The 55,778-nt window shown below is 58.4% G+C and carries 56 protein-coding genes (1 of these 56 running past the window's edge); 20 read left to right on the forward strand and 36 right to left on the reverse strand.

The genetic code is table 11. The features are described 5' to 3' along the window. Positions 1-651 carry the end of an anaerobic nitric oxide reductase flavorubredoxin gene (gene norV, locus HV355_RS06195; protein WP_182401293.1) on the forward strand. It extends 798 nt beyond the left edge of the window, so the window shows 651 of its 1,449 coding nt (coding positions 799-1,449); its start codon lies off the left edge, out of view; its stop codon occupies positions 649-651. Continuing rightward, positions 648-1,781 carry an NADH:flavorubredoxin reductase NorW gene (norW, locus tag HV355_RS06200; RefSeq protein ID WP_182401295.1) on the forward strand — a complete coding sequence of 378 codons (1,134 nt, stop codon included), beginning with the start codon at positions 648-650 and terminating at the stop codon, positions 1,779-1,781. Before norV ends, norW begins: the two co-directional genes overlap by 4 nt. Before the next feature lie 375 nt (positions 1,782-2,156). Here norW and HV355_RS06205 read toward each other — a convergent pair whose 3' ends face one another. From HV355_RS06205 to HV355_RS06220, 4 genes are all read right to left on the reverse strand, one after another. After that, positions 2,157-3,179 carry a HoxN/HupN/NixA family nickel/cobalt transporter gene (locus HV355_RS06205; protein ID WP_182401297.1) on the reverse strand — a complete coding sequence of 341 codons (1,023 nt, stop codon included), beginning with the start codon at positions 3,177-3,179 and terminating at the stop codon, positions 2,157-2,159. 1 nt (position 3,180) lies between these two features. Further along, positions 3,181-5,397, reverse strand: coding sequence for a carbamoyltransferase HypF (gene hypF / locus HV355_RS06210; protein WP_182401299.1), 2,217 nt, complete (start codon positions 5,395-5,397; stop codon positions 3,181-3,183). Between the two features lie 6 nt (positions 5,398-5,403). Then, positions 5,404-5,949: an electron transport protein HydN gene (gene hydN, locus HV355_RS06215; protein WP_108416405.1), complete on the reverse strand. Its 546-nt coding sequence runs from the start codon at positions 5,947-5,949 to the stop codon at positions 5,404-5,406. A 134-nt stretch (positions 5,950-6,083) separates the two neighbouring features. Continuing rightward, positions 6,084-7,097 carry a LacI family DNA-binding transcriptional regulator gene (locus HV355_RS06220; protein WP_010434454.1) on the reverse strand — a complete coding sequence of 338 codons (1,014 nt, stop codon included), beginning with the start codon at positions 7,095-7,097 and terminating at the stop codon, positions 6,084-6,086. A gap of 213 nt (positions 7,098-7,310) precedes the next feature. Between HV355_RS06220 and ascF the strand changes: the two genes are divergently transcribed. Together ascF and HV355_RS06230 are read left to right on the forward strand one after the other, a co-directional pair. After that, on the forward strand, positions 7,311-8,762 hold the full coding sequence (gene ascF / locus HV355_RS06225; protein ID WP_182401301.1) for a PTS cellobiose/arbutin/salicin transporter subunit IIBC: 1,452 nt from the start codon (positions 7,311-7,313) through the stop codon (positions 8,760-8,762). A gap of 18 nt (positions 8,763-8,780) precedes the next feature. Next, positions 8,781-10,205: a 6-phospho-beta-glucosidase gene (locus HV355_RS06230; RefSeq protein WP_182401302.1), complete on the forward strand. Its 1,425-nt coding sequence runs from the start codon at positions 8,781-8,783 to the stop codon at positions 10,203-10,205. 81 nt (positions 10,206-10,286) lie between these two features. On the opposite strand, the gene hycI is transcribed toward HV355_RS06230, so the two are convergent. From hycI to hycA, 9 genes are all read right to left on the reverse strand, one after another. Further along, a complete protein-coding gene (hycI, locus tag HV355_RS06235) occupies positions 10,287-10,742 on the reverse strand; it encodes a hydrogenase maturation peptidase HycI (RefSeq protein ID WP_182401304.1) in 456 nt (151 codons plus the stop codon). Continuing rightward, positions 10,735-11,145, reverse strand: a complete 411-nt coding sequence (locus HV355_RS06240) for a formate hydrogenlyase maturation HycH family protein (RefSeq protein WP_108416401.1) — start codon at positions 11,143-11,145, stop codon at positions 10,735-10,737. The genes hycI and HV355_RS06240 overlap by 8 nt, the downstream gene beginning before the upstream one ends. After that, positions 11,142-11,909, reverse strand: coding sequence for an NADH-quinone oxidoreductase subunit B family protein (locus tag HV355_RS06245; RefSeq protein WP_182401306.1), 768 nt, complete (start codon positions 11,907-11,909; stop codon positions 11,142-11,144). Before HV355_RS06245 ends, HV355_RS06240 begins: the two co-directional genes overlap by 4 nt. Next, positions 11,909-12,451: a formate hydrogenlyase complex iron-sulfur subunit gene (locus tag HV355_RS06250; RefSeq protein WP_182401308.1), complete on the reverse strand. Its 543-nt coding sequence runs from the start codon at positions 12,449-12,451 to the stop codon at positions 11,909-11,911. Before HV355_RS06250 ends, HV355_RS06245 begins: the two co-directional genes overlap by 1 nt. A gap of 9 nt (positions 12,452-12,460) precedes the next feature. Next, on the reverse strand, positions 12,461-14,170 hold the full coding sequence (gene hycE / locus HV355_RS06255) for a formate hydrogenlyase subunit HycE (RefSeq protein WP_126816865.1): 1,710 nt from the start codon (positions 14,168-14,170) through the stop codon (positions 12,461-12,463). Between the two features lie 15 nt (positions 14,171-14,185). Next, a complete protein-coding gene (locus tag HV355_RS06260; RefSeq protein ID WP_182401310.1) occupies positions 14,186-15,109 on the reverse strand; it encodes a respiratory chain complex I subunit 1 family protein in 924 nt (307 codons plus the stop codon). 1 nt (position 15,110) lies between these two features. After that, on the reverse strand, positions 15,111-16,925 hold the full coding sequence (gene hycC, locus HV355_RS06265; protein ID WP_182401312.1) for a formate hydrogenlyase subunit 3: 1,815 nt from the start codon (positions 16,923-16,925) through the stop codon (positions 15,111-15,113). Continuing rightward, the gene (locus tag HV355_RS06270) at positions 16,922-17,530 is read right to left on the reverse strand and encodes a 4Fe-4S dicluster domain-containing protein (protein ID WP_089601242.1); all 609 of its coding nucleotides are present in this window, start codon (positions 17,528-17,530) and stop codon (positions 16,922-16,924) included. The genes hycC and HV355_RS06270 overlap by 4 nt, the downstream gene beginning before the upstream one ends. A gap of 72 nt (positions 17,531-17,602) precedes the next feature. Then, positions 17,603-18,067 (reverse strand): formate hydrogenlyase regulator HycA, encoded by a 465-nt coding sequence (gene hycA / locus HV355_RS06275; protein ID WP_108416396.1) that lies wholly within the window; start codon positions 18,065-18,067, stop codon positions 17,603-17,605. Positions 18,068-18,278: 211 nt separating this feature from the next. Here hycA and hypA point away from each other — a divergent pair, with 211 nt between their 5' ends. The 10 genes from hypA to HV355_RS06325 all read left to right on the forward strand — a co-directional run bounded on the left by hypA (position 18,279) and on the right by HV355_RS06325 (position 28,208). Beyond that, positions 18,279-18,629 (forward strand): hydrogenase maturation nickel metallochaperone HypA, encoded by a 351-nt coding sequence (hypA, locus tag HV355_RS06280; protein ID WP_120159347.1) that lies wholly within the window; start codon positions 18,279-18,281, stop codon positions 18,627-18,629. A gap of 3 nt (positions 18,630-18,632) precedes the next feature. Next, positions 18,633-19,496: a hydrogenase nickel incorporation protein HypB gene (hypB, locus tag HV355_RS06285; protein WP_182401314.1), complete on the forward strand. Its 864-nt coding sequence runs from the start codon at positions 18,633-18,635 to the stop codon at positions 19,494-19,496. Further along, positions 19,487-19,759, forward strand: a complete 273-nt coding sequence (locus HV355_RS06290; protein WP_182401776.1) for a HypC/HybG/HupF family hydrogenase formation chaperone — start codon at positions 19,487-19,489, stop codon at positions 19,757-19,759. The genes hypB and HV355_RS06290 overlap by 10 nt, the downstream gene beginning before the upstream one ends. A gap of 3 nt (positions 19,760-19,762) precedes the next feature. Beyond that, on the forward strand, positions 19,763-20,884 hold the full coding sequence (hypD, locus tag HV355_RS06295; RefSeq protein WP_108416392.1) for a hydrogenase formation protein HypD: 1,122 nt from the start codon (positions 19,763-19,765) through the stop codon (positions 20,882-20,884). Continuing rightward, a complete protein-coding gene (gene hypE / locus HV355_RS06300; RefSeq protein WP_182401316.1) occupies positions 20,881-21,891 on the forward strand; it encodes a hydrogenase expression/formation protein HypE in 1,011 nt (336 codons plus the stop codon). Before hypD ends, hypE begins: the two co-directional genes overlap by 4 nt. 62 nt (positions 21,892-21,953) lie before the next feature. Then, positions 21,954-24,026 carry a formate hydrogenlyase transcriptional activator FlhA gene (gene flhA, locus HV355_RS06305; protein WP_182401318.1) on the forward strand — a complete coding sequence of 691 codons (2,073 nt, stop codon included), beginning with the start codon at positions 21,954-21,956 and terminating at the stop codon, positions 24,024-24,026. A 152-nt stretch (positions 24,027-24,178) separates the two neighbouring features. Then, positions 24,179-25,177, forward strand: coding sequence for an ABC transporter substrate-binding protein (locus HV355_RS06310; protein ID WP_182401320.1), 999 nt, complete (start codon positions 24,179-24,181; stop codon positions 25,175-25,177). Beyond that, positions 25,177-26,214, forward strand: coding sequence for an iron chelate uptake ABC transporter family permease subunit (locus HV355_RS06315; RefSeq protein WP_042717167.1), 1,038 nt, complete (start codon positions 25,177-25,179; stop codon positions 26,212-26,214). Before HV355_RS06310 ends, HV355_RS06315 begins: the two co-directional genes overlap by 1 nt. Then, positions 26,214-26,975, forward strand: a complete 762-nt coding sequence (locus tag HV355_RS06320; protein WP_010434502.1) for an ABC transporter ATP-binding protein — start codon at positions 26,214-26,216, stop codon at positions 26,973-26,975. The genes HV355_RS06315 and HV355_RS06320 overlap by 1 nt, the downstream gene beginning before the upstream one ends. 15 nt (positions 26,976-26,990) lie before the next feature. Next, the gene (locus tag HV355_RS06325; RefSeq protein ID WP_120159352.1) at positions 26,991-28,208 is read left to right on the forward strand and encodes an MFS transporter; all 1,218 of its coding nucleotides are present in this window, start codon (positions 26,991-26,993) and stop codon (positions 28,206-28,208) included. An 8-nt stretch (positions 28,209-28,216) separates the two neighbouring features. On the opposite strand, the gene HV355_RS06330 is transcribed toward HV355_RS06325, so the two are convergent. Further along, positions 28,217-28,561 (reverse strand): nitrous oxide-stimulated promoter family protein, encoded by a 345-nt coding sequence (locus HV355_RS06330; protein ID WP_010434508.1) that lies wholly within the window; start codon positions 28,559-28,561, stop codon positions 28,217-28,219. A gap of 174 nt (positions 28,562-28,735) precedes the next feature. On the opposite strand from HV355_RS06330, the gene HV355_RS06335 reads away from it, so the two are divergent. Then, positions 28,736-28,966, forward strand: a complete 231-nt coding sequence (locus HV355_RS06335) for a SymE family type I addiction module toxin (RefSeq protein WP_010434511.1) — start codon at positions 28,736-28,738, stop codon at positions 28,964-28,966. 43 nt (positions 28,967-29,009) lie between these two features. On the opposite strand, the gene HV355_RS06340 is transcribed toward HV355_RS06335, so the two are convergent. Both HV355_RS06340 and HV355_RS06345 read right to left on the reverse strand, forming a co-directional pair. Next, positions 29,010-29,492, reverse strand: a complete 483-nt coding sequence (locus tag HV355_RS06340) for a hypothetical protein (RefSeq protein ID WP_108416387.1) — start codon at positions 29,490-29,492, stop codon at positions 29,010-29,012. Then, positions 29,489-30,316, reverse strand: a complete 828-nt coding sequence (locus HV355_RS06345) for a transcriptional regulator (RefSeq protein ID WP_182401322.1) — start codon at positions 30,314-30,316, stop codon at positions 29,489-29,491. Before HV355_RS06345 ends, HV355_RS06340 begins: the two co-directional genes overlap by 4 nt. Before the next feature lie 390 nt (positions 30,317-30,706). On the opposite strand from HV355_RS06345, the gene mutS reads away from it, so the two are divergent. After that, positions 30,707-33,268, forward strand: coding sequence for a DNA mismatch repair protein MutS (gene mutS, locus HV355_RS06350; RefSeq protein WP_089601222.1), 2,562 nt, complete (start codon positions 30,707-30,709; stop codon positions 33,266-33,268). A 95-nt stretch (positions 33,269-33,363) separates the two neighbouring features. Here the strand turns inward: mutS and HV355_RS06355 are convergent, their stop codons facing one another. Genes HV355_RS06355 through HV355_RS06365 form a run of 3 tightly spaced genes read right to left on the reverse strand, consistent with a single transcriptional unit; the run spans position 33,364 to position 35,615 of the window. After that, positions 33,364-33,585: a non-oxidative hydroxyarylic acid decarboxylases subunit D gene (locus tag HV355_RS06355; protein ID WP_003862116.1), complete on the reverse strand. Its 222-nt coding sequence runs from the start codon at positions 33,583-33,585 to the stop codon at positions 33,364-33,366. A gap of 10 nt (positions 33,586-33,595) precedes the next feature. Further along, positions 33,596-35,023: a non-oxidative hydroxyarylic acid decarboxylases subunit C gene (locus HV355_RS06360; protein ID WP_182401324.1), complete on the reverse strand. Its 1,428-nt coding sequence runs from the start codon at positions 35,021-35,023 to the stop codon at positions 33,596-33,598. Next, positions 35,013-35,615: a non-oxidative hydroxyarylic acid decarboxylases subunit B gene (locus tag HV355_RS06365; RefSeq protein WP_024909248.1), complete on the reverse strand. Its 603-nt coding sequence runs from the start codon at positions 35,613-35,615 to the stop codon at positions 35,013-35,015. Before HV355_RS06365 ends, HV355_RS06360 begins: the two co-directional genes overlap by 11 nt. Positions 35,616-35,788: 173 nt before the next feature. On the opposite strand from HV355_RS06365, the gene HV355_RS06370 reads away from it, so the two are divergent. Beyond that, positions 35,789-36,196 carry a MarR family transcriptional regulator gene (locus HV355_RS06370; protein ID WP_182401326.1) on the forward strand — a complete coding sequence of 136 codons (408 nt, stop codon included), beginning with the start codon at positions 35,789-35,791 and terminating at the stop codon, positions 36,194-36,196. Here the strand turns inward: HV355_RS06370 and HV355_RS06375 are convergent. After that, positions 36,193-37,080 carry a LysR family transcriptional regulator gene (locus HV355_RS06375; RefSeq protein WP_182401328.1) on the reverse strand — a complete coding sequence of 296 codons (888 nt, stop codon included), beginning with the start codon at positions 37,078-37,080 and terminating at the stop codon, positions 36,193-36,195. The genes HV355_RS06370 and HV355_RS06375 overlap by 4 nt on opposite strands. A 109-nt stretch (positions 37,081-37,189) precedes the next feature. On the opposite strand from HV355_RS06375, the gene HV355_RS06380 reads away from it, so the two are divergent. Together HV355_RS06380 and HV355_RS06385 are read left to right on the forward strand one after the other, a co-directional pair. Then, positions 37,190-38,398, forward strand: coding sequence for an MFS transporter (locus HV355_RS06380; RefSeq protein WP_108416382.1), 1,209 nt, complete (start codon positions 37,190-37,192; stop codon positions 38,396-38,398). Next, positions 38,395-38,772 (forward strand): DUF4440 domain-containing protein, encoded by a 378-nt coding sequence (locus HV355_RS06385; RefSeq protein ID WP_108416381.1) that lies wholly within the window; start codon positions 38,395-38,397, stop codon positions 38,770-38,772. Before HV355_RS06380 ends, HV355_RS06385 begins: the two co-directional genes overlap by 4 nt. A gap of 53 nt (positions 38,773-38,825) precedes the next feature. On the opposite strand, the gene rpoS is transcribed toward HV355_RS06385, so the two are convergent. From rpoS to cysG, 13 genes are all read right to left on the reverse strand, one after another. After that, complete coding sequence (rpoS, locus tag HV355_RS06390; protein ID WP_013098493.1) at positions 38,826-39,818, reverse strand: RNA polymerase sigma factor RpoS; 993 nt, start codon at positions 39,816-39,818, stop codon at positions 38,826-38,828. A 59-nt stretch (positions 39,819-39,877) separates the two neighbouring features. After that, positions 39,878-41,002 (reverse strand): murein hydrolase activator NlpD, encoded by a 1,125-nt coding sequence (gene nlpD, locus HV355_RS06395; protein WP_010434532.1) that lies wholly within the window; start codon positions 41,000-41,002, stop codon positions 39,878-39,880. Positions 41,003-41,118: 116 nt separating this feature from the next. Then, positions 41,119-41,745 (reverse strand): protein-L-isoaspartate(D-aspartate) O-methyltransferase, encoded by a 627-nt coding sequence (locus HV355_RS06400; RefSeq protein ID WP_010434533.1) that lies wholly within the window; start codon positions 41,743-41,745, stop codon positions 41,119-41,121. Beyond that, the gene (gene surE, locus HV355_RS06405) at positions 41,739-42,500 is read right to left on the reverse strand and encodes a 5'/3'-nucleotidase SurE (RefSeq protein ID WP_010434534.1); all 762 of its coding nucleotides are present in this window, start codon (positions 42,498-42,500) and stop codon (positions 41,739-41,741) included. Before surE ends, HV355_RS06400 begins: the two co-directional genes overlap by 7 nt. Further along, a complete protein-coding gene (gene truD / locus HV355_RS06410; protein WP_182401330.1) occupies positions 42,481-43,530 on the reverse strand; it encodes a tRNA pseudouridine(13) synthase TruD in 1,050 nt (349 codons plus the stop codon). The genes surE and truD overlap by 20 nt, the downstream gene beginning before the upstream one ends. Continuing rightward, positions 43,527-44,006 carry a 2-C-methyl-D-erythritol 2,4-cyclodiphosphate synthase gene (gene ispF / locus HV355_RS06415; RefSeq protein ID WP_008499607.1) on the reverse strand — a complete coding sequence of 160 codons (480 nt, stop codon included), beginning with the start codon at positions 44,004-44,006 and terminating at the stop codon, positions 43,527-43,529. The genes truD and ispF overlap by 4 nt, the downstream gene beginning before the upstream one ends. Beyond that, on the reverse strand, positions 44,006-44,716 hold the full coding sequence (ispD, locus tag HV355_RS06420) for a 2-C-methyl-D-erythritol 4-phosphate cytidylyltransferase (protein WP_182401332.1): 711 nt from the start codon (positions 44,714-44,716) through the stop codon (positions 44,006-44,008). The genes ispF and ispD overlap by 1 nt, the downstream gene beginning before the upstream one ends. A 19-nt stretch (positions 44,717-44,735) precedes the next feature. Continuing rightward, positions 44,736-45,047, reverse strand: a complete 312-nt coding sequence (gene ftsB / locus HV355_RS06425) for a cell division protein FtsB (RefSeq protein WP_003862095.1) — start codon at positions 45,045-45,047, stop codon at positions 44,736-44,738. 79 nt (positions 45,048-45,126) lie between these two features. After that, positions 45,127-45,453 (reverse strand): DUF3561 family protein, encoded by a 327-nt coding sequence (locus HV355_RS06430; protein WP_182401334.1) that lies wholly within the window; start codon positions 45,451-45,453, stop codon positions 45,127-45,129. A gap of 58 nt (positions 45,454-45,511) precedes the next feature. Next, positions 45,512-46,117, reverse strand: a complete 606-nt coding sequence (gene cysC / locus HV355_RS06435) for an adenylyl-sulfate kinase (protein WP_010434543.1) — start codon at positions 46,115-46,117, stop codon at positions 45,512-45,514. Further along, a complete protein-coding gene (cysN, locus tag HV355_RS06440) occupies positions 46,117-47,541 on the reverse strand; it encodes a sulfate adenylyltransferase subunit CysN (RefSeq protein WP_089601201.1) in 1,425 nt (474 codons plus the stop codon). Before cysN ends, cysC begins: the two co-directional genes overlap by 1 nt. Positions 47,542-47,550: 9 nt before the next feature. Further along, on the reverse strand, positions 47,551-48,459 hold the full coding sequence (cysD, locus tag HV355_RS06445; RefSeq protein WP_010434549.1) for a sulfate adenylyltransferase subunit CysD: 909 nt from the start codon (positions 48,457-48,459) through the stop codon (positions 47,551-47,553). Positions 48,460-48,468: 9 nt separating this feature from the next. After that, positions 48,469-49,818, reverse strand: a complete 1,350-nt coding sequence (gene cysG / locus HV355_RS06450) for a siroheme synthase CysG (protein ID WP_220470694.1) — start codon at positions 49,816-49,818, stop codon at positions 48,469-48,471. A 245-nt stretch (positions 49,819-50,063) separates the two neighbouring features. On the opposite strand from cysG, the gene HV355_RS06455 reads away from it, so the two are divergent. Then, complete coding sequence (locus HV355_RS06455; protein WP_108416375.1) at positions 50,064-51,107, forward strand: aminopeptidase; 1,044 nt, start codon at positions 50,064-50,066, stop codon at positions 51,105-51,107. Positions 51,108-51,204: 97 nt separating this feature from the next. Here the strand turns inward: HV355_RS06455 and cysH are convergent, their stop codons facing one another. The 3 genes from cysH to cysJ all read right to left on the reverse strand — a co-directional run bounded on the left by cysH (position 51,205) and on the right by cysJ (position 55,556). Next, positions 51,205-51,939, reverse strand: a complete 735-nt coding sequence (gene cysH / locus HV355_RS06460) for a phosphoadenosine phosphosulfate reductase (RefSeq protein WP_010434558.1) — start codon at positions 51,937-51,939, stop codon at positions 51,205-51,207. A gap of 99 nt (positions 51,940-52,038) precedes the next feature. Next, positions 52,039-53,751, reverse strand: a complete 1,713-nt coding sequence (gene cysI / locus HV355_RS06465; RefSeq protein WP_089601195.1) for an assimilatory sulfite reductase (NADPH) hemoprotein subunit — start codon at positions 53,749-53,751, stop codon at positions 52,039-52,041. Then, complete coding sequence (cysJ, locus tag HV355_RS06470) at positions 53,751-55,556, reverse strand: NADPH-dependent assimilatory sulfite reductase flavoprotein subunit (protein WP_182401338.1); 1,806 nt, start codon at positions 55,554-55,556, stop codon at positions 53,751-53,753. The genes cysI and cysJ overlap by 1 nt, the downstream gene beginning before the upstream one ends. Positions 55,557-55,778: the final 222 nt, after the last annotated feature.

A 55,778-nucleotide genomic window follows, 5' to 3' on the forward strand; every position in this document is an offset into this window, starting at 1 on the left:
ATGATGGCGGACGCCATTGCCCAGGGCATCAACGAAGTGGACCCGAACGTGGCGGTGAAAATCTTCAACGTGGCGCGCAGCGATAAGAACGAGGTATTGACCAACGTGTTCCGCTCTAAGGGCGTGCTGGTGGGCACTTCCACCATGAATAACGTAATGATGCCGAAAATTGCCGGCCTGGTGGAAGAGATGACCGGCCTGCGTTTTCGCAACAAGCGCGCCAGCGCCTTTGGCTCCCACGGCTGGAGCGGCGGCGCGGTAGACCGTCTCTCCACCCGTTTACAGGATGCCGGTTTTGAAATGTCCCTGAGCCTGAAGGCGAAATGGCGTCCGGATATCGACGCGCTTGAGATCTGCCGCCAGCACGGTCGCGACATTGCCCGTCAGTGGGCGCTCGCTCCGCTGCCGGAAGTGACGGCAAAACCCACCGAACAGCAGGAAGCCTGCGCCTGTGCCGCCGCGGCGGCCGCCGATCTCGGCCCGCGCATGCAGTGCAGCGTCTGCCAGTGGATTTACGATCCTGAACTGGGCGAACCGCTGCAGGATGTTGCCCCGGGCACGCCGTGGCGCGACGTGCCGGACAACTTCCTCTGCCCGGAATGTTCACTCGGTAAGGACGTCTTTGACGAACTGGGTACGGAGGCAAAATGAGCAACGGTATCGTCATCATCGGCTCGGGCTTTGCCGCCCGCCAGCTGGTGAAAAACATCCGCAAGCAGGATGCCAGCGTGCCGCTGACGGTGATTGCCGCCGACAGCATGGACGAGTACAACAAGCCTGATTTAAGCCACGTCATTAGCCAGAATCAGCGCGCCGAAGACCTCACCCGCCAGACGGCGGGGGAGTTCGCAGAGCAGTTTAACCTGCATCTGTTCCCGTACACCTGGGTCACCGATATCGACGCCGATGCCCACGTAGTGAAAGCGAAAGATAAAACCTGGCAGTACGACAAGCTTGTGCTGGCCACGGGTGCCTCTGCGTTTGTGCCGCCGATTGAAGGCCGCGAGCTGATGATCACCCTCAACAGCCAGCAGGAGTACCGGGCCAGCGAAACGGGGCTTCGCGACGCTCAGCGGGTAATGATTGTCGGCGGCGGGCTGATCGGCACCGAGCTGGCGATGGATTTCTGCCGGGCGGGCAAATCCGTCACCCTGGTTGACCACGCGGCGAGCATTCTGTCGGCGCTGATGCCCGCAGAAGTAAGCAGTCGCTTACAGCATCGCCTGACCGACATGGGCGTGCATCTGCTGTTGAAATCGCAGCTGCACAGCCTGAGCAAAACCGAAGGCGGCATTCGTGCCACGCTCGACCGCAGCCGCAGCGTTGAGGTGGACGTGGTTATTGCGGCGACGGGCCTGCGCCCGGAAACCGCGCTGGCGCATCGCGCAGGGGCAGAAACAGGCCGTGGTGTGAAGGTAAATAGCGACCTGCAAACTACGCAGCCGGATATTTACGCCCTGGGCGACTGCGCTGAAATTAACGGTCTGGTGCTGCCCTTCCTGCAGCCGATTCAATTAAGCGCGATGTATCTGGCGAAAAACCTGCTCGGCGGCAGCGCGCCGCTGAAATTACCTGCCATGCTGATTAAAGTAAAAACGCCGGAATTACCGCTGCACCTTGCCGGTGAAACGCAGCGTCAGGATCTGAACTGGCAAATTACCCTCGGACCGCAGGGAATGGTCGCGCGCGGTGCCGATAATGAGGGTCAACTACGCGCTTTTGTCGTCAGTGAAGACCGGATGAAGGAGGCTTTCGCCCTGCTGAAATCGCTACCTGCTTAACCCTCGTATTGCCGGGTGGCGCTTCGCTTACCCGGCCTACAGCACGACCACGCTTACTTAACCTTTGGATTTAATTATCCACCGCCCCGATGTCCCGGGGCTTTTTTTACGCACCCTATTCATCAAATAAATACAAAACAGGTATATCATCGCTATCAATCCCTTATTTATTATTTCCATTAATACTTAACTGCGAAATAGCTTAAAAGCATCTCCTTTTTTATTATTCGCATCCGGTTCAGCCGGAGACAAATCATGGCGACTTTTCATAAAGAACTCAATTATCTTTCTCGCTATTTCAAAGAGGCGGTATGCTGAGCACATTTTATTTCGCTGACTTTAATTAAGTCCGGAGGCGCGAAAAGCCGCGCCTGCTCAGGAACGCACCACCAGCGCGTCGTAGCCGCGCCAGCGGTAGTTGACCATGGAGATCAGCCAGCAGGCAATGAACAGCCCGACCACCACAAACCCGGCGTTGCCAAGATTATCGTTTAACGCACCAATCAGATCCCAGACGCCGCCGCTGAGGGCGAATTTGTCCATCAGCAGGCCCAGCGCTTCCAGCCCGCCGATAAACAGCGCCACCACCACGGAGGTGCCGGTGATGGTCATGTTGTAGTAGAGCTTGCGCTGCGGCTTGTTAAACGCCCAGCCGTAGGCACCGACCATCAGCAGGTTGTCGAGGGTATCCACCAGCGCCATGCCGCTGGCGAAGAGCGCCGGGAAGATCATGATTGACCACACCGACATCCCGCTGGAGGCGCTGGCAGCAGAGATCCCCAGCACGCCAATCTCGGTGGCCGTGTCAAAGCCGAGGCCAAACAGGAAACCAACCAGGTACATCTGCCAGCTTTTATTCACCAGGCGAAAGGTTTTGCCGAACAGCCAGTTCATGACGCCGCCCTGAGCAGGGAGCGTAATGTCGCCCTGCACGGGCCTGCCGTGTTTCAGCGCCTGAAAACTGCGCCAGACGCCGCGCAGGATCACCATGTTCACCAGCGCCATCGCCAGCAGGAAGGTGGCGGAAACGGCCGTGCCAATCAGGCTGCCAGTTTCGTGGAACCATTCCATGTTTTTCTGAAACGCCGTCGCGGTAGCGGCGATGGCAATCGAGGCCAGCACCACGATGGTGGAGTGCCCCAGCGAGAACCACGCCCCCACGCCGGACGGGCGTTTGCCCTGCTGCATCATCTTACGCGTCACGGTATCAATCGCGGCGATGTGGTCGGCGTCCACCGCGTGACGCAGCCCGTAGCACCACGCCAGCAGGCTGGCGGCCATCAGCGCCGTGCTGCCGCTAAAGGCGTGCCATGCCCATCCCCAGGCCAGCAGGTTTGCCATTACCAGAGCCAGCAGCAGAAGCGCGGCGCGAGGTTCATTGCGTAAGAGTCGTAACATTTTAAGTCCTTTGTGAACATGACCGGGCGGCGGCGACCACCGCCTGCCCGAAGGAGATCGCTCCGTCACCTGCGGGCAGGTGCGAAGGAAAAAGAAGCGTAAAGTCAGAAAGATAATGACGCAGGCGTGCGCGCAGCAGACGGTTGTGTACCACGCCGCCGCTGAGGCAGATTGTCGACAGCGATAAGCGTCGGGCATGGAACGCGGCGAGTTCCGCCAGCCCTTTTGCCAACGCGTCGTGAAACGCCCACGCGCGCTCGCAGGGCTCAGCCTGCCAGGCCAGCCACTGCCGCCAGAAAAGCGCGAGGTTGTCGACAGACAGCATCACCGGATGGTCGACGCCCGCGCACTGCGAGGCCAGCGCTTCCAGCCTGCAGGCGGCTTCCCCCTCCCAGGACTGCGCGTCGATACCGAGCGCGCAGGCGACCGCATCAAACAGGCGACCACATGACGAGGCCTGCGGCGCGTTGATGCCGCGCCCGATCGCCGTTGCCAGCAGCGGCCAGTTCTGGCGCTGTACCGCGCGCGTTTCCGGATACTGCTGCCAGTCAGGGACAAATGCCAGACAGTGGGCGAGTAAATTGCGCCACGGCTGCCGCGCCGCCAGATCGCCGCCCGGCAGCGCAACGGCAGGCAGCCCGCCCAGATGCTCGCACGCGAGATAGTTCACCCGCAGGCACTCCCCGCCCCACAGCGCGCCGTTCTCGCCCATGCCGATCCCGTCCAGCGTGAGGGCGATAACGTCTCCGCCCTCACGCGGCCAGCCGTTTTCCGCCAGGCACGCCGCCGCGTGGGCGTGATGGTGCAGTACGGTTTCGACCGGCAGCGCCTGCGCTTGCGCCCATTGTTGCGTGTGATAGCCCGGATGGGCGTCGCACACCACGCGCTCCGGCTGGAAGGCGTAGATGTCCTGCATCGTCGAGAGCGCGCCACACCACTGCGCTTCGACACCCTCGTCGCCAAGATCGCCAAAATGCTGGCTCAGCACCGCCTGGCTGCCACGCACCAGGCAGAAGGTGTTTTTCATCTCCGCACCGGTGCATAACATGGCGGGGATATTCTCGAAACCCGCAGGCAACGTGATGGCATCTGGCACAAAACCGCGCGCGCGGCGCAGCATCGCACCGTCCCGATCCATCACCGAATCGTCCATCCGCTGAAGAATATCGCGATTGTGCAGCAGGAATCCGTCCGCGATGTTGCCCAGTTCATCCATCGCCTGTTGATTACTGATGGCAGGCGGCCTGCCGCTGAGGTTGCCGGAGGTCATCACCAGCGGGCGCTGGCAGTCCATCATCAGCAAATGTTGCAGCGGGTTTGCGGGAAGCATGATGCCCACGCTATCCAGACCCGGCGCGATTGCCTCGGGGAACACCGGCAGCCAGGCTTTTGGCGTGAGCACGATGGGTGCAGCGGGTGAGCCGAGCAGCGTCTGAATCGCCTCCGGCATGCCGTCCGCATTTGGGATCATCACCGCCAGCGGCTTCGATGGACGCTGCTTGCGTGACCGCAATGTCAGTATCGCCTGCGGGTTGAGCGCGTCGCAGACGAGGTGAAAACCGCCCAGCCCTTTAACCGCGACGATACCGCCGTCCTTGAGCATCGTCACCGCCGCACGCAGTGCCGTTTCGCGGGTGGCAACAACGTCGCCGGCACGCCATTCCAGCGCTGGCCCGCAGTCCGGGCACGCCACCGGCTGGGCGTGAAAACGTCGGTCGGCAGGATTGCGGTACTCCGTCTCACAGGGTGCGCACAGGGGAAATGCGGCCATCGACGTGGCCGGACGGTCATAGGGCATGGCGCGAATAATGGTAAACCGCGGCCCGCAGTGGGTGCAGTTGATAAACGGGTAGCGATAACGGCGCTCGCCGGGGTCGCGCATTTCAGCCAGACACGCCGGACAGGTGGCGGCATCCGGCACAATCTGGGTGTCCATCGCGCCGCCCGCGCTGTGGCGGATAACAAACGCGTCCGGCAGGTTCGTCCAGGTGAACGGCTGCGTTTCAACGTGGTCAATGCGTGCCAGCGGTGGGCAGTCCTGATGCAGCCTCGCGGTAAAGGCCCCCCCATTACCCGCGAGGCGCACCAGCACGCCCTCTCCGTCGTTGCAGACATCGCCCGTTAGCTGAAGCTGATGCGCAAGCTGCCAGACGAAGGGCCGAAACCCCACGCCCTGCACCTTGCCGCGCACGCGCAGCTGTACGCCGTTACTGCTCATGGCAGATCAGAACAGCAGTGATGCTGAAGTATCGAACGCCGCACGACGGCGCTTTTCGGCGCTCATCTGCTCAAGCTTGTCGCGATCCACGCAGACCAGCGCGTGCGTCGGGCAGGCTTCCATGCAGGCCGGGCCCGCCTCACGGTGGTAGCAAAGATCGCATTTGTTGGCTTCGGCTTTCTCCGCCCGCACGCTCAGCCCCAAACCGCTGTTGCGCACGACCGGACGGACAACCACCTCCATCGCGCCGTACGGGCAGGCGACCACGCAGGTTTTACAGCCAATGCAGCGCTCCTGCATCACGTGCACAAAGCCTTTCTCGCGTTTAATCGCCCCGTTCGGACAGACGTTCGCGCACGGCGCGTCTTCGCACTGGCGACAGATGGCGGCGGTAGAAATATTCACGCCTTTAATGACGTGGATGCGCGGCAGGAACGTGTCAGGCGTCAGCGACGCGCAGTCCTGCTCCGCCTGATGGGAAACCACGCACGCCACTTCACAGGTACGGCAACCTATGCACTTACTGGCATCGGCCATAATAAAACGGTTCATCTGCTTCTCCAGCATTACAGTTATGCGCGGAGATATTCATAAACCGTGCCAATTATTAACACTATGATTTTTAATGATTTTAAAAATGAGCGTGGTGCTGTCATCGTCACTTATGACGATGACAGCTGTCGACGTCACCGATGCGGACCGTCGATCACGGAGTCGCGCAGGATAAGCTCACCGGAGAAGGTTTGCTGGTATTTGAACTCACCGCCGTCAAGCATGAAGATCAGGCGGCTGATGGTCTCCTTGATCATCTCCGTCACCGGAATGCGCACGCTGGAGAGCGACGGCACCATGTACGGCGCGATGGCCACATCGTCGAAACCAATCACCGACACCGCGTCCGGCGTGGCGACACCGCTGTCGTGCAGCTGCTTCATGGCACCAATCGCCATATCGTCATTACTCGCCACCAGCGCCGTAAAGCGTTCGCCCCGGGATAACAGCTCCGCCACTGCCGCCGCACCGCTGGCCGGGTTCCATTTCCCCTGCGCAATCAGCTCCTGGCGCAGTGGAATGCCGTGCTGCATCAGTGCTGCCCGGTAACCGGAAAGACGCTCAACGCCGGTCGGGGAATCGAGTGAGCCGGTGATAAACGCAATATCTCGGTGGCCTTTCGCAATCAGCTTCGACACCGCGTCCTGGCAGGAAGCGTTATGATCGGACCAGACGCTGTGGCTGCTGTTTTTCCGCAGCCGTCGGTTGAGCACCATAATCGGCTGCTCGCACTTTTCGACGATCTCGTCCATCTCCTCCACGCTCAAAAAGCGCGGATAGATGATCACCGCGTCGCAGCGCATATCCAGCAGATACTGAATGGCCTCACGCTCCTCGTCAGCGCTGTGCTTGCCGTCCGCGAGGATCAGCTGCCGCCCTTTTTCTTCCGTCATGCGCGCGGCGTGGAACAGCAGTTCGCTAAAGTAGACGCCGTGGTAAAGGGTGTTCGTCACCACCAGTCCCAGCGTCTGGGTACGCCTGGTCGCCAGGTTGCGCGCCAGCAAATTCGGGCGATAGCCGCTCTCTTCAATGGCCTGAAACACCCGGTCTTTGGTCTCCTGGCTGACGTAGCCATTTCCCGACAGCACCCGGGAGACCGTCGCTTTCGAAACGCCTGCCCGCTTCGCCACTTCCAGCATCGTGGTCATGTTGTTATTCCGTTTGAAACTGATGAGCGCAGTGTACTGCACTGCAAAAAAATTGTCGCAGCGGCGAAATCACGCTTTGACTGACGATAGGTGATCGTCATCACGAATGTGAAAAATGTACAAAATGCGATCTTGTTTCATTCAAAGAAACTCATGATGATTATGTGAAACCGGTTTCCTACATTTCTCACAACGATAACAGGATCACATCCGATGGCCAAAAATTACGCCGCGCTGGCGAACGACGTTGTCAGCGCGCTGGGCGGCAAAGAAAACATTGTCGCCGTCACTCACTGCATGACGCGTCTGCGCTTCGTCCTGAAAGACGAAAGCCTTACCGATGCCGCGCGCCTGAAAAGCATCAGCGGCGTGCTCGGGGTGGTACGCAATGACAACCAGTGTCAGGTCATTATTGGCAACACCGTTTCTCAGGCGTACCGCGAAGTGGTGAGCCTGCTGCCAACCAGCCTGCAGCCTGCCGTACCGGAAGGCCCGCAGAAACTGACATTACGCCGCATCGGCGCCGGGATCCTCGACGCGCTGATCGGTACCATGTCCCCGCTGATCCCGGCGATCATTGGCGGCTCGATGGTCAAGCTGCTGGCAATGATCCTCGAGATGACCGGCGTGCTGGGCAAGGGCGATCCCACGCTGACCATCCTGACGGTCATTGGCGACGGCGCGTTCTTCTTCCTGCCGCTGATGGTGGCGGCCTCGGCGGCGGTGAAGTTCAAAACTAACATGTCGCTGGCTATCGCCATTGCGGGCGTGCTGGTGCACCCGAGCTTTATCGAGCTGATGGCGAAAGCCGCGCAGGGCGAGCACGTTGAGTTCGCCTTTATCCCGGTGACGGCGGTGAAATACACCTACACCGTCATCCCGGCGCTGGTCATGACCTGGTGCCTGTCGTACATCGAACGCTGGGTGGATCGCATTACCCCGGCGGTGACGAAAAACTTCCTCAAGCCGATGCTGATCGTGCTGATTGCAGCCCCACTCGCCATCGTGTTGATTGGCCCGCTGGGCATCTGGATCGGTAGCGCCATCTCCGCGCTGGTCTACACCATTCACGGCTATCTGGGCTGGCTCTCCGTCGCCATTATGGGCGCGTTGTGGCCGCTGCTGGTGATGACCGGGATGCACCGCGTCTTTACGCCGACCATCATTCAGACCATTGCCGAGACGGGCAAGGAAGGGATGGTGATGCCGTCGGAAATCGGCGCCAACCTGTCGCTCGGCGGCTCGTCGCTGGCGGTAGCGTGGAAAACCAAAAACCCGGAACTGCGCCAGACGGCGCTAGCGGCGGCGGCCTCCGCCATCATGGCGGGGATCTCTGAACCGGCGCTGTACGGCGTGGCGGTACGCCTGAAGCGTCCGCTGATTGCGAGCCTGATCAGCGGCTTTATCTGCGGTGCGGTGGCGGGCATGGCCGGTCTTGCCAGCCACTCGATGGCGGCACCGGGGCTGTTCACCAGCGTCCAGTTCTTCGACCCGGCCAACCCGATGACCATCGTATGGGTGTTTGGCGTGATGGGACTGGCAGTGGTGCTGTCGTTTGTTCTGACCCTGATACTCGGCTTTGACGATATCCCGGTCGAAGACGAGGCTGAAAAAGCGCGCGCCCTGCAGACCGCACCGGTTCAGAACAAAGCAGCAGAAGCATAAATTGAAAGCGAGGTAAGAATGTCTGTTTTTCCACAAGGATTTTTATGGGGCGGCGCGCTTGCCGCCAACCAGAGTGAAGGTGCTTACCGTGAAGGCGGCAAAGGGCTAACCACGGTCGATATGATCCCGCACGGCGCGAATCGCCTGGCGGTGAAGGTCGGTAAGGAAAAGCGTTTCTCGCTGCGTGACGACGAGTTCTACCCGAGCCACGAGGCGATTGATTTTTACCATCGCTATAAAGAAGACATCGCCCTGATGGCGGAGATGGGCTTTACGGTGTTCCGCACCTCAATTGCCTGGAGCCGCCTCTACCCGAACGGCGACGAGCCGCTGCCGAACAAAGAGGGTATTGCCTTCTACCGCGCGGTGTTCGAGGAGTGCAAAAAGTACAACATTGAGCCGCTGGTGACCCTGTGCCACTTCGACGTGCCGATGCACCTGGTAACGGAGTACGGCTCCTGGCGCAACCGCAAGATGGTCGATTTCTTCGCCCGCTACGCCCGCACCTGCTTTGAAGAATTTAACGGGTTGGTGAAATACTGGCTGACCTTCAACGAAATCAACATCATGCTGCACAGCCCGTTCTCCGGCGCGGGGCTGGTGTTTGAGGAGGGTGAAAACGAAGATCAGGTGAAATACCAGGCCGCGCACCACGAGCTGGTGGCGAGTGCGCTGGCGACCAAAATCGCCCACGAGGTGAACCCGGAAAACCAGGTCGGCTGCATGCTGGCGGGCGGCAATTTCTACCCGTACTCCTGCAAGCCGGAAGACGTGTGGATGGCGCTGGAGAAAGACCGCGAGAACCTGTTCTTTATCGATGTGCAGGCGCGCGGCAGCTACCCGGCCTACTCCGCCCGCGTGTTCCGCGAAAAAGGCGTGGTGATTGTGAAAGACCCGGGCGACGACGACCTGCTGAAAAACACCGTCGACTTTGTTTCGTTCAGCTATTACGCCTCGCGCTGCGCGTCGGCGGACATGAACGCGGGCAACACCAGCGCGGCGAACATCGTGAAGTCCCTCCGTAACCCGCATATTCAGGTGAGCGAATGGGGCTGGGGCATTGACCCGCTCGGCCTGCGCATCACCATGAACATGATGTACGACCGCTACCAGAAGCCGCTGTTCCTGGTGGAAAATGGCCTCGGGGCGAAGGACGAGATCGATGCGAATGGCGAGATCAACGACGACTACCGCATCAGCTACCTGCGCGAGCACATCCGCGCGATGGGCGACGCGATTGAGGACGGCGTGCCGCTGATGGGCTACACCACCTGGGGCTGCATCGACCTGGTGGCCGCCTCAACGGGCGAGATGAGCAAGCGCTACGGTTTTGTGTACGTTGACCGCGATGACGCCGGAAACGGCACGCTGGACCGCAAGCGCAAGAAATCGTTCGGGTGGTACAAGAAGGTGATTGCGAGTAACGGGGCGGATCTCGAGTAGCCTGTTTTGCCGGGTGGCGGCTTCGCCTTACCCGGCCTACAAAACCGTAGGCCCGGTAAGCGTAGCGCCACCGGGCGCTGTTCAGAGCCGGGAAAATCCCCCGTCCCCAACCCATCCGGCAAGCCGTGAATAGACCACGTCCACCGCCTCTTTCACCGGCGGCGTCATCGGGTAATAAAACCCAACGATGTCCGGCTGAATGCCCAAAAACAGCACCTCGCCCACGTCGTCTTTAATCTGATCGACCAGGTAGTTCAGCGGCATATTGTGCGTCGTCATCATAAACATCTCGGCGATGTCGTCCGGGTCAATCAGGCGGATCTCACCGGGGTTAAGACCCATATCGGTGGCATCGACGATTAACAGCCTGTCCGGGCGCAGTTCGCGAATGGCTACCACGTCGTTTTCCGGCGCGCTGCCGCCGTCGATAACCACCCAGTTGCTCTGCGGATTCGCGGCGCACATCTCTGCCAGCAGCGGGCCCGCGCCGTCGTCGCCCATCATGCTATTGCCGACACACAGTAAAACGTCAGTCACGTAATCTCCTCACCATCAGGTAGATGGCGCTCTCCTGATGAATATCGTGCAGCATGCTGAGCAGCGTTTTGCTCCACGCCTGCTGCTCGGGGGTTTGCCTGCCGAGCGCCGCGTCAAAGGCGTTGGCGAGCATCGCAATGTGGTTGGCGTCGATGACGATTTCGCCGTACTTCGGCACGCCCTCCATCTTGCGCCGCGCCGTGCTGCCCTCCTCCAGCGTGGCGATCCACGTCAGGTACTCGGGCCACGGGCAGCTTAACGCCGCCTCCAGGCAGTCGATCACCCCGAGGTGGTGCCCAATCGCCAGGCTGTAATAGACCACCTGCTGCGCCGCATCCGGCGTGGCATCGTTCTCATCAATAAACTTACGGCTCAGCTGGCTGAACACCACCGTTTCACTCATCGGATACGCGCCTCATCCACAACGCTGTTCAGGTTCGCCACAATCTCGTTGAGACGCGGATCGTTTTCCGCCTCCAGCCAGCGCGCCACCTGATGGTCGCCCTGGCTCAGCAGGCGCAGATAATCGTCGGCAATCTGACGCCCGTAACGGTAGCCAGCCTGCCTGCGCGCCGTGCGGTCCACTTTCACCCGCAGCGGCTGCACCATGTCCGGGTGCAGGATGGCCGCAGGTTTGTTGTCCAGCTCGCCCGGCTCGCGGGCGTGGATTTTTTGCTCCAGCAGGCCGAGCGCCATCGCAAAGCCGTACAGCGTCGCGGCGGGCGTTGGCGGGCAGCCCGGAATGTAGACGTCCACCGGCACGATTTTGTCGGTGCCCCCCCAGACACAGTAAAGGTCGTGGAAGATGCCGCCGCTGTTGCCGCAGGCCCCGTACGAGATGCAGATTTTCGGGTCCGGCGCAGACTGCCAGGCGCGCAGCGCGGGGGAGCGCATGGCGCGGGTGACGGCCCCGGTGAACAGCAGAATGTCCGCATGACGCGGGGACGGCACCACCTTGATGCCGAAGCGCTCGGCGTCAAACAGCGGTGACAGGGTGGCGAAGATCTCAATCTCGCAGCCGTTGCAGCCGCCGCAGTCCACGCGGTAGACGTAGGCCGAGCGTTTGATTTTTTTCAGCAGCGACGCCTTCATGCTGGCGATGGATTCGTCCACCGTCATCGGCACCGGAATGCCGTTTGCGTCGCGCGGGCCGAGTAAATTGTCCATCAGCTGGCCTCTCTCATATGGCGGGTGATATCAATGCGGTCGGACGGCAGCAGGCACTTCTGACGCTTGCACTCCGGGCAGGTTTCAAAGCTTTCACGATGATGCTCCGCGCGGGCGTCGCCGTTGTGCTGCAGCAGCGCGATGGCGTAGTCGATCTCTTTCTGCACGGCGAACGGGCGTCTACAGACGCGGCAGTTGCACAGATCAAAGCGCGACTGCTGGAGAAAATCCTCTTTCTTCCACACCGCCAGCTCGTACTCCTGCGACAGGCGAATGGCGACCGTCGGGCAGACCTCATCGCAGCGGCCGCAGAAGATGCAGCGTCCGAGGTTAAACTGCCAGGCCAGCTCGCCGGTTTTGAGATCCGTTTCCACCGTCAGGGCATTCGACGGACAGGCGTTAACGCAGGCCGCGCAGCCGATGCACTGCTGCGGATTGTGCTCCGGCTTGCCGCGAAAGTTTTTATCCACCGGCATCGGCTCCAGCGGATAGCTGCTGGTCTGCGTGCCCGTTTTGATCACTTTTTTGATAAAGGTAAACATGGCGAGTCCTTATTTCAGCGGCGAGTTCTTACGCTCGATGCTGTAGCGCTCAAGCTCTTTGTATGGCACCACCTGGCTTTTCTTCTTGCGCACGTCCACGACGGTCATGCGGTCGGTGCAGGAGTAGCACGGGTCGAGGCTGCCGATGATCAGCGGCGCATCGGAAACCGTGTTGCCGCGCAGCATGTAGCGCAGGGTTGGCCAGTTGGCGTAGGTGGCCGCGCGGCAGCGCCAGCGGTAAAGCTTCTGGTTGTCGCCGGTCATGCTCCAGTGAATGTCGTCCCCGCGCGGCGCTTCGGCAAAGCCGAGGGCAAAGCGGTTCGGGATGTAGGTGAAGCCCTCCACCATCAGCGGGCCGCCCGGCAGGTTATCGAGGCCGAAGTCGATCATATTCAGGGCGGTGAATACCTCGTTGATACGCACCTTGAGGCGCGAAATAACGTCGCAGCCCTGCTCGCTGTGCACGGTCATCGGCAACAGGCCGTAGCCGACAAACGGGTGATCGGCGCGGGTATCACGGGCGTGGCCGCTGGCGCGCACCATCGGGCCGACGTTGCTGAAGTCGCGGGCGATTTCCGGGTCAAGACGGCCGATGCCCACGGTGCGCTGCTCGATGTTTGGCGTGCTGAGCAGCATGTCCACCAGCTCCTGCACGTCGCGGCGCATCTGCTGCGCCAGCAGGCGGGTCTGGATCATGTCGTCCTTCAGCAGGTCGCGGCGGATCCCGCCAATCAGGTTCAGACCGTAGGTTTTACGCGCCCCGGTGAGGATCTCCGCCATCTTCATCGACGCCTCGCGCACGCGGAAGAACTGCATAAACCCGGAGTCAAAACCGACGAAGTGGCAGGCCAGGCCGAGGTTGAGCAGGTGCGAGTGCAGGCGCTCCACCTCCAGCAGAATGGCGCGGATCATCTGCGCGCGTTCGGGCACCACGATCCCCATGCCGTTCTCCACCGAGGTGGTGTAGGCGGTGCTGTGGGCGAAGCCGCAGATGCCGCACACGCGGTCAGAAAGAAACGTCACTTCGTTGTAGCCCATGCGGGTTTCCGCCAGCTTTTCCATGCCGCGATGGACGTAGAACAGGCGGTAGTCGGCGTCGATAATGTTTTCGCCATCGACGAACAGGCGGAAGTGGCCCGGTTCGTCGGAGGTGACGTGCAGCGGGCCGATCGGCACCACGTTGTTCTTCTTGCTGCCCAGCTCGTTGATAAACTCGTAGGTTTCGCTGTCGGTGGTCGGCGCCGGGCGCTGGCGGTAGTCCATGCTGTCTTTGCGCAGCGGATAGAGTTCGTCCGGCCAGTCGTCCGGCAGCACCAGGCGTCGCTCGTCCGGCAGGCCGACCGGCACCAGGCCGTACATGTCGCGCACTTCGCGCTCGCCCCAGACGGCGGCGGGCACGCGCGGCGTGACGGACGGATATTCCGGCTTATTTGGGTCAACTTCGACGCGCACAGTGAGCCAGCACTTTTCGCCCTGCTCCATCGACATCACGTAGTACACGGCGTAATTGCCGCACAGCTGGCGCTCGTCGTTACCGAACAGCACCGACAGCCAGCCGCCCTGCTGGTAGTAGAGAAACTCCACCACTTCCGGCAGATAGTTCACCTTTACGGTGACGGTTATCTGGTCTTTGGTTTGCCAGGACTCCTCCAGCACCACGCCGGGGAAGGCCTGATGCAACGCGGCGAGATACTGCTGACCTTTCTTTTCTTCAGACATAAAAATTCTCTTTAATCACGCCACCAGCAAGGAGACGAACGCTAAAAATGCAAAACCAAAACCGGCCCAGGTGATGCGCGACGTTTCGACAAAACGCAGGCGCGCCATGCTGTTTTCAAACAGGGCAATCACCAGCACGCCGACCAGCAGCTTGAGGGCGGCAATCACGACGGCCAGCACCAGACCGCCCGCGGAGAAGTGCGTCATCTGCCCCCACGGGAAGAAGACGCCGACAAACATCTGCAGCACCACCAGCTGTTTGAGGCTGATGCCCCACTTCAGCACCGCGAAGCCGTAGCCGCTGTACTCGGTAAGCGGCCCTTCCTGCAGCTCCTGCTCCGCTTCTGCCAGATCGAACGGCAGTTTGCCCATCTCAATAAAGGTGGCGAACGCGCAGGCGCAGAGCGCCAGCACCAGCGGGATCGAGCGCGCCACAGGCCAGTGATAAACGGTGTCGGTGATAAAACTGATATGGGTTGAACCCGCGACCTGCGCGGCGACCCACAGCCCGAGTAGCAGGATCGGCTCAACCAGCACGCCTAGCATTGCCTCGCGGCTGGCACCGATGCCGGTAAATGGGCTCCCGGTGTCCAGGCCCGCAATCGCAAAGAAGAAGCGGGCGATGGCGAAGAGGTAAATCAGCGTAATCAGATCGCCGAGCGCCGGCAGCGGCGATCCCACCGTCACCACCGGCAGCGCGGTGGCGATGGTCAGCATCACGCCCACCATCACGAACGGCGTCAGGCGGAAGACCCAGCCTGAGGCATCCGGGGCCACGCTCTGACGAGAAAGCAGCTTGAAGAGATCGCGATACTCCTGGAGCACCCCGGGCCCGCGACGGTTATGCATTCGGGCGCGTGCCACGCGCGTGATGCCCGACAGCAGCGGCGCAGCAGCGAACAGCACCAGCGCCTGAAGAATGGCCAGTAACAAACTCATGTCAGGCTCCTCGTGAAATCACAATGATCACCAGCACCGCCAGTTCGATCAGCGCCAGACGACGGAACAGCGCGGGCGCGGCGGCACTCTGCCAACCCGGCACCCAGCCCACCGGGTTCAGCCAGTGGCGCAGCTTCAGCACGACGGCGAAGTTCTCCTTCACCGGCATGGCGAAACCGTGGGCGGTGATGACCATCGACTGTTCGTGTTCGTAACCGCAGGCCCACGCCGCCCCGCGAGAGCGGGAGGCAAGGCGGTCGCGCCTGAAGAACAGCATCAGCACGAACGGCAGCAGCGGCGCGGCAATCAGCAACAGCGCCATCATCGGCTGGGATACGACGGTATGCGCCGTCGCGAGCGGCAGTGGAATAGCGTTACCCAACAGCGGCAGCAGCCACGGCGCGGCGACCCCGCCCGCGATGCAGCACAGCGCCAGCGCGACCACGCTGGCACACATCAGTACCGGTGCGCAGCAGGCGTTTTCCGCTTCGCAGGTGCGCGGCGCGCCGAGGAAGGTCACGCCGTAGACTTTCGCCATACACATCACCGCCAGCGCCCCGGTAATCGCCAGCCCGACTGCCAGCAGCGGGCCGAGCAGGCGTGCGATAAAGAGATCGCTCTGCCCGAGCGCGAAGAAGGACTGATAGATCACCCACTCCCCGGCAAAGCCGTTCAGCGGCGGCAGCGCGGCCATTGCCATCAGCCCGACCAGCATCGCCAGTGAAATCACCGGCATCATTTTGCCAATCCCACCGAGCTTTTCGATATCCCGATGGCCGGTGCGGAACCAGACGCTTCCCGCGCCGAGGAAAAGGGTGCTTTTAAACAGGCTGTGGTTGACGAGGTGATAAAGACCGCCGATAAACCCGGCCGCGATCAGCGCAGGATGATTGAGCGCAAGCCCGGTCACGCCCGCGCCCATTCCGAGCAGAATGATGCCGATGTTTTCCAGCGTGTGGTACGCCAGCAGGCGCTGGATGTTGTGCTCCATCAGCGCGTACAGCCCGCCGACGAACGCGGTGATCATACCGGCAATCAGCAGCACGACGCCCCACCACAGCGGCGGCTGTCCGCCGGCCAGCGTGATGCTCAGAATACCGAACAGCCCTACCTTCATGACGACGGTGGAAAACAGCGCGGCGGCGGGCGCGGAGGCATTCGCATGCGCCTGCGGCACCCAGCCGTGCAGCGGGATAATCCCGGCGAGCAGGCCAAAGCCGATCACGCCCAGCAGCCAGACGTCATTCCCCAGCGGATGACCGTTGAGCGCAGCGAAGTCCAGCGTGCCGAAACGTTGCCACACCCGCCAGCAGGCCAGCGCCAGCAGCAGCGTGCCGAGGCGTCCCAGCGCAAACCACAGCTTGCCGGAGGCGCTGCAGCCCGTCAGGAACACGCCGCACAGCGCCATGATCTCCGCCATCACCACCAGCGCGCCGAGGTTGCTGGCGATAACGGTACAGACCGCCGTTGCCATCAGCAGGTTAACCAGTAGGCCGTTGGCTTTGGCGTGCGCATGGCGGTGCCAGTCGATATTGAACAGGCTGATAAACAGTCCGCACAGGCCAAAGGTCACCAGCCAGATGGCATTCAGCGGAGTAATAGCCACGGTATGACGAATCAGCGGCATGAGTGTTTCAACAGATTGCCCGCCGATCAGAACGACACCGCCCGCAGCGAGCGTCATCACGCTACCGACCGCCCCGCCGATACCGGCAATCCCGCCGCTCAGGGTTTTATGGAAAGAGAACACCAGCGCCAGCACGGCGGCGGCAGTGAAGCACGCCACGGCGCTGTTAATCATGAATATCGCGTTCATTTCGCCCCCTCGTTAAGCGCCTGCAAAAGCGAAAGATCGCCAAAATCGCTGTTGATGGTCAACTCGCGCTTGCGCTTGCTGGTGCGGGCGATGTCGCGAATGTTGACCAGAATCAGCGCCCTGGTTGGGCAGGTGCGCACGCAGGCCGGGCCCTGTTCGTCAAAGCTGCACAGATCGCATTTCACCGCGACGGCGCGGATGCCGGGCACCCAGTCCAATAGCGTGCTCACCTTCGCCGGAGCGGGTGGTGCGGGCGGCGCTTTCGGGGTATTTGCGTTTGCCGGAATATGCAGCGGGCGGCTGCCGGAAAATTCAATCGCGCCGAACGGGCAGGCAATGCCGCACAGCTTGCAGCTGACGCACAGGCTTTCGTTGAGCTGGACAGCGCCATCAACGCGGGTGATGGCATTCACAGGGCAGACACCCGCGCAGGGGGCATCTTCACAGTGGTGGCAGAGCTGCGGAGCAGACTCTTTTTCATTACGCATGACGCGCAGACGCGGCATGGACTGCAGCCCGTGCAGGCGGTGGGTTTCCGAACACGCCGCCTCACAGGTTCGACAGCCAATACAGACCGTCGAGTCAGCAATTACAAAACGGTTCACCGGGCAATCCTCAGGTGATGGTCATTTTTGACGAAGAAAAACTGTCTTATCGACACTTTCGACACTTGGTTATCAGGCAACGTTTGCGGAGGCATTTCCCGCCGTCAGCTGTTTCAGATCGACCGGCAGGTCATGCTCAACCGCGGTATAAAGCCCGTTATAAACCGGCGCGATTTTCTCCAGATAGTGCTCGAGCACCTGCTGGCGATCGCGGTTGCTGACGTAGCCATCGACCATGCCGTCAGCCATCAACTGCGCTTGCGCAATACAGTGTTTTTCACCCTCTTTGTTCTCAACAAAGTACTCAATGGTGTGGCTGTTAAAGCTGTCCGCCAGGGTGACAAAGACCGTGAAGTGGCCAAAAAGGACAAAGCGCATATCGCCCTGCGCCGCGCAGCTCATCGCATGATGCAGACGGGCCTTTGACAGGGTGATCCCCTGAACCAGAGAGTTGCAGTAGAGGTGCCACTGATCCTGGAGCTGCTGATGACGCTGCGCGATGTAATCCGCTTTTTCGCTGATTTCCCAAATAGTCATAAAAGGTATCCGGTTAATGGAGATAGCGGCTGTTAAGCAGATTCCATGCCAATTTTTAAGATTATGATTTATATAGATTTTAACTCTTATCGCACTGTCAACCGCGCGGTGTCGACGTGTCATTTCGACAGTGTTGACACCGTCACGCCCTAACAAAAATCAAGCTGGCACCGTTATTGCATTCAATGGCGCAATTCATTGAGGAGGCGTCATGCACGAAATCACCCTCTGCCAGCGGGCTCTGGAGCTTATCGAACAGCAGGCAGTGCAAAACCACGCGAAGCGCGTCACCGGCGTCTGGCTGAAGATCGGGGCGTTTTCCTGCGTCGAGGTCAGCGCCCTGCATTTCTGTTTTGAGCTGGTGTGCCGCGGCACGCTGGCGGAAGGCTGCGAACTGCATATTGAAGAGCAGCAGGCGGAGTGCTGGTGCGAGCAGTGTCAGCAGTACGTAACCCTGCTGTCATCAAAGGTTCAGCGCTGCCCGCAGTGCCAGAATACCGGGCTGCGGATCGTGGCGGATGACGGTATGCAGATCCAACGCCTCGAAATTGAGAAGGAGTAATGTATGTGTAGCACCTGCGGTTGCGCCGAAGGCAACCTGTATATCGAAGGGGATGAACATCGTCCTCATTCCGCGTTTCGCTCCGCGCCCTTTTCACCGGCCCCGCGCCCTGCGGCGACGCTGACGGGTATCACCTTTGCGCCGCAGCAATCCTCTGTGGGCGATCTGCACTACGGCCACGGCGAAGCGGGTACCCACGCGCCGGGCATCAGCCAGCGCCAGATGCTGGAGGTGGAAATCAACGTGCTGGACAAAAATAACCAGATTGCCGCCCGCAACCGCGCCCGCTTTGCCGCCCGTCAACAGCTGGTGCTGAACCTGGTCTCCAGCCCCGGCTCCGGCAAAACCACGCTGCTGACCGAAACCCTCAAACGCCTGAACGAACGCGTTTCCTGCGCCGTCATCGAAGGCGACCAGCAAACCGTTAACGACGCGGCGCGCATTCGCGAAACCGGCACGCCGGCGATTCAGGTCAACACCGGCAAAGGCTGCCATCTGGATGCGCAGATGATTGCCGACGCCACGCTGCGTCTGCCGCTGGCGGATAACGGCATCCTGTTCATTGAAAACGTCGGCAACCTGGTCTGTCCGGCGAGCTTTGACCTTGGCGAACGGCATAAAGTCGCGGTGCTCTCCGTCACCGAGGGGGAAGACAAACCGCTGAAGTACCCACATATGTTTGCCGCCGCCTCCCTCATGCTGCTGAACAAAGTTGATCTGCTGCCGTACCTGAATTTCGACGTGGATAAATGCCTGTCCTGCGCCCGGGAAGTGAACCCGGACATTACGATCCTGCTGGTCTCCGCCACGCGCGGCGACGGGATGGATGCATGGCTGAACTGGCTGGAGAGCGAACGATGTGCATAGGCGTCCCCGGACAAATTCACACCATCGACGGTAACCAGGCCAAAGTTGAAGTCTGCGGCATCCTGCGCGATGTCGATCTCACGCTGGTGGGCAACTGCGATGAAACGGGCGCATCGCGTCTCGGCCAGTGGGTGCTGGTCCACGTAGGGTTTGCCATGAGCGTGATTAACGAAGCGGAAGCCCGCGACACGCTCGACGCCCTGCAAAACATGTTCGACGTGGAGCCTGACGTGGGCGCGCTCCTGTACGGCGAGGAGCGATAGCACATGCGTTACGTTGATGAATACCGCGCGCCGGAACAGGTGATGCAGCTTATCGGGCACCTGAAAACGCGCGCAGCGCTGCTGGACTACACCAAAGAAAGACCGCTGCGGATCATGGAGGTGTGCGGCGGACACACGCACGCCATCTTCAAATTTGGCCTCGACCAGCTGCTGCCGGAAAACATCGAGTTTATCCACGGCCCCGGCTGCCCGGTCTGCGTTTTGCCGATGGGGCGTATCGACAGCTGCATCGAAATTGCCAGCCAGCCCAACGTCATTTTCTGCACCTTTGGCGACGCGATGCGCGTGCCGGGGAAAAATGGCTCGCTGCTGCAGGCGAAAGCGCGCGGGGCCGACATCCGGATCGTCTATTCGCCGATGGATGCCCTGACGCTGGCAGCGGATAACCCCGCGCGCAAGATCGTGTTTTTTGGCCTGGGGTTTGAAACCACCATGCCCGCCACCGCCATCACGCTGCAGCAGGCTAAAGCGCGCAGCGTCGATAACTTTTTCTTTTTCTGCCAGCACATCACGCTCATACCCACGCTGCGCAGCCTGCTGGAGGAGCCGGAAAACGGCATTGACGCCTTTCTGGCACCGGGCCACGTCAGCATGGTGATTGGCACAGACGCCTATGGTTTTATCGCTGAACAGTACAATCGTCCGTTAGTGGTGGCTGGTTTCGAACCGCTTGATCTACTGCAAGGCGTAACCATGCTGGTTGAGCAGAAAATAGCGGCCCTGAGCGCGGTGGAAAATCAGTATCGCCGCGTGGTACCCGATGCGGGTAATGAACGAGCGCAGCAGGCGATAGCCGACGTGTTTAGCGTTGAGGGCGACAGCGAATGGCGCGGTCTGGGAGTGATTGCCGAATCCGGCGTGCGTCTGACGCCCGCGTATCAATCCTTCGACGCAGAGGCGCATTTTCGCCCGCAGCCGCAGCAGGTGTGTGACGATCCGCGCGCGCGCTGCGGTGAGGTACTCACCGGCAAATGCAAACCTCATCATTGCCCGTTATATGGCAACACCTGTAACCCGCAAACCGCGTTTGGCGCGCTGATGGTCTCCTCCGAAGGAGCCTGCGCCGCGTGGTATCAGTTCCGCAATCAGGAGTGTGAAGCATGAACACGGTTGAAATGGCGCACGGCAGCGGTGGGCAGGCGATGCAGCAGCTCATTAATCAGCTGTTTATGGAAGCATTCAACAACCCCTGGCTTGCCGAGCAGGAAGACCAGGCGCGCATTGACCTGTCAACGCTTACCGCTCACGGTGACAGACTGGCGTTTTCGACCGACAGCTACGTCATCGACCCGCTGTTCTTTCCCGGCGGTGATATCGGCAAGCTCGCCGTCTGCGGTACGGCCAATGATATCGCCGTCAGCGGCGCGGTTCCTCGCTACCTCTCCTGCGGGTTTATTCTCGAAGAGGGTTTACCGATGGCAACGCTTAACGCGGTGGTCAGCAGCATGGCGCAGACCGCACGCGAAGCGGGCATTGCTATCGTCACCGGTGATACCAAAGTGGTCCAGCGCGGCGCGGCGGATAAACTTTTCATCAATACTGCAGGAATGGGGGCAATACCGGCCGACATTCACTGGGGCGCGCAGCAGCTTGGCGCAGGCGACGTGCTGATCGTGACCGGAACGCTGGGCTGCCACGGGGCAACCATTCTTAACCTGCGCGAAGGCTTAGGTCTGGATGGCGAACTGCGCAGCGACTGCGCGGTACTCACACCGCTGATTCAAACCCTGCGTACCCTTCCGGGCGTAAAAGCCCTGCGGGACGCCACCCGAGGCGGCGTGAATGCCGTCGTGCACGAGTTTGCGGCAAGCTGCGGATGCGGCATTGAGCTGACCGAGCGCGATCTGCCCGTCAAGCCTGCCGTGCGCGGACTGTGCGAACTGCTGGGACTTGATCCGCTTAACTTTGCTAACGAAGGTAAACTGGTGATCGGCGTGGAACGTACCGCTGCAGAAGCGGTGCTGGAACAGCTTCGCGCCCATCCCTCAGGAAAAAACGCCGCTATCATTGGCGAAGTGGTTGAGCGCAAAGGGGTGCGCCTGGCCGGGCTGTATGGCGTTAAACGCACGCTGGATCTGCCGCACGCGGAACCCTTACCCCGAATTTGCTAGAACCGCGCCATAAGCGGTCAGCACTGAATCTCTTTTTTTGCCAGTTTCTATTGGAAAGCAATATGCCGTATACACCGATGAGCGATCTTGGACAGCAGGGCCTGTTTGACATCACGCGCACACTTTTACAGCAGCCCGATCTCGGCGCGCTGAGCGATGCCCTGACCCGGCTGGTCAGGCAATCTGCGCTGGCGGACAGCGCCGCGATTGTGCTGTGGCATAGCGGAACGCATCGCGCGAGCTACTACTCAACGCGTGATAACGGCAAAGCGTTTGAGTATGAGGACGAAACGTACCTCGCGCATGGCCCGGTGCGCCGTATACTCTCCCGGCCTGAAGTGCTGCACTGCAATTTTGCGGAGTTCAGGATGGCGTGGCCAAGGCTGGCGGAGAGCAATCTCTATCAGCCTTTCGGGCATTACTGCATGTTGCCGCTGGCGGCAGAGGGCCAGATTTTTGGCGGCTGCGAGTTTATCCGCACGACCGACCAGCCCTGGAGCGAGGCGGAGTACGAGCGCCTGCACACCTTTACCCAGATAGTGGCCGTGGTGGCTGAGCAGATCCAGAGCCGCGTCACCAACAACGTAGATTACGACCTGCTGAGCCGCGAGCGCGACAACTTCCGCATTCTGGTCGCCATCACCAACGCAGTGCTGTCGCGCCTCGACATGGATGAGCTGGTCAGCGAAGTCTCGAAAGAGATCCACCACTATTTCAAAATCGATGCCATCAGCATTGCGCTTCGCGGCCATCGCAAGGGTAAGCTGAACATCTACTCCACCCACTATCTTGATGAGGCCAATCCGGCACACGAGCAGAGCGAGGTCGATGAGGCCGGTACGCTCTCCGAGCGGGTGTTTAAAAGCAAAGAGATCCTGCTGCTCAACCTGAACGAACAGGATCCGGTGGCCCCTTACGAGCGAATGCTGTTCAACACCTGGGGCAACAAAATTCAGACCCTGTGCCTGCTGCCGCTGATGTCCGGCAACACCATGCTGGGCGTGCTGAAGCTGGCGCAGTGTGAGGAAGGCGTATTCACCACCGCCAACCTGAAGCTGCTGCGCCAGATTGCCGAGCGTATCTCCATCGCGCTGGATAACGCCCTCGCCTACCAGGAGATCCACCGCCTGAAAGAGCGGCTGGTGGACGAAAACCTCGCCCTGACCGAACAGCTCAACAACGTGGACAGCGAGTTTGGCGAAATCATCGGGCGCAGCGACGCCATGTACAGCGTGCTCAAGCAGGTTGAGATGGTGGCGCAGAGCGACAGCACGGTGCTGATCCTCGGCGAAACCGGTACGGGTAAAGAGCTGATTGCCCGCGCCATTCACAACCTGAGCAACCGCAACAGCCGCCGGATGGTGAAGATGAACTGCGCCGCGATGCCTGCGGGACTGCTGGAAAGCGATCTGTTCGGCCACGAACGCGGGGCCTTTACCGGGGCCAGCAGCCAGCGGCTGGGCCGTTTTGAGCTGGCGGACAAAAGCTCGCTGTTCCTTGATGAAGTGGGCGATATGCCGCTGGAGCTGCAGCCGAAGCTGTTGCGCGTCCTGCAGGAGCAAGAGTTTGAGCGGCTTGGCAGCAACAAGCTGATTCAGACCGACGTGCGGCTGATTGCCGCCACCAACCGCGACCTGAAAAAAATGGTCGCCGACCGCGAGTTTCGCAGCGATCTCTATTACCGCCTGAACGTCTTCCCGATCTGCCTGCCGCCGCTGCGCGAACGCCCGGAAGATATCCCGCTGCTGGTCAAAGCGTTTACCGCAAAGATTGCGCGGCGGATGGGGAGAAATATCGACAGTATTCCTGCCGAGACGTTACGCACCCTCTCGTCAATGGAGTGGCCGGGCAACGTGCGAGAACTGGAAAACGTTATCGAGCGCGCGGTGCTGCTGACGCGCGGGAGCGTTCTGCAGCTCTCCCTGCCTGAAATATCCCTGCCGGACGAAACCCTCGTTGCGGCAGAAGTGGCGCAGAACGGCGAAAATGAGTATCAGCTGATTATGCGCGTGCTGAAAGAGACCAACGGCGTGGTGGCCGGGCCTAAAGGTGCCGCCCAGCGCCTGGGGTTAAAACGCACTACCCTGCTGTCGCGCATGAAGCGGCTTGGGATTGATAAAGAGAGCCTGGTTTAAGTCCACATTCCGGCGGTGTTTTCTGACACCGCCTTTCATTACCCTGCGCAATTGTCCTTCATTGACACCAAATCGTTTCCTCTGTATAAAATTCCGCCTTAATAATGAGTTTCATTTGCATCAATAATAATTTTAATGAAGGGTAGCGTTTAATGAAAAAGGTCATCTGCGCGTTAGGCCTGGCGATTGCGTCGGTCGGTTCTGCTCTGGCAACCACATATCCTCTGACGATTGAAAACTGCGGGTATAAAGAGACGTTCACCAAAGCGCCGGAACGCGTCGTGGCCCTGGGTCAGAATACCGTTGAGATCCTGCTTCTGCTGGGTCTGGAAGATAAGGTTAAAGCCAGCGCCTTCTGGCCGACAAAAGTGCTGCCGCAGCTGGCTGAGCAGAATGCAAAAATCAAAACCCTGACGGTCGAAATCCCTACGCTGGAATCCATCCTTTCGCAAAATCCCGATTTTATTCCAGCTCAGCTTCCTCTGCTGCTCGGGCCGGAAAGTAAGGTCGCAAAACGTGAAGATCTGGCCACCGTCGGCGTGAACAGCTATTTATCACCAGGCATGTGCGCCACCAAAAAGGCCGCAGGCGATATGTACGGCAGCCGCCAGACGCTGTGGGATATGACGTACCTTTATAAAGAGATTGAAGATTTCGCGAAGATTTTCAACGTTGAAGCGCGCGGCCAGGCCGTCATTGCCGATTTCAAAAAACGCGAGGCCGATCTGCGTCAGGAATTTGGTAAAAACAAAAAAGATCTTTCGTTTGTCTTCTGGTTCTCAAGCGCCTCGCCTTCGGCGGATGCCTATGTCGGCGGGAAAAACAGCGCCTCCGGTTTTATTGCTAACGTGCTGGGCGGCCATAACGCCATTACCGCAGAGACCGAATGGCCAACCGTTGGCTGGGAAAGCATTATCGCCGCGAACCCGGACGTGATTGTTGTCTCCAGCCTGGATCGTAACCGCTGGGCGCTGGATAACGCGCAAGAGAAAATCAAATTCCTGAAAAGCGATCCCGCCGTCAGCCAGCTGGACGCGGTGAAGAAAGGCCATATCGTGGTGATGGACGGTCAGGCCATGAACCCGACAATCCGCACGATTTACGGCGCTGAACAGGTGGGCGAGCAGCTCAGAAAGCTGGGGCTGAACTGATGACGGCAGCCGTACTTCAGGCCCGACAGGGCCTGTTCCTGACCACCTCTGCTCTGCTTGCCGTCGTCCTGCTGTTGCTGGTGATCGCTCTCGGCGTCAGCGTCGGCGAGCTGTCGATTCCGCTGTCCAACGTCTTTTACGCTATTGGCAATAAGCTGGGGCTGACCGACGTTCCGCTCAACCGCATCTATGAGAGCGTGATCTGGGACTTTCGCCTGAGCCGCGCGCTGGTGGCGGCCTGCTGCGGCGCGGGGTTAGCCATCTGCGGCGCCGTGCTGCAAAGCCTGCTGAAGAACGCGCTGGCGGAACCTTACGTGCTCGGCGTGTCGGCGGGTGCGTCAACCGGTGCGGTGTCGGTCGTCGTATTAGGGATTGGCACCGGCGCGGTGTCGCTCTCTGCGGGCGCGTTTGCCGGGGCGTTTGCCGCCTTTGCGTTTGTCGCCTTCCTGACGAACGGCGCGCGCGGCGGCAATGAACGCACCATTCTGGCGGGCGTAGCCGCATCACAGCTGTTCAACGCCATTACCGCCTATACCATCAGCACCTCCGCCAGCGCGCAGCAGGCGCGCGACGTGATGTTCTGGCTGCTGGGCAGCTTCAGCGGCGTACGCTGGCCGGAATTCCAGCTGGCGCTGGTGGTCGTGCTGGCGGGCCTTGCCGTCTGTCTTTACTATTCCCGGGCGCTGGATGCGTTCACCTTCGGTGACGATGCCGCCGCCTCTTTAGGCATTGCCGTACCCTGGGTGCGTCTTGCCTTGTTCACTACCACCGCACTGATTACCGCGACCATCGTCAGCATGGCGGGCTCAATCGGCTTTGTGGGTCTGGTGGTGCCGCACGTCATGCGCTTCCTGTTCGGGCCGCTGCACCGCACGCTGCTGATTGCCAGCGCGCTGGCGGGCGCGATCCTGATGGTGCTGGCCGATATCGCCTCGCGCATGCTGATTGCCCCACAGAGCCTGCCCGTCGGCGTAGTCACCGCGCTGGTGGGCGTGCCGTTCTTTGCCGTAATTATCTACCGTTCAAGGAATAAGTGATGAGTATCTGCGCTGAAAATATTACCTGGAAGGTAGGCAAAAAGGTCATCGTCAACGGCGTCTCGCTGAAGGTTTCACGCGGCGAAACGGTAGGACTGCTCGGCCCTAACGGCTGCGGAAAATCGTCGCTTTTGCGCATACTGGCAGGCCTGCGTCGCCCGGACAGCGGCAGCGTTACCCTGGACGGTCAGGACATCTCCCGCATCGCCAAAAAGCAGCTGGCGCGCCGCGTGGCGTTCGTTGAGCAGCACGGCATGACCGATGCCAACATGCGCGTGCGCGACGTGGTGAAGCTCGGGCGTATTCCGCACCACTCCCCTTTTTCGAACTGGAGCGCGCAGGATGACGAAACCGTCACTGCCGCCTTGCAGCGTGTCGATATGCTGGACCGCAGCGAGCAGGGCTGGATGAGCCTGTCCGGCGGGGAACGGCAGCGGGTGCATATCGCCCGCGCGCTGGCGCAAACGCCAACCGAAATCCTGCTGGATGAACCCACCAACCACCTGGACATTCACCATCAGATGCAGCTGATGCATCTCATCAGCGAGCTGCCGGTGACCAGCATCGTCGCCATCCACGATCTTAACCACGCATCGATGTTCTGCGATTCGCTGATCGTTATGCAAAAAGGGCAGATCGTCGCAACCGGCACCCCGCAGGCGATCCTGTCGGAGGAGCTGCTATGGGACGTTTTCAGAGTGAAAACCAAAATTGAGATCTCGCCGTACCATGGTAAAAAGCACATTCACTTTATTGTGTAGAGCCGAGTAAACAGCATGCCATTGCGCCCTGCCGCCACCCTCTGGCCGCCCGTTCTGCTGGGCAGCCAATTTGTTTTCAACATTGGCTTCTATGCCGTTGTGCCCTTCCTGGCGATATTCCTGCGCGATGACCTGCTGCTCTCCGGCGGGCTGATCGGGCTGGTGCTTGGTCTGCGCACGTTTTCGCAGCAGGGGATGTTTATCGTTGGCGGCGCGCTGTCGGACCGCTACGGCGCGAAAATCGTTATCCTGAGCGGCTGCGTCATCCGCGTAGCGGGTTATCTGCTGCTGGCCTTCGGGCAATCGCTGTGGCCTATTATTCTCGGGGCATGTCTGACCGGCATCGGCGGCGCGCTCTTCTCGCCCGCCATTGAAGCGCTGCTGGCGAAAGCGGGAACGCAAAGTGAGGCAAAAGGTAAACGGAGCCGCGCAGAGTGGTTTGCGCTCTTTGCCGTTTGCGGGGAACTGGGCGCGGTGCTGGGCCCGATTGCGGGTGCCCTGCTGACGGGGCTTGGCTTTCGTCAGGTTGCGCTGGCAGGCGCCGGCGTGTTTGTCGTCGCGCTCGCGGTGCTCTACTTCTGCCTGCCGGCTGCCCGCCATAGCCAGCGTCCGCTCGCTATTCAGCCCTGGTGGACAACATTTCGCCAGGCGCGATTCGTCGCCTTTATCATCGCCTACAGCTCGTGGCTGTTGAGCTATAACCAGCTCTACCTGGCGCTACCGGTGGAGATCCAGCGCTCCGGAGGCAGCGAGAAAGATCTGGGCCCACTGTTTATGCTGGCCTCGGTGCTGATCGTCGCGTTTCAACTCCCCCTTGCGCGTGTTGCAAGGCGGATCGGCGCGGTCAGAATTTTGCCCGTGGGCTTTTTGCTGCTCTCCGCGGCCTTTGCCAGCGTGGCGCTGTTTGCCGCAAAGGAGCCGCCGGAAGGCTGGCTGCGGCTGTTGCCCTCTGCGAGCATGGTCACGCTGTTAACGCTGGGGCAGATGCTGCTGGTGCCGTCTGCAAAAGATCTCATCCCCCGCTTCGCCGAGGAATCGACGCTTGGGGCCCACTATGGCGCACTCTCAACCGCCGGGGGCATTGCGGTACTGGCAGGAAACCTGCTGTTTGGCAGCCTGCTGGATCGCGCGCTGGTGCCCTCGCTGGAGGCCGTTTATCCCTGGCTGCTGCTGGCTATTTTCCCACTCTGCAGCGCTGTCGCCTTGAATATTATCTGTCGACCGCTTCGGTAATAAATACGTTACGTTTTCGGACGATACTTTTGCGGCAACGCCGGTACTGGACGACGATCGTCAATCAGATGACGGAGAGTCAGAATCGGATGACGCCACAGCATTCTCGGCCCCGCCCAGCGCATCACCTGCTTCATCTCTTCTCGCTTCGCGGGCTGGTAGCAGTGAATGGGACACTGTTTACAGGCCGGCTTTTCTTCCCCAAACGCACATTTATCGAGACGCTTATCGGCATATGCCCTAAGCGCCTGATAATGCCCCTCCTCTGTTGAAGCCTGAGGACATTTTTTCTCATATAAGGCGATCATTTTGGCGATCGTCACTTTTTCTCTTGCGATGCGTTTACCGGACATGGGAGATCACCCTCTCATAAATTGCATTCATGATACTCCTTTACGCAGTGATTTTCAGTCGTTGCATTCCGCTTTCTGAAGACGCCTTCCGCTATTAAGCCAGCGCGATGCCAGGGTTACTGGTATTTTATACAGCCAATACGTTCCCCTGTTAGCCAGCCAAGTGGAGTGCCTATGCAAGCGATTACCGCTACAAAAACGTACCGTCATTTAAAAGTCGGCTATTTTAGAAAGCGCCATGAAGATCGTAAAACCAAGATCCCGCGCCGATACAGTATGCACGCTGCCCTGAGTCTCAAAGGCGACTGGCTTGAAAAAGCGGGTTTTACGACCCATTCACGGGTCAGAGTGGGCGTCGAACAGGGGAAAATCATCATTGAGCTGGTGGAAGAAGACGGGAAATAACCATGCCGCCGTGCAGGCGGCGACATCACCTATTCCCGGCCAGTCAGCGCGCGCAGAAGAATATTGGGCGCTTACCCACGGAGAACATAAACCCCTTAGGCCCTTGTTTTGTAATTGAATAATTCATTTTTTTATTCGGATAAACAAAGAAGTCGGGCAGAACATCGCTGATAACGTCATTGGGCAGTGATTCATCATCATTCACATGATGAATATTGAGCGATGTAAAGTGGAAGGAGTCCTTGTTTTCCGTCCAGACATAGGAGACATCCCTGCGGATAACGCCTGCCACTTTGTCGTTCTTATAATACGTGCCGCTTACCGCAACAATGCCGGTTTGCGTCTTCATCGTATACATGAAGTCCAGCGTTATGTTGGCACGTGCATTCTCGTGATACACGACGATAGAGGCCGAACAGGCTTCCGTGTTTTCCATTTTTTCCAGGCGCAAATGATAAAGCCAGGAAATCAGCGCGCCCGCGGCAAAAAACACCAGGCACAGTATAGCGATTGTCCTTTTCTTCATTGCATATACCCCCTGAAATACAATGCCGTGCATTCTGCATTGGGTTTTGCTTCATAAGGCTTTCTGCAGGCGAGCACGGACAGGGCAGGCGCATTGCTGGAAGAAGAGAAATAAATCCACGGATACTTTTTACAATCAAGACCGGTTTTCATGATAATTTTAATAAAGCGCGAGAAATTACCAATACTTTTAATATCATCACTTTGCGAGAAATAGTGGCAACCGTTTTCGGTTCGGTTAATGGTGTAATTCTGGAAAAAATCTTTATCCGGATTATCTCGGAATATGTGATGCAGCATGAAATAGCCCAGTGCAAAGGAGATAATCATTAAGAGCACAGGAAAAAACAGGCGACGTAATTTACGCGGCGATTTTTTTTCGACCGGCACCTGAGACGTATTCACCGCCGGTTGTTCGACAGGCACCGTCAGAGGCGCTTCGGGCAACGAAACCTCTGCAGGTTCTTCTGTATCCGCCCTATCCGTTTCAACGCGGGTGATCTTTACGCTTTTATGAATCTGGAAACCTTTTCTCGGCACCGTCGCAACCAGCGTGTCGCTCGTTTCTCCAGCCGAACGCAAACCGCGCCGGATAATAGAGATATTCTGATAAAGCGTATTTGCCGGGACGATCATCCCGTCCTCGCCCCACACTTTATCGAAGAATTCTTTCTGGTTCACCACCTCTGGCGAGGATTCCAGTAAAAGCGCGAGACAACGACTTGCAGGCGTTGTCAGAATTACGCTTAATTCAGGTTTATTCAACGAGACAAGGACGTTTTTGTCAGGACAAAATTTAATATTATCGTTAATTATCCAAAACATACGCTACTCGCTCGACAGCAAACAGAATCGGGAAACTATTGATATGAATGATAATTATACGCTGCGGCTATTTCTTGTCAAAGCAAGAAGTTACGGCATAAGTGAGCGAAAGAATGCGTTCCTGAATGAACGAATAATATAACGAGTGCTCATATGCGGAAGGTACGTGCAAAAAGCCCCGTTTTCGCATAGATGGAATCCGGTACGCACTTTAGTCGAAAGAGCCTTCTCCTTCTGTTTTCCTGCCATACAGACTCCGTTATCATGGTCACCAAACATTGCATGATAAGACGCTCAGGATTTCATGAGTTCCAATGAGACAGGACGACACCTGACAATAAAAACAAAAGCCAACTCATTGAAAGTTAATAAAATGGACACGATACGCTAATGAGTACACTAGAGAATTTCGACGCACATACCCCCATGATGCAGCAGTACCTGAAGCTGAAAGCACAGCATCCGGAAATTCTGCTGTTTTACCGTATGGGCGACTTTTACGAGCTCTTTTATGACGATGCTAAACGTGCGTCGCAGTTGCTCGACATCTCCCTGACCAAACGCGGCGCATCGGCAGGTGAGCCCATCCCTATGGCCGGTATCCCGCATCATGCGGTGGAAAACTATCTGGCGAAACTGGTGAATCAGGGGGAATCCGTCGCCATTTGCGAGCAGATTGGCGATCCCGCCACGTCAAAAGGCCCGGTTGAGCGCAAAGTCGTGCGCATCGTCACGCCCGGCACCATCAGCGACGAAGCGCTGCTGCAAGAACGCCAGGATAACCTGCTGGCCGCACTCTGGCAGGATGGTAAAGGATTTGGCTATGCGACGCTGGATATCAGCTCCGGGCGTTTTCGCCTGAGTGAACCGGCTGACCGTGAGACGATGGCTGCCGAATTGCAGCGTACTAACCCGGCAGAGCTGCTCTACGCCGAAGATTTCGCTGAAATGGCGCTGATTGAAGGTCGTCGTGGTCTGCGTCGTCGTCCGCTGTGGGAATTCGAAATTGATACTGCGCGCCAGCAGCTCAACCTGCAGTTTGGCACGCGCGACCTGATTGGCTTTGGCGTGGAAAACGCCCCGCGCGGACTGTGTGCGGCAGGCTGTCTGCTGCAATATGTAAAAGATACCCAGCGTACTGCCCTGCCGCATATCCGCTCTATCACCATGGAGCGTCAGCAGGACAGCATCATCATGGACGCCGCCACGCGCCGTAACCTGGAGATAACCCAAAATCTGGCGGGCGGCGTTGAAAATACCCTGGCTTCCGTCCTCGACAGTACCGTTACGCCGATGGGCAGCCGCATGCTTAAGCGCTGGCTGCATATGCCGATTCGCGACACCAATACGCTTATCGGCCGCCAGCAAACCATCGCCGCATTGCAGGACAGTTACACCGAATTACAGCCGGTACTGCGTCAGGTAGGCGATCTGGAGCGTATCCTCGCCCGTCTGGCTCTTCGTACGGCACGCCCGCGCGACCTCGCACGTATGCGCCATGCCTTCCAGCAGCTGCCGGAACTGCGCGCTCAGCTGGGCAACGTCGACAGCGCACCGGTGCAAAAATTGCGCGAAACAATGGGCGAATTCACCGAGCTTCGCGAACTGCTTGAGCGCGCCATCATCGATGCGCCTCCGGTTCTGGTGCGCGATGGCGGCGTGATTGCCCCCGGATATAACGAAGAACTGGACGAGTGGCGCGCGCTGGCAGACGGTGCAACGGACTACCTTGATAAGCTGGAGATCCGTGAACGCGAGCGTCTGGGTCTTGATACCCTGAAAGTGGGCTATAACGCGGTCCACGGCTACTACATTCAGATCAGCCGCGGGCAGAGTCACCTGGCGCCGATTCACTACGTGCGCCGCCAGACGCTAAAAAACGCTGAGCGCTACATTATTCCCGAGCTGAAAGAGTACGAGGACAAAGTCCTCACCTCGAAAGGTAAAGCGCTGGCGCTGGAAAAGCAGCTGTATGACGAGCTGTTCGACATGCTGATGCCGCACCTGGCCGATCTGCAGCTAAGCGCCGCCGCGTTGGCCGAACTGGACGTGCTGGTCAACCTGGCTGAACGCGCTGAAACGCTGAACTATACCTGCCCGACCTTTACCGACAAGCCCGGCATTCGCATTACCGAAGGGCGTCATCCGGTGGTGGAGCGCGTGCTGAACGAACCGTTCATCGCTAACCCGCTCAGCCTGTCGCCGCAGAGACGCATGCTGATCATTACCGGACCGAACATGGGCGGTAAGAGTACTTATATGCGTCAGACGGCGCTGATTGCGCTGCTCGCGTATATCGGCAGCTACGTCCCGGCGCAAAACGTGGAGATTGGCCCAATCGACCGCATCTTTACCCGCGTCGGGGCTGCGGACGATCTGGCGAGCGGTCGCTCAACCTTCATGGTCGAGATGACCGAAACGGCCAACATTCTGCATAACGCCACCGAGCACAGCCTGGTGCTGATGGACGAAGTCGGGCGCGGAACGTCAACCTATGATGGTTTGTCCCTGGCGTGGGCCTGCGCGGAAAGCCTCGCGAATAAAATCAAGGCTATGACGCTGTTTGCGACCCATTACTTCGAACTGACGCAGCTGCCGGAGAAAATGGAAGGGGTGGCGAACGTGCATCTTGATGCGCTGGAGCACGGCGACACCATCGCCTTTATGCACACGGTGCAGGATGGCGCGGCGAGCAAGAGCTATGGGCTGGCCGTAGCGGCGCTGGCAGGTGTACCGAAAGAGGTGATCAAGCGCGCGCGTCAGAAACTGCGTGAACTGGAAAGCCTTTCGCCGAATGCGGCGGCGACGCAGATTGATGGTACGCAGATGTCGCTGCTGGTGCCTGCGGAAGAGACGTCGCCAGCGGTGGAAGCGCTGGAGAACCTCGACCCGGATTCACTGACGCCGCGTCAGGCGCTGGAGTGGATTTACCGGTTGAAGAGTCTGGTTTAGTTCTCTGCGGTCTGTTTTGTCGGGTGGCGGCTTCGCCTTACCCGACCTACAAAACCCGTAGGCCCGGTAAGGCGAAGCCGCCACCGGGCTTTTTTTTACAGCAACGGTGGGATCGTCGGCACCTGCGGTGCCTCATCAATATCCTTCTGCGTCATGCGAAACGCTTCAGGGTAGTGCTCGCGGCTGGTACGGCGCAGCGGTTCGGTATCGCGCCAGGTATACAAACAATGCTGGCACTGGTAAACGGTCCAGACCCCTTTCACCGGTGACGTCGCCATCACTTCAATATGCTCATCGGCACAACGTGGACAAATCATCTTTTCCTCCTTATTGGCGTGCTGCCAGCATCGCGGTCAATTTTTCAGCCCAGGCTTTGGTTTCAGGCAGATCCTGTACCGGCTGGCTGTAGTGGCCCCGGGTGTCCGGTGCAACTGGCGTGGTGGCATCAATAATCAGCTTGTCGGTAATGCCCGCCGGGCTGGAACCAGGGTCAAGTTCAAGGACCGACATGTTCGGCAGTTGTACCAGATCCCCTGCCGGGTTCACTTTCGACGACAGCGCCCACATCACCTGCGGGAGGTTGAACGGATCGACATCTTCATCCACCATGATTACCATCTTCACGTAGCCCAGACCGTGCGGCGTGGTCATGGCACGTAAACCGACCGCGCGGGCAAAACCGCCGTAACGTTTTTTGGTGGAGATAATCGCCAGCAGGCCGTGGGTGTACATCGCGTTCACCGCCTGCACTTCCGGGAATTCCGCTTTCAGCTGCTGATAGAGCGGCACGCAGGTTGCCGGGCCCATCAGATAATCAATCTCGGTCCACGGCATGCCGAGGTAGAGCGACTCAAAAATCGGTTTGGTGCGGTAAGAGACTTTGTCGATACGTACAACCGTCATGTTACGGCCGCCGGAATAGTGCCCCGTAAACTCGCCAAACGGCCCTTCGATTTCACGCTTGCGGCCTTCGATGACCCCTTCAAGGATCACTTCAGAACCCCAGGGCACGTCGAAGCCGGTCAGCGGCGCAGTGGCAATCGGGTACGGGCTTTCACGCAGTGCGCCCGCCATTTCATACTCGGACTGATCGTATTTCAGCGGCGTCGCGCCCATCAGCGTGATGATCGGATCGTTGCCGAGGGTAATCGCAATCGGCAGATCTTCACCGCGCTCTTCCGCTTTATGCAGATGCAGAGCGATATCGTGCATCGGAACCGGCTGCAGGCCGAGCTTGCGCTTGCCCTTCACTTCCATGCGGTAGATGCCGACGTTCTGCTTGCCGAAGTGGTCCGGGTCGAGCGGATCGCGCGAGACGACGCACGCTTTATCGAGATAAAAACCGCCGTCACCGTCGTTCAGGCGAAAAAGCGGCAGGATATCGAACAGGTTAATGTCTTCACCGTCCACCGTATTCTGCGCCCAGGCCGGGTTAGCGCGGCGCTCTGGCGTAACGGGGAATTTATCCCAGCGGCGAATAAACTCGTCGATCTGTTTTTTTACCGGGGTGTTCGCAGGCAGCCCCATCGAAATGGCGTGGTTCTGCCAGGAGCCGATGGTGTTCATCACCACGCGGGCATCGGTAAAGCCACGAATATTGTCGAACCACAGCGCGGGCGCGCCGTCGCCAATGCGGCCGGTCGCGTTGGCGGCCGCCGCCAGATCCGGCTCGGCGTTCACCTCTTCCCCAATTTTCAGCAGTTGCCCTTGCTCATCGAGCGCCTGCAGGAAGCTTCTCAAATCATCAAATGCCATCTTTATTCTCCTGTGAAAAATGTTTCGCCTCGCGCAACCCGTTCCAGCGGCGCGCCTTTTTATGCTCCAGACCGAACTGGTCGAGCACGCGGGTCACGATATGCTGGGTGATGTCATCAGCGGTTTGCGGGTGGTTGTAATACGCAGGCATGGGCGGCACCATCGCCACGCCCATGCGGGAAAGGGCAAGCATATTCTCAAGATGAATGGTGCTGAGCGGTGTTTCGCGGGGAACCAGCACCAGCTTGCGCCCCTCTTTCAGCACCACATCCGCCGCACGCCCCACCAGCCCCTCGGCGTAGCCCGCGCGGATGCCCGCCAGCGTTTTCATGCTGCAGGGAATGACGATCATGCCGTCGGTGCGAAACGAGCCGGAGGAGATGGTGGCGGCCTGGTCAGCCGGGCTGTGAACAACGTCAGCCAGTGCGGCAACGTCCTGCGCGGTGTAAGGCGTTTCCAGCTCAATGGTGGTTTTTGCCCACTTCGACATCACCAGATGGGTTTCCACCTCCGGCATGTCTCGCAGTGCCTGCAGTAAAGCCACACCCAGCGGCGCGCCCGTTGCTCCCGTCATTCCTACTATCAATCTCATTCAGTACCTCAATCATTTTGTTCGTATACGAACATATTGAGTAACCTACTCCTGGAACCTGTTCATGACAAGATCGTTCGCATACGATCACACTAAATGCTAAAAACTCCCGCGTTATAATCCAGGGCGTTAGCGGCTATCATAGAGAGTGATTTTTTTTCGTCGGAGTGTTCATGGAACTAAGGCAAGAAGCGTTCCACCTGTTGCGCCAGCTTTTTCAACAACATACTGCGCAATGGCAGCATGCTTTGCCGGAGCTGACCAAGCCGCAATATGCGGTTCTGCGCTCAATTGCCGAACATCCGGGTATCGAACAGGTGGCATTGACCGAAGTGGCAGTCAGCACGAAAGCGACGCTGGCAGAGATGCTCAGCCGCATGGAGGCGCGTGGGCTGGTAAAACGCGAGCACGATCCCGCAGATAAGCGCCGCCGGTTTGTCTTCCTGACGCCAGAAGGTGAAGCCCTGCTTGCAGACTGTAAACCGGTCGGCAATGACGTGGATGAGGCGTTTTTAGGACGCCTGAGCAAGGCTGAACGCGAGCAATTTTCAGCGCTTATCAAAAAGATGATGCACGACTAATCCACCCTCGCACGCATAAAATCGATAAACTTTCGGACTTTCGCGGGCACGTGTTGGGCATCGGGATAAACCGCATAGATGCCCTGCTGTGCAAAGGTGTAGCCGGGTAATACCGACGCCAGTTGCCCGGCATCCAGCGCATTTCGCACCAGCCATTCAGGCAGTAACGCCACGCCGCTTCCGGCACGTGCGAAAGCCATCAGCGCCTGAGCACTGTCAGCATACAGACGCGGGGCTTTCGTGATTTCAAACGAGACAAGCTCTCCGCTGCTCGCTTTCACCTGCCAGCGCAGTGGAGAGGGCAAGCGCTCGTGGATGATCCAGTCGGCTTTCGCCAGCTGTTCAAGGGTCTCTACCGGATGGTTAGCCAGCCAGTTCGGCGCTGCCACCGGCAATATGGCGAAAGAGGTAATCATCGCGGCGTGGTAGCGTGAATCGGCGAGCGTTCCCAGCCGGATGGCGACGTCAAAGCGCTCAGAGATAAGGTCGGCATGCAAAGAGGACGAAACGTGGCGCACGCGAAGTTCCGGGTGCTGCTGACTAAATTCCGCCAGCAAAGGCACCACAACCTGCGAGCCGTACTCGGGCGTGGTGGTTATCCGCAATTCTCCGGAGAGTCCCGCATGATTCGCGCGGACATCGTCCTGCAGCTGTTCTGCCTCCTTCAGAAGCGCGACGCTTCGCTGATGAAAAAGCGCGCCCGCCTCGGTTAAGGTCAGACGGCGGGTTGACCGCAGCAGCAGCGTAACGCCCAGCTCGTCTTCAAGCTGGCGAATGTTGAAACTCACCACGGCTTTTGTCAGCCCCATTGCCTCTGCCGCGGCGGTGAAGCTGCCCGCCTCCGCGACTGCGATAAACATCGCCGTACGCTGTAGAGTAAACATCGTTAACCTTCATCACTGTCAAAAATATTTTGACAGTATATCGCTGTTTGTCGCGTTTATCCGTAGCTTGCGGGCCGATACGATACGCCACCTCACCGGAGGATCCGCCATGACGTATCGCAGCAAAGTCGCCGTTGTCTATCTGCTCGGCTTTTTCCTTGATTTGATAAATATGTTTATTGCCAGCGTCGCCTTTCCGGCCATGGCACGCGCATTCAACACCACACCCTCAGCGCTTGCCTGGGTCAGTAACGGATACATTGCCGGTCTGACGCTGGCGATCCCTTTCGGCAGCGCGCTGACGCGCCGCATCGGGCCGAAGCGCGTCATCCTCCTCTCTCTGGCTCTCTTTAGCGCGGCCTCCGCTGCTGCGGGACTGTCTTCCTCGCTGGAAAGCCTGATTGCCTGGCGTGCACTGCAAGGGATTGGCGGTGGCTTGCTGATCCCGGTGGGACAGGCGCTGACCTGGCAACAGTTTAAGCCTCACGAACGCGCCAGGCTCTCCTCGGCGGTGATGCTGGTCGCGTTGCTTGCCCCTGCCTGCTCCCCTGCTATCGGGGGACTGCTGGTACAAACGCTAAGCTGGCGCTGGATCTTTTTTGCTACGTTACCCGTCGCCATCGTCACCTTTGTTTTAGCCTGCGTATGGCTTAACGCTGAAATGCCGCCGAAGAAAACAGCCAGGCTGTTAAACCTCTCCTTGCTGACCGACCCACTTTTGCGTTTTTCCATGCTTGTCTACGTGTGCGTGCCCGGCATCTTTATCGGGGTAAACGTAACGGGCATGTATTATCTTCAGAGCGAAGCCAGCATGACGCCCGCCGCAACGGGCATGCTTATGCTGCCATGGTCCGCGGCATCGTTTATGGCCATTATGGTAACAGGACGCTATTTTAACCGCGTCGGCCCCCGGCCTCTGGTGGTTATCGGGTGCCTTTTGCAGGCGACGGGCATTCTGCTTTTACTGAACGTCAGTTCGGCATCGCCAGCGCTGTTATCTGTCGCGGCCTTTGTGTTGATGGGGGCCGGAGGCAGTCTTTGCAGCAGCACGGCGCAGAGCAGCGCGTTTCTGACGACAGCCCAGGACGATATGCCTGACGCCAGCGCCCTGTGGAATCTTAATCGTCAGCTAAGCTTTTTTGCGGGAACCCTGCTACTGGCGCAGGCGCTGAGCATTGCGCAGGTTTATCTTGCGCCGCTCGTCGCCTGGCACGGGATGTTTATTTTTGCCGCAGGCATCACTTTAGTGCCTGTATTGTACGTTTCTCGTCTTAACACGATGCAGGTGCTCAGCCAGCTGCGACAGGAGAATTCATGACGCTTTTTGAACACGACATTATCGACCTCCACATTGCGCTTGAAAACTGGTTAGGCAAAGGTGAAGGTGAGGCTGAAACCTTGCTCACCCGCTTTCGACCGGATTTTCTGATGATACCACCGGGCGGCGCACATCTTGACTATCACGCCCTTGCCCATTTCCTTGATACCCAGCGTGGAAGCCGACCCGGCCTGAAAATCGTCATTGATGAACTCGCCACGATAGAAGCCTGGGATAACGGCGCAGTACTTCACTATCGCGAGACACAAACCCGCCCCGATATGCCGCTAAACGTGCGCTGGTCGACGGCGGTGCTGAATCAGGAAGGCGACAGAATTACGTGGCGCCTGCTGCACGAAACGGCGCAGCCGTAGCACAAAAGAAAAAGGCCCGTCTCACGACGGGCCTTTTTTTGACGAAAGGTTGCTTATTCGCGGAACAGCGCTTCGATATTCAGACCTTGCCCCTGCAGGATTTCACGCAGGCGGCGCAGACCTTCAACCTGAATCTGACGAACACGTTCGCGGGTCAGGCCAATTTCACGGCCGACGTCTTCCAGTGTCGCAGCTTCATACCCCAGTAAACCGAAACGACGTGCCAGCACTTCACGCTGTTTAGCGTTCAGTTCGAACAGCCATTTGACGATGCTCTGTTTCATGTCATCGTCCTGCGTGGTGTCTTCCGGGCCGTTGTCTTTTTCGTCGGCCAGGATGTCCAGCAGCGCTTTTTCGGAGTCGCCACCCAGCGGGGTGTCAACCGAGGTAATGCGCTCGTTGAGACGCAGCATACGGCTTACGTCATCAACCGGTTTATCAAGCTGTTCGGCAATCTCTTCCGCGCTCGGTTCGTGGTCCAGTTTATGGGACAACTCACGCGCGGTACGCAGATAGACGTTCAGCTCTTTGACGATGTGAATCGGCAGTCTAATCGTACGGGTTTGGTTCATAATTGCCCGTTCGATGGTCTGACGAATCCACCAGGTCGCGTAGGTTGAGAAGCGGAACCCGCGTTCCGGGTCAAATTTCTCAACTGCGCGGATGAGACCTAAGTTGCCCTCTTCAATCAGGTCCAGCAGAGCCAGACCACGATTGCCGTAACGGCGAGCAATTTTCACGACCAGTCGCAGGTTACTTTCAATCATGCGACGGCGCGAGGCAACATCACCACGCAAAGCACGACGTGCGAAATAGACTTCTTCTTCGGCCGTTAACAGTGGGGAGTAACCAATCTCCCCAAGGTAAAGCTGAGTCGCGTCCAGTACACGCTGTGTGGCGCCCTGCGATAACAGCTCTTCTTCAGCCAAATCGTTATCACTGGGTTCCTCTTCTACTAAGGCTTTTTCGTCAAAAGCCTCTGCTCCGTTCTCATCAAATTCCGCATCTTCATTTAAATCATGAACTTTCAGCGTATTCTGACTCATAAGGTGGCTCCTACCCGTGATCCCTGAACGAGACACCCTGGCTGGCATGCCCCGTCAAATTATCGCTGCGGCAGATACTGCAGCGGGTTTACGGATTTCCCCTTGTAACGAATTTCAAAATGCAAGCGTGTAGAACTGGTTCCGGTGCTACCCATGGTAGCGATTTTTTGCCCCGCCTTAACTTCTTGTTGTTCCCGGACCAGCATTGTGTCGTTATGGGCGTAGGCACTCAGGTAATCATCGTTATGTTTGATGATAATAAGATTACCGTAACCGCGCAGAGCGTTACCGGCATAGACAACGCGTCCGTCTGAGGTCGCGATGATAGCCTGTCCCTTACTCCCTGCGATATCGATCCCTTTATTTCCTCCCTCGGAGGAAGAGAAGTTTTCGATAACCTTGCCGTCAGTCGGCCAGCGCCATGCAGAGATAGGCGAACTGGTGGAGGTACTGCTGGCAGTCGGTTCAGTAGAGCTAACCACAGGTGCCGTAACCGGTGCTGTGACAGCAGTCGCAGTCCCTTTATTATTCGGCAACATTTTGTTAGCACTCTGATCACCTGAATCCTCAGAATACGTAATTACAGGTTGTGAAGCAACCACCGTGGTGGATTTTTGTGCAGGCATAACGCTGTTATTTTGCGCGGTCACATCCGCCGCAGAAACTGTGTTCCCCGGCGTCAGTGGCGTACCCGTCGCGTTGCCCACCTGAAGCGTTTGGCCGACTTCCAGTCCATACGGGGCCTGCACGTTATTGCGTTGTGCCAGGTCACGGAAATCGTTCCCGGTGATCCAGGCAATATAGAACAGCGTGTCGCCGCGCTTCACGGTGTAGGTGCTGCCACCGGTATAGCTCCCTTTCGGAATGTTCCCATACTTGCGGTTGTATACTATGCGGCCATTTTCCGTCTGAACAGGTTGTTCAACTGGCTGAATCTGTGTTGGCTGCGTGGTTGGACGCTGAACCGGCTGGATCTGCGGAGTTTGCTGCGCCGTAGAGGTGCCCATTTTCGGCGGAGGAGTGATCAACATTCCGCTGGACGTGTTACCCGAGCCGCTGTTCCCGCCGACGGAGCTTACAGGCGCAGGTGCGTTATTCGAACTTGTACAGCCTGCCAGCCAGAGCGAAACCAGTGATAATGCCGCAACACGGCTGATGGTGAATTTTGGGCTTCCCGCGCTCATTTATCCCCCAGGAATGTGTTAACTACCAGTGACTTAAAAATAACCGTGATGGCACGAACCTTTTGCGCCACACAATACGCTGAATTTGCCTTAATAACCCTGGATAAATCCGAGTCTCAGGCCAGCTCTCCCTTAACCAGAGGCACAAAGCGTACGGCTTCTACGGTATCGATAATAAACTCGCCGCCACGCCGACGAACACGCTTCAGAAGCTGGTGTTCATCGCCCACGGGCAAGACGAGAATGCCGCCTTCATCCAGCTGCGACAAGAGTGCTGCCGGGATCTCCAGCGGTGCGGCCGTGACGATAATGGCATCAAACGGGGCGCGAGCCTGCCAACCCTGCCATCCATCACCGTGACGTGTTGAAACATTATGTAAATCAAGTTGTTTCAGGCGACGACGCGCCTGCCACTGTAAACCTTTGATGCGTTCGACGGAACAAACATGGCGAACAAGATGCGCGAGGATCGCGGTTTGATACCCCGACCCGGTGCCAATCTCCAGCACGCGGGACTCCGGGGTTAACTCCAGCAGTTCCGTCATGCGCGCCACCATGTAGGGCTGAGAAATGGTCTGGCCTTGCCCAATAGGCAGCGCCACGTTTTCCCACGCTTTGTGCTCAAACGCCTCGTCTACAAACTTCTCGCGCGGAACCTGGGCAAGCGCATCCAGCACATGCTCGTTAGTGATCCCCTGAGCGCGAAGTTGTTCCAGAAGAGTTTGTACACGTTTGCTTACCATTGCACGTTCACCCCGACCCGATCTAACCAGTCCGACACCACATCATGCGCGCTATACGCGGTTAAATCTACGTGCAGTGGCGTAACGGAAACATACCCTTCATCGACAGCAGCGAAGTCCGTATCTGGACCGGCATCGCATTTTTCGCCCGGAGGCCCAATCCAGTAGAGGGTATTGCCGCGCGGATCCTGCTGCGGAATAACCTGGTCAGCAGGATGACGGCTGCCACAGCGCGTCACGCGGATCCCCTTGATCTCATTGAGCGGGAGGTCGGGTACGTTGATATTCAGGATACGGCCCGTACGCAGGGGTTCACGCCCCAGCGCGCGAAGAATCGAACAGGTGACCGACGCCGCCGTGTCGTAATGCGTATGGCCGTTAAGCGAAACCGCCAGCGCCGGGAAGCCCAGATGACGTCCTTCCATCGCTGCCGCCACGGTACCGGAGTAGATCACGTCATCGCCGAGATTGGGTCCGGCATTGATACCTGACACCACAATGTCCGGGCGCGGGCGCATCAGCGCATTCACGCCGAGGAACACGCAGTCGGTCGGCGTGCCCATCTGTACGGCGATATCGCCATTTTCAAAGGTAAAGGTGCGAAGCGACGACTCCAGCGTCAGTGAGTTAGACGCTCCACTGCGGTTACGATCGGGAGCCACAACCTGCACATCCGCAAATTCGCGAAGGTGTTTCGCCAGGGTCTGTATACCTGGCGCGTGGATCCCGTCATCGTTACTCAGCAATATTCGCATAATCACCCGAGGTGTTGATAAGTTCCCTGACAACACTGGTGGCAAAGCTACCTGCAGGTAGCCAGAAGCGTAACTCAACGGTCACGTCATCCCACCAGTTCCAGCTTAACTGCTGCGGGTAGAGCAACATCGCGCGGCGTGCTGCTTCGACTTTTTCCCGCACCAGCAGTGATTGTAATTCTGGCGCGTCCGCGACGGCTGACTGCTCGGCAGCGAGCGCGTCGCCCTGCGTGCCCCAGTCGCCCGTACCGGGCATCGCGGCCGTAATCATCAGCGCTTTGGCGTCCACACGAGACTGGACATCGGCCATTTCCTCGGCCGTTGCCACAAACCAGCTTCCGCGTCCCGCTAATTGTAGCGCATCGCCGACAACAACTTGATTAGCGTCCGATTTTTTCAGACGTTCGCTCACAATCTGATTAAACAACGCACTGCGGGCCGCAGACAACCAAAAACTGCGTTTATTCCTGTCGCGTACCGGTGCATTGCTTTGCGCCCAGCGCAGTGCGCCCTGCAGGTTGCTGCCACCGATACCAAAACGCTGTGCGCCAAAGTAGTTCGGTACGCCGCGTTCGTTTATCGCCTGTAGGCGTTTTTCAACGTCTTCGCGGTCAGTCACTTCACGCAGCACCAGCGTAAAGGCATTGCCCTTCAACGCGCCCAAACGCAGTTTGCGCTTGTGACGGGCGTACTCCAGCACCTTACAGCCTTCAAGCTCAAACTGGCTTAAATCCGGCATCGTATTGCCCGGCACGCGCGCGCAGATCCACTGTTCAGTGACCGCATGTTTATCTTTCTGTCCGGCAAAGCTCACTTCGCGGGCATGAATTTTCAGGAATTTTGCCAGCGCGTCGGCCACAAACCGTGTGTTGCAGCCGTTTTTCAGAATGCGCACCAGAATGTGCTCGCCTTCGCCATCCGGCTCAAAGCCCAAATCTTCCACCACGAGGAAATCTTCCGGGCTGGCTTTCAGCACCCCGTTCCCCTGCGGTTTACCGTGCAGGTATGTCAGATTGTCAAAGTCTGTCATTTGCTCGCCTTCACCAGCAGCGCCACGGCTTCACAGGCAATGCCTTCGCCACGGCCCGTGAAGCCCAGCTTCTCGGTGGTGGTCGCTTTGACGTTGACGTCGTCCATATGGCAGCCCAGATCTTCCGCGATAAACACACGCATCTGCGGAATGTGCGGCAGCATTTTAGGTGCCTGAGCGATGATGGTCACATCGACGTTACCCAGGGTGTAGCCTTTCGCCTGAATGCGGCGCCACGCTTCGCGCAGCAGTTCGCGGCTGTCTGCCCCTTTAAATGCCGGGTCGGTGTCCGGGAACAGCTTGCCGATATCCCCCAGCGCGGCAGCGCCCAGCAGCGCGTCGGTTAGCGCATGCAGCGCCACGTCGCCATCAGAATGCGCCAGCAGTCCTTTTTCGTAAGGAATACGCACGCCGCCAATGATAATTGGGCCTTCTCCGCCAAAGGCGTGTACATCAAAACCGTGTCCAATTCGCATTATGCCTTCTCCTGATGGGTCGAACGGGTAAGATAAAATTCCGCGAGCTGCAAATCTTCCGGGCGCGTCACTTTTATATTATCAGCGCGCCCTTCAACAAGCTCAGGGTGAAAACCGCAATACTCCAGCGCTGAGGCTTCGTCCGTGATGGTCGCACCGTCTTTAAGCGCACGCGTCAGGCAGTCGTGGAGCAGTTCGCGGGGGAAAAATTGTGGCGTCAGCGCATGCCATAAATCAACGCGCTCAACTGTATGGGCGATAGCCTGTTTGCCCGGCTCGGCGCGTTTCATGGTGTCACGCACGGGGGCAGCCAGAATCCCGCCGACCTTGCTTGTTTCGCTCAGGGCCAGCAGACGCGCAAGATCGTCCTGATGCAGACACGGACGCGCCGCGTCATGTACCAGTACCCACGAGGCGTTTCCGGCAGCCTGAATGCCCGCCAGCACGGAATCGGCGCGCTCGGCGCCACCGTCAACGACGGTAATCTGTGGGTGGTTTGCCAGCGGGAGCTGCGCGAAGCGCGCATCGCCTGGGCTGATGGCGATGACCACGTGCGTCACCTTCGGGTGCGCCAGCAGCGCCGCCACGGCGTGCTCAAGGATCGTTTTATCGCCAATTGAAAGGTACTGCTTGGGACATTCTGTCTGCATGCGCCGGCCAAAACCTGCGGCCGGCACCACGGCACAGACGTCCGAAAAAGTTGCTGCCATGTCGTAATCCTGGGCCTGATTATCGATTGTTTTGTGCTGAGCCCTGATTGCGTTTAGACGCATCCGGAACCAGACGATAAAAAGTTTCGCCCGGCTTAGTCATACTGAGTTCATTGCGTGCGCGTTCCTCAATCGCCTCTTGCCCGCCATTGAGGTCATCAATTTCAGCAAAGAGTTGATCGTTTCGCGCCTTGAGTTTGGCGTTTGTTGCCTGCTGAGCCGCGACGTCATCGCTTACCCGGCTATAGTCGTGCAGTCCGTTCTTACCGAACCACAACGAATATTGCAGCCAGACCAGCAAAGCCAGCAACAGCAGCGTTAGTTTACCCATCCTGCCCCCTGAAAAAACGGCATCATCATCCCATAACTTTCCGTTCGACTCTACTCCGGGGTTTTAATTATGTCGCAAGTTAGCCCATCAGCCATAAAAACAGCAGGCCAAACATCACCACAACGGTCACAATCGTGATAACCGTACTATACAGGAGTCGGCCATTGAAGAGGGAGTGCAGCGCAACACCCACCACGACCGCCACAGGCATCAGCGCCAGGAAGAAAGGCCAGGTATAGAGGAAGAAGAACAGCGTGTTACCGCCGTAAATGAGAAACGGGATGCCCAGCGCCAGTAACCACGAGATAAAGCCGACAATGGCCCCAGGGAAGGACCAGGTCGTCTCGTCGTCGGTCGTTAACGGCTCCGACCCGGTGGTGATAATGTAGTTTTCACTGTTGCGCATAGCTGATCCTGTGACCATGACTCATCGTTCGGGAAGACAGCTCCCGAACGATACCGTCTCAGGATCTGATAATATCGTCCCGTCTGAGCAGGTCTAATAATTGGCTTACTAAATTTGTTACCAATTGTTGACCTTCCAGGTGAATCTCTGGCGATTCAGGCGCTTCGTAGACTGCGTCAATGCCGGTGAAGTTACGCAGTTCTCCGGCACGGGCTTTTTTGTACAGCCCTTTCGGGTCGCGCGCTTCGCAAATCTCCAGCGGCGTATCGACAAACACCTCGATAAAGCGATCCTGACCCACGCGTTCGCGCACCATCTGGCGCTCGGCGCGGTGCGGTGAGATAAATGCGGTCAGCACCACCAGCCCGGCATCCGCCATCAGGCTGGCGACTTCGCCCACCCGGCGGATGTTCTCTTTCCGGTCATCGTCGCTAAACCCCAAATCGCTGCACAGGCCGTGGCGCACGTTGTCGCCGTCCAGCAGGTACGTGCTTACGCCCTGCTGATGCAACGCCTCTTCCAGCGCGCCCGCCACCGTGGATTTACCCGAGCCGGACAGCCCGGTAAACCACAGTACAACGCCACGGTGGCCATGGAGCTGTTCGCGCTGGGCGACAGTGACCGGATGAGGATGCCAGACGACGTTCTCATCATGGGCGGCCATTACTTGCCTCCCAGCAGATCGCGTGCGCCCCAGTGCGGGAAGTGCTTGCGCACCAGCGCGTTCAGTTCCAGCTCGAAGGCGCTGAATTCAGACGCCACGGCAGCCTGTTCTTTAGGCTCGCGCACCATACCGGCCCCGACGGTCACGTTGGTCAGCCTGTCGATAAAGATCAACCCGCCCGTAACCGGATTCTGCTGATACGGATCCAGCACCAGCGGTTCGTCGAAGGTCAGATCGACCAGACCAATGCCGTTCAGCGGCAGCTCGGTGACGTCACGATGGGTCAGGTTGTTGATATCCACCTGAAACTGAATGCCGTCCACGCGGGCGCGGGTTTTCTTACCGGCAATTTTAATGTCATAGCTTTGGCCTGCGGTCAGCGGCTGTTCGGCCATCCACACCACATCCACGGACGCGCCCTGCACTGCCGCCAGCGTTTCGTGGGCATCCACCAGCAGATCGCCCCGGCTGATATCAATTTCGTCTTTCAGCACCAGCGTTACCGCTTCACCGGCGCCCGCTTCTTGCAGGTCACCGTCGAAGGTGACGATGCGGGCGATGGTGGATTCCACGCCGGATGGCAGCACCTTAACGCGCTGGCCGACCTTCACGAAGCCTGACGCGAGGGTGCCGGAGAAGCCGCGGAAATCGAGGTTAGGACGGTTCACGTACTGTACCGGGAAGCGCATCGGCTGGGTGTCGACCACGCGCTGAATTTCAACAGTTTCCAGCACTTCCAGCAGCGTCGGGCCGCTGTACCAAGGCATGTTCGCGCTCTGCGAGGCGACGTTATCCCCTTCCAGCGCCGAGAGCGGTACAAAGCGAATATCCAGGTTGCCCGGCAGCTGTTCGGCAAAGGTCAGGTAGCTCTGGCGGATCTCCTCGAACTTCTCTTCGCTGAAGTTCACCAGATCCATCTTGTTGACCGCCACCACCAGGTGTTTGATCCCCAGCAGCGTCGAGATAAAGCTGTGACGACGGGTCTGATCCAGCACGCCTTTACGCGCGTCCATCAGCAGGATCGCCAGGTCGCAGGTGGAGGCGCCGGTCGCCATGTTACGGGTGTACTGCTCGTGCCCCGGGGTGTCGGCAATAATAAATTTGCGCTTCTCGGTGGAGAAGTAGCGGTAGGCCACGTCAATGGTGATGCCCTGCTCGCGCTCCGCCTGCAGGCCGTCCACCAGCAGGGCCAGGTCGAGTTTTTCACCCTGGGTGCCGTGACGCTTACTGTCGTTATGCAGGGAAGAGAGCTGATCTTCGTAAATCTGGCGCGTATCGTGCAACAGGCGGCCAATCAGGGTACTTTTCCCGTCATCCACGCTGCCGCAGGTCAGAAAACGCAGCAGGCTTTTGTGTTGTTGCGCGTGCAGATACGCTTCCACGCCGCCTTCGTTGGCAATTTGTTGAGCAATAGTGGTATTCATGGCGGCTCCTTAGAAATAACCCTGACGTTTCTTCAGCTCCATGGAGCCTGCCTGGTCGCGGTCAATCACGCGCCCCTGTCGCTCGCTGGTGGTGGACACCAGCATCTCTTCGATGATCTCCGGCAGCGTCTGCGCGCTGGATTCCACCGCGCCGGTCAGCGGCCAGCAGCCGAGGGTACGGAAACGCACCATCTGTTGTTTGATTACCTCGCCCGGCTGCAGGTCGATGCGATCGTCGTCGATCATCATCAGCATGCCGTCGCGCTCCAGCACCGGGCGTTCAGCGGCCAGATACAGCGGAACGATTTCGATGTTTTCCAGGTAGATGTACTGCCAGATATCCAGCTCGGTCCAGTTGGAGAGCGGGAAGACGCGAATACTTTCGCCTTTGTTGATCTGACCGTTATAGTTGTGCCACAGCTCCGGGCGCTGGTTTTTTGGGTCCCAGCGGTGGAAGCGGTCGCGGAAGGAGTAGATACGCTCTTTGGCGCGAGATTTCTCCTCGTCACGGCGCGCGCCGCCGAAGGCCGCGTCAAAACCGTATTTATTCAGCGCCTGCTTCAGCCCTTCGGTTTTCATGATATCGGTGTGCTTGGCGCTCCCGTGCACGAACGGGTTAATGCCCATCGCCACCCCTTCCGGGTTTTTATGCACCAGCAGCTCGCAGCCGTAGGCTTTCGCGGTACGGTCGCGGAACTCGTACATTTCGCGGAATTTCCAGCCGGTATCCACGTGCAGCAGCGGGAACGGCAGCGTGCCTGGATAAAACGCTTTACGCGCCAGATGCAGCATGACGCTGGAATCTTTACCGATGGAGTACATCATCACCGGGTTAGAAAACTCGGCGGCCACTTCGCGGATAATATGGATACTCTCCGCTTCAAGCTGCCGCAGGTGTGTAAGACGTTTTTGGTCCATAACCGTTCCTTAAGCCAAATTTACGACAGAAGAACCAAAGCCTTCTGTATCGGTTGTGTTCTGAAACCAGGCGAGCGTGCTGTGCAGCTGCACCACTTCCCCCACCACGATCAGGGCGGGCATCGGGGCGTCTTTCGCCAGGGTTGCAAGATGTTCCAGCGTGCCCGTCGCAACGTGCTGATCGACGCGCGTGCCGCGAGAGATCACGGCAACGGGCGTCGTCGCCTCGCGACCGTGCTGAATAAGTTGTTCGCTGATGTCTGCCGCTTTCATCGTGCCCATGTAGATCGCCAGCGTCTGGCGGCTCTGGGCGAGATGCGACCAGTCAAACGACGTGCTGTCGGCCTTGTAGTGTCCGGTCACAAAGGTCACGCTCTGGGCGTAATCGCGATGGGTTAGCGGGATACCGGCGTAGGCCGTCACCGCAGAGGCCGCCGTGATGCCGGGCACCACCTGGAACGGTACGCCCGCTTCGGCTGCCGCCTGCAGCTCTTCGCCGCCGCGACCGAAAATAAACGGATCGCCCCCTTTCAGGCGCACCACGGTTTTACCCGCTTTGGCGGCGTCAACCAGCATCTGGTTAGTGTCGTGCTGCGGCACCGAATGCTCGCCAGCCCGTTTGCCGACGCAGATTTGCTCCGCGTCGCGACGGATCAGCTCGCGCACGCCGTCGGTGACCAGATGGTCGTAGAACACCACGTCCGCGTCCTGCAGCACCTGCAGGCCACGCAGCGTCAGCAGACCGGCATCACCCGGCCCTGCCCCCACCAGAATGATCTCCCCGCTCGTGCTGCCAGGGTTATCCAGTTCGTCCTCGAGGAGTTTCTGCGCCGCCGTCTCATTACCGGCATGCATCAGGCTGGCAAAGCGGCCGCGAAACACGCGCTCCCAGAAGCGACGGCGTTCCGTCACGCTGGTCAGGCGGTTTTTCAGGTGGTCACGCCAGAAGCTGGCTTTTTCCGCCATGCGCCCGAGGCTGGTCGGCAGCAGCGCTTCGATTTTTTCCCGCAACACGCGCGCCAGCACCGGCGCGGTGCCGCCGGAGGAGATCGCCACCAGCAGCGGTGAGCGGTCAACAATCGACGGGAAGATAAACGAGCACAAAGGCTGGTCGTCCACCACGTTCACCAGGCGGTAACGGGCTTGCGCCGCGTCAGAAATTCGACGATTGAGTTCACGATTTTCGGTGGCCGCAATCACCAGCACCACGCTGTCGATTTGCGACTCCTCGAAATCCGCCTCTTCGACTACCCGTACCTGCGCGCCTGCCCGTTGCAGGAACGCGATTTTGCGATCGGCAATGTCACCCGTACCAACAACCAGCACCGGTCTCTCTTTAATTGCGGCAAATAAGGGCAGATAGTCCACAGGCAACAACTCACTAACAACAGGAATAGTGGGACTATAGGGGGCGACTTAGACCGAATGAAATTACGAATTGGAATGAGTAGTTACTCAATGGAATAACGCCCTGGAAAAGCAAATATCAAAAAGTGCTTAACACGCGAAATTTCGGGCATTTAAGAGCAATTCAAATTGTGTATGCACGATCACAGTTTCATACTAAGCGGGTTAAAAATTTGCTCTGTTTTTAAGGACTCACTATGTTTTCCGCAACGCGCCACCGTATTGCTGCCCTGGCGCTCGGCGTTTGCTTCATCCTTCCGGTTCAGGCAAAAAACCAACCTTATGGTGAAATCGCCAATATGCAGGCGCGGCATATTGCCACGGTCTTCCCTGGACGCATGACCGGCACACCGGCCGAGATGCTCTCCGCAGACTATATTCGTCAGCAGTTTGCCGATATGGGCTACCAGAGCGATATCCGCTCGTTTCACAGCCGCTACATCTATACCTCACGTAATAAAACAAAAAACTGGCACAACGTGACGGGCAGTACGGTCATTGCCGCACACGAAGGGAAAGCGGCTGAGCAGATCATTATCATGGCGCATCTCGATACCTTCGCCCCGATGAGCGACGCCGACACCGACAATAACCTCGGCGGTTTGACGTTGCAGGGGTTGGATGACAACGCGGCGGGTCTGGGCGTCATGCTTGAACTGGCCGAGCGAATGAAAAATATCCCAACGAAATACGGGATTCGCTTTATTGCCACCAGCGGAGAAGAAGAAGGAAAGCTTGGCGCTGAGAATCTCCTTAAACGCATGAGCAATGAGGAGAAAAAAAATACGCTGCTGGTGATCAATCTCGATAATTTGATCGTCGGCGATAAGCTCTATTTTAATAGTGGGCAGAGCACCCCCAGCAGCGTGCGTAAATTAACGCGCGACCGGGCATTAGCCATCGCCCGTAGCCACGGTGTGTATGCCACCACCAATCCCGGCGGCAACCCGGATTATCCGAAAGGAACGGGCTGTTGTAACGACGGCGAAGTGTTTGATAAAGCGGGCATTCCGGTGTTGTACGTTGAGGCGACGAACTGGGGTCTGGGCAAGAAAGATGGGTATCAGCAGCGGGCGAAAACGAAAGCGTTCCCGGAGGGGACAAGCTGGCATAACGTGATGCTGGACAATCAGCAGCACATTGACAGCGCGCTGCCTCAGCGAATTGAGCGTCGCAGCCGTGATGTGGTGAAGGTGATGCTGCCGCTGGTGAAGGAGCTGGCGAAAGCGGGGAAAGCCTGAGGTCCTTAAGCCCGGTGGCGGCTACGCCTTACCGGGCCTACGTATCGATCGAGCCTTTGTAGGCCCGGTAAGCGCAGCGCCACCGGGCGAAATGACATTATCCTTCGTGCAGCCCGCACTCGCGCTTCAGCCCAAAGAATCGCGTCTCTTCTTCCGCCATTCCCGGTTCCCATTTGCGCGTGGTGTGGGTATCCCCCACCGACAAATAGCCCTGGTCCCACAGCGGATGGTACTTCAGCCCGTGTTTTTGCAGGTACTGGTACACGGTGCGGTTATCCCAGTCGATGATCGGCAGCACTTTGAACACGCCGCGTTGAACCGCCAGCACCGGTAACGTAGCGCGGCTTCCCGACTGCTCGCGGCGCAGACCCGCAAACCAGGTCTGAGCCTTCAGCTCTTTTAGCGCGCGGTTCATCGGCTCGACTTTGTTGATCTCATTGTATTTCTCAATGCCCTCAACCCCCTGCTCCCACAGCTTGCCGTAGCGCGCCTCCTGCCAGGCCGCACTTTCCGTCGCGCGGTAGACTTTCAGGTTCAGCTTGAGCTTGTCCGTGAGCTCGTCGATAAACTGGTAGGTTTCCGGGAACAGGTAGCCGGTATCGGTGAGGATCACCGGAATGTCCGGGCTGATCTGATTCACCAGATGCAGGCTGACCGCCGCCTGAATACCAAAGCTCGACGACAGCACATAGTCTCCCGGCAGGTTTTCCAGCGCCCACGCCACGCGCCCTTCGGCGTCCAGCTTTTCCAGTTGAGCGTTGGTTTCTGCCAGCGCCAGAATGCGTTCGACTTTTGGCAGGTCATTAAGGGCGTTTAGATCGAGTACGGACATAAGAACCTCGTTTGCCTGTTTCGCCGGGCGGCACTGCGTTTGCCCGACCTACAAAACCCGTAGGCCCGGTAAGCGAAGCGCCACCGGGCAAAGGATGGGTTACTCCCAGAAATCCCGTGCGGGATCGAGCACCGGGCGAATGATGCCCGCACGCACCGTAAAGTCGCCGAAGCCTTCACCCGCTTCGCGCTCTTTCGCCCAGCGCCCGACAAGCTCGTCAATGGAATCGAGAATTTCCGGTTCCGTAATATTTTCACGGTACATACGCGGAATGCGCGTCCCCATACGGTTGCCGCCAAGGTGCACGTTGTAACGACCCGGCGCTTTGCCCACCAGACCCAGCTCAGCCAGCATCGCACGACCGCAGCCGTTCGGGCAGCCGGTGACGCGCATCACAATATGCTCGTCCGGAATACCGTGTTTTTCCAGAATCGCTTCTACCTTGTCAGTAAATGACGGCAGGAAACGTTCCGCTTCGGCCATCGCCAGCGGGCAGGTCGGGAACGACACGCAGGCCATCGAGTTTTCACGCTGCGGTTTAACCGCATTCATCAACCCATGATCGCGCGCCAGCTTCTCGATTTTAGCCTTCTGGCTCTCCGGCACGCCGGCAATGATGAGATTCTGGTTGGCGGTAATGCGGAACTCGCCTTTATGGATCTTAGCAATTTCCAGCAGACCGGTTTTCAGCGGGCGTCCCGGATAATCCAGAATACGACCGTTTTCAATAAACAGCGTCAGGTGCCATTTATTGTCGATACCTTTCACCCAGCCAATGCGATCGCCGCGACCGGTGAATTCGTAAGGGCGGATCGGCTCAAACTTGATGCCTGCGCGACGCTCCACTTCCTCTTTGAACGTCTCTACGCCCACGCGCTCCAGGGTGTATTTGGTTTTCGCGTTTTTACGGTCGGTACGGTTGCCCCAGTCGCGCTGGGTGGTGACTACCGCTTCCGCCACGGCCAGCGTGTGCTCCAGCGGCAGGAAGCCGAACTCGCTCGCGGTGCGGGCATAGGTTTTCTTGTTACCGTGCTCAATGGACAGGCCGCCGCCCACCAGCAGGTTAAAGCCGATCAGCTTGCCGTTTTCGGCAATCGCCACGAAGTTCATGTCGTTGGCGTGCAGGTCGATATCGTTCTGCGGCGGGATCACGACAGTAGTTTTAAACTTACGCGGCAGATAGGTCTGGCCAAGGATCGGTTCTTCGTCCGTGGTCGCGACTTTTTCCTGATCGAGCCAAATCTCTGCGTAGGCGCGCGTGCGCGGCAGCAGGTGCTCAGAGATCTTCTTCGCCCACTCATACGCTTCGGCGTGCAGCTCGGACTCATACGGGTTCGAGGTGCAAAGCACGTTACGGTTCATGTCGTTGGCGGTTGCCAGCGCGTCCAGCCCGACCGAGTGCAGCATCTGGTGCACCGGCTTCACGTTCTTCTTCAGAATGCCGTGGAACTGGAAGGTCTGACGATTGGTCAGGCGGATGCTGCCGTAAATCGTGTTTTCACCCGCGAACTTGTCGATGGCCTGCCACTGTTTGGTGGTGATCACCCCGCCCGGCAGACGGCAGCGCAGCAGCATCGCGTGACGCGGCTCCAGCTTCTGTTCTGCACGCTCGGCGCGGATGTCGCGGTCGTCCTGCTGATACATACCGTGGAAGCGGATCAGCAGGAAGTTGTCGCCTTTGAAACCGCCGGTCAGACCGTCATTCAAATCTTCGGCAATGGTACCGCGCAGGTAGTTGCTCTCTACCTTCATGCGCTCGGCATCAGTCAGTTTGCCTTCGACCACCAGTGGGCCGGGATGTTTTTCGCTCATTAGTAGACATCTCGCTGATAACGGCGCTCTACGCGCAGCTCACTTAAAAATTCATCCGCCGTTTCGGCATCCATACCACCGAATTCGGCAATCACTTCCAGCAGTGCCTGCTCAACGTCCTTCGCCATGCGATTGGCGTCGCCGCAGACATAAATGTGGGCACCGTCATTGATCCAGCGCCACAGCTCTGCGCCCTGTTCGCGCAGTTTGTCTTGTACGTATACTTTTTCTTTCTGGTCGCGGGACCAGGCCAGATCGATGCGGGTCAGTACGCCTTCTTTAACATAGCGCTGCCATTCAACCTGGTAGAGGAAATCTTCGGTAAAGTGCGGGTTGCCGAAGAACAGCCAGTTTTTACCCGGCGCTTCATCTGCCGCGCGCTGTTGCATAAAGGCGCGGAACGGCGCAATACCGGTGCCTGGGCCAATCATGATAACCGGCGTTTCCGGGTTCGCAGGCAGGCGGAAGTTGTCGTTGTGCTCAATGAAGACGCGCACTTCGCCCTCTTCTTCCACGAGATCCGCCAGGAAACTTGATGCCCCACCCGCACGGGCGCGGCCTTCGATGTCGTAGCGCACCACGCCGACGGTAACATGCACTTCGCTCTCCACTTCAGCCTGCGAAGAGGCGATGGAGTACAGGCGCGGGGTCAGCGGACGCAGCAGGCCGATCAGCGCATCGGCATCCAACTGAGCCGGAGAGAAACGCACCATATCGACAATTGGCGTCGTTGCGGCGTAATGCTGCAGTTTCGCTTTGTCGCCCACCAGCGGCAGCAGGGATTCGCTGCGCGTTAAGGTGGCGTAATTTTCGACGATATTCGGGGTGTTCACCGTCAGCTCGAAATGCCACTGCAGCGCCTCAGAAAGCGGCTGGGTTTTGCCGTCAACGGAGACAGGCTCGTCACCCTTCAGCCACAGCAGCTCAACCAGCTCTTTCACCAGCGCCGGATCGTTCTGATACCAGATACCCAGCGCATCGCCCGGCTGATAGCGCAGGCCAGAGTCGCCGAGATCGATCTCGATATGGCGCACGTCTTTTTCAGAGTCGCGTCCGGTAATTTTCTGGTTCACCGACAGGCTCGCCGTCAGCGGCGCCTCTTTGGTGTACGGGCTAGTGTGGATGTCGTTGACGGCACCCGTCGCGGTGAACGCAGCCTGCGCCGACGTCTCTTTCGGCACCCGCGCTTTTAACACCTCAACGATGCGCGCGCGCCATTCGGCGGCGGCGGGCTGGTATTCAACATCCGCATCTACGCGGTCCAGCAGGCGCTCCGCGCCCAGCTCCGCCAGCTTGCTGTCGAAGTCTTTACCGGACTGGCAGAAGAATTCATAGGAAGTATCGCCAAGGCCGAACACGGCAAAAGCCGTGCCGTCCAGCTTCGGCGCTTTTTTCGAGAACAGGAACTTGTGCAGCGCCACCGCTTCTTCAGCGGGTTCACCTTCGCCCTGCGTTGAGGCCACAACCACCAGCAGTTTTTCTGACGCGATTTGTTTGAATTTATAATCCCCGGCGTTGACCAGGTTCACGTTCAGTTTAGCGGCGAGCAGGTCATCACGCAGCGCTTCGGCCACGCGGCGGGCGTTACCCGTTTGCGAGGCGGAAATGAGCGTAATGGCAGGAATTTCAACGGCCGTTGCCGGTGCACCCACCACAGCGCCAGGCTGCTGATTGAGCATTCCCCAGAAATAACCGGAGACCCAGGCAAGCTGAGTGGGAGAAAAATCAGAGGTGGCAGCCTGAAGGCGCGCCAGTTGCTCCGGGTTCAGGGGAAGCAAATTTGAAGGTGGGGCCTGTGTTGTCATGCGTCGTTATGTTCCAGTAGCCAAGCGGACTTTAAGCGAATAAATCCAAACTGAAGATAAGGTTAACGGCGAGGATAATAACAATTAAAGAAGGGATGGAAATAATAAATAACCAAATGGACTAACCTGTTTTACTTATCGTTCTTAACAGTAAAAGCGATTAATTAACTTATTGAAATGTAATACGAAAATTCACAAAAAAAGGGCATGTCGCGGCTCAAT

The sequence above is a fragment of the Enterobacter sp. RHBSTW-01064 genome, from assembly GCF_014103035.1.
Lineage (GTDB): Bacteria > Pseudomonadota > Gammaproteobacteria > Enterobacterales > Enterobacteriaceae > Enterobacter > Enterobacter mori.

Excerpts from the sequence above, each read along its gene's own strand:
- norW (WP_182401295.1), top strand. The coding sequence starts at position 648 with ATGAGCAACGGTATCGTCATCATCGGCTCGGGCTTTGCCGCCCGCCAG.
- HV355_RS06205 (WP_182401297.1), bottom strand. The coding sequence starts at position 3,179 with ATGTTACGACTCTTACGCAATGAACCTCGCGCCGCGCTTCTGCTGCTG.
- hypF (WP_182401299.1), bottom strand. The coding sequence starts at position 5,397 with ATGAGCAGTAACGGCGTACAGCTGCGCGTGCGCGGCAAGGTGCAGGGC.
- hydN (WP_108416405.1), bottom strand. The coding sequence starts at position 5,949 with ATGAACCGTTTTATTATGGCCGATGCCAGTAAGTGCATAGGTTGCCGT.
- HV355_RS06220 (WP_010434454.1), bottom strand. The coding sequence starts at position 7,097 with ATGACCACGATGCTGGAAGTGGCGAAGCGGGCAGGCGTTTCGAAAGCG.
- ascF (WP_182401301.1), top strand. The coding sequence starts at position 7,311 with ATGGCCAAAAATTACGCCGCGCTGGCGAACGACGTTGTCAGCGCGCTG.
- HV355_RS06230 (WP_182401302.1), top strand. The coding sequence starts at position 8,781 with ATGTCTGTTTTTCCACAAGGATTTTTATGGGGCGGCGCGCTTGCCGCC.
- HV355_RS06240 (WP_108416401.1), bottom strand. The coding sequence starts at position 11,145 with ATGAGTGAAACGGTGGTGTTCAGCCAGCTGAGCCGTAAGTTTATTGAT.
- HV355_RS06245 (WP_182401306.1), bottom strand. The coding sequence starts at position 11,909 with ATGGACAATTTACTCGGCCCGCGCGACGCAAACGGCATTCCGGTGCCG.
- HV355_RS06250 (WP_182401308.1), bottom strand. The coding sequence starts at position 12,451 with ATGTTTACCTTTATCAAAAAAGTGATCAAAACGGGCACGCAGACCAGC.
- hycE (WP_126816865.1), bottom strand. The coding sequence starts at position 14,170 with ATGTCTGAAGAAAAGAAAGGTCAGCAGTATCTCGCCGCGTTGCATCAG.
- HV355_RS06260 (WP_182401310.1), bottom strand. The coding sequence starts at position 15,109 with ATGAGTTTGTTACTGGCCATTCTTCAGGCGCTGGTGCTGTTCGCTGCT.
- hycC (WP_182401312.1), bottom strand. The coding sequence starts at position 16,925 with ATGAACGCGATATTCATGATTAACAGCGCCGTGGCGTGCTTCACTGCC.
- hycA (WP_108416396.1), bottom strand. The coding sequence starts at position 18,067 with ATGACTATTTGGGAAATCAGCGAAAAAGCGGATTACATCGCGCAGCGT.
- hypA (WP_120159347.1), top strand. The coding sequence starts at position 18,279 with ATGCACGAAATCACCCTCTGCCAGCGGGCTCTGGAGCTTATCGAACAG.
- hypB (WP_182401314.1), top strand. The coding sequence starts at position 18,633 with ATGTGTAGCACCTGCGGTTGCGCCGAAGGCAACCTGTATATCGAAGGG.
- HV355_RS06290 (WP_182401776.1), top strand. The coding sequence starts at position 19,487 with ATGTGCATAGGCGTCCCCGGACAAATTCACACCATCGACGGTAACCAG.
- hypD (WP_108416392.1), top strand. The coding sequence starts at position 19,763 with ATGCGTTACGTTGATGAATACCGCGCGCCGGAACAGGTGATGCAGCTT.
- hypE (WP_182401316.1), top strand. The coding sequence starts at position 20,881 with ATGAACACGGTTGAAATGGCGCACGGCAGCGGTGGGCAGGCGATGCAG.
- flhA (WP_182401318.1), top strand. The coding sequence starts at position 21,954 with ATGCCGTATACACCGATGAGCGATCTTGGACAGCAGGGCCTGTTTGAC.
- HV355_RS06310 (WP_182401320.1), top strand. The coding sequence starts at position 24,179 with ATGAAAAAGGTCATCTGCGCGTTAGGCCTGGCGATTGCGTCGGTCGGT.
- HV355_RS06315 (WP_042717167.1), top strand. The coding sequence starts at position 25,177 with ATGACGGCAGCCGTACTTCAGGCCCGACAGGGCCTGTTCCTGACCACC.
- HV355_RS06320 (WP_010434502.1), top strand. The coding sequence starts at position 26,214 with ATGAGTATCTGCGCTGAAAATATTACCTGGAAGGTAGGCAAAAAGGTC.
- HV355_RS06325 (WP_120159352.1), top strand. The coding sequence starts at position 26,991 with ATGCCATTGCGCCCTGCCGCCACCCTCTGGCCGCCCGTTCTGCTGGGC.
- HV355_RS06330 (WP_010434508.1), bottom strand. The coding sequence starts at position 28,561 with ATGTCCGGTAAACGCATCGCAAGAGAAAAAGTGACGATCGCCAAAATG.
- HV355_RS06335 (WP_010434511.1), top strand. The coding sequence starts at position 28,736 with ATGCAAGCGATTACCGCTACAAAAACGTACCGTCATTTAAAAGTCGGC.
- HV355_RS06340 (WP_108416387.1), bottom strand. The coding sequence starts at position 29,492 with ATGAAGAAAAGGACAATCGCTATACTGTGCCTGGTGTTTTTTGCCGCG.
- HV355_RS06345 (WP_182401322.1), bottom strand. The coding sequence starts at position 30,316 with ATGTTTTGGATAATTAACGATAATATTAAATTTTGTCCTGACAAAAAC.
- mutS (WP_089601222.1), top strand. The coding sequence starts at position 30,707 with ATGAGTACACTAGAGAATTTCGACGCACATACCCCCATGATGCAGCAG.
- HV355_RS06355 (WP_003862116.1), bottom strand. The coding sequence starts at position 33,585 with ATGATTTGTCCACGTTGTGCCGATGAGCATATTGAAGTGATGGCGACG.
- HV355_RS06360 (WP_182401324.1), bottom strand. The coding sequence starts at position 35,023 with ATGGCATTTGATGATTTGAGAAGCTTCCTGCAGGCGCTCGATGAGCAA.
- HV355_RS06365 (WP_024909248.1), bottom strand. The coding sequence starts at position 35,615 with ATGAGATTGATAGTAGGAATGACGGGAGCAACGGGCGCGCCGCTGGGT.
- HV355_RS06370 (WP_182401326.1), top strand. The coding sequence starts at position 35,789 with ATGGAACTAAGGCAAGAAGCGTTCCACCTGTTGCGCCAGCTTTTTCAA.
- HV355_RS06375 (WP_182401328.1), bottom strand. The coding sequence starts at position 37,080 with ATGTTTACTCTACAGCGTACGGCGATGTTTATCGCAGTCGCGGAGGCG.
- HV355_RS06380 (WP_108416382.1), top strand. The coding sequence starts at position 37,190 with ATGACGTATCGCAGCAAAGTCGCCGTTGTCTATCTGCTCGGCTTTTTC.
- HV355_RS06385 (WP_108416381.1), top strand. The coding sequence starts at position 38,395 with ATGACGCTTTTTGAACACGACATTATCGACCTCCACATTGCGCTTGAA.
- rpoS (WP_013098493.1), bottom strand. The coding sequence starts at position 39,818 with ATGAGTCAGAATACGCTGAAAGTTCATGATTTAAATGAAGATGCGGAA.
- nlpD (WP_010434532.1), bottom strand. The coding sequence starts at position 41,002 with ATGAGCGCGGGAAGCCCAAAATTCACCATCAGCCGTGTTGCGGCATTA.
- HV355_RS06400 (WP_010434533.1), bottom strand. The coding sequence starts at position 41,745 with ATGGTAAGCAAACGTGTACAAACTCTTCTGGAACAACTTCGCGCTCAG.
- surE (WP_010434534.1), bottom strand. The coding sequence starts at position 42,500 with ATGCGAATATTGCTGAGTAACGATGACGGGATCCACGCGCCAGGTATA.
- truD (WP_182401330.1), bottom strand. The coding sequence starts at position 43,530 with ATGACAGACTTTGACAATCTGACATACCTGCACGGTAAACCGCAGGGG.
- ispF (WP_008499607.1), bottom strand. The coding sequence starts at position 44,006 with ATGCGAATTGGACACGGTTTTGATGTACACGCCTTTGGCGGAGAAGGC.
- ispD (WP_182401332.1), bottom strand. The coding sequence starts at position 44,716 with ATGGCAGCAACTTTTTCGGACGTCTGTGCCGTGGTGCCGGCCGCAGGT.
- ftsB (WP_003862095.1), bottom strand. The coding sequence starts at position 45,047 with ATGGGTAAACTAACGCTGCTGTTGCTGGCTTTGCTGGTCTGGCTGCAA.
- HV355_RS06430 (WP_182401334.1), bottom strand. The coding sequence starts at position 45,453 with ATGCGCAACAGTGAAAACTACATTATCACCACCGGGTCGGAGCCGTTA.
- cysC (WP_010434543.1), bottom strand. The coding sequence starts at position 46,117 with ATGGCCGCCCATGATGAGAACGTCGTCTGGCATCCTCATCCGGTCACT.
- cysN (WP_089601201.1), bottom strand. The coding sequence starts at position 47,541 with ATGAATACCACTATTGCTCAACAAATTGCCAACGAAGGCGGCGTGGAA.
- cysD (WP_010434549.1), bottom strand. The coding sequence starts at position 48,459 with ATGGACCAAAAACGTCTTACACACCTGCGGCAGCTTGAAGCGGAGAGT.
- HV355_RS06455 (WP_108416375.1), top strand. The coding sequence starts at position 50,064 with ATGTTTTCCGCAACGCGCCACCGTATTGCTGCCCTGGCGCTCGGCGTT.
- cysH (WP_010434558.1), bottom strand. The coding sequence starts at position 51,939 with ATGTCCGTACTCGATCTAAACGCCCTTAATGACCTGCCAAAAGTCGAA.
- cysI (WP_089601195.1), bottom strand. The coding sequence starts at position 53,751 with ATGAGCGAAAAACATCCCGGCCCACTGGTGGTCGAAGGCAAACTGACT.
- cysJ (WP_182401338.1), bottom strand. The coding sequence starts at position 55,556 with ATGACAACACAGGCCCCACCTTCAAATTTGCTTCCCCTGAACCCGGAG.